The organism is Catenulispora sp. GAS73 (assembly GCF_041262085.1).
In the GTDB taxonomy this organism is placed as follows: domain Bacteria; phylum Actinomycetota; class Actinomycetes; order Streptomycetales; family Catenulisporaceae; genus Catenulispora.
This window is the reverse complement of sequence record NZ_JBGCCM010000026.1, coordinates 1-57,671: the sequence shown is the minus strand read 5'-3', so window position 1 is coordinate 57,671 and position 57,671 is coordinate 1. Positions and strand designations below refer to the sequence as shown.

Annotated in this window: 48 protein-coding genes and 2 pseudogenes (1 of these 50 running past the window's edge); 30 read left to right on the top strand and 20 right to left on the bottom strand. The window is 68.7% G+C overall.

Features of this window, described 5'->3' with window-relative positions; all coding sequences use genetic code 11:
* Positions 1-180, bottom strand: partial view of a hypothetical protein gene (locus tag ABH935_RS33475; RefSeq protein ID WP_370381953.1) — the 5' portion only. It extends 69 nt beyond the left edge of the window; 180 of the gene's 249 nt are visible here — the first part of the coding sequence; the start codon lies at positions 178-180; its stop codon lies beyond the left edge, outside the window.
* A 31-nt stretch (positions 181-211) separates the two neighbouring features.
* Entirely contained in the window at positions 212-2,917 is a 2,706-nt protein-coding gene (locus ABH935_RS33470) for an ATP-binding protein (protein ID WP_370381952.1), read from the bottom strand.
* A gap of 42 nt (positions 2,918-2,959) precedes the next feature.
* Between ABH935_RS33470 and ABH935_RS33465 the strand changes: the two genes are divergently transcribed.
* On the top strand, positions 2,960-3,118 hold the full coding sequence (locus ABH935_RS33465; RefSeq protein ID WP_370381951.1) for a hypothetical protein: 159 nt from the start codon (positions 2,960-2,962) through the stop codon (positions 3,116-3,118).
* Positions 3,119-3,472: 354 nt separating this feature from the next.
* On the opposite strand, the gene ABH935_RS33460 is transcribed toward ABH935_RS33465, so the two are convergent.
* The 5 genes from ABH935_RS33460 to ABH935_RS33440 are packed head-to-tail and all read right to left on the bottom strand — an operon-like array spanning position 3,473 to position 7,850.
* Positions 3,473-4,156: a hypothetical protein gene (locus ABH935_RS33460; RefSeq protein ID WP_370381950.1), complete on the bottom strand. Its 684-nt coding sequence runs from the start codon at positions 4,154-4,156 to the stop codon at positions 3,473-3,475.
* A 19-nt stretch (positions 4,157-4,175) separates the two neighbouring features.
* Positions 4,176-5,345, bottom strand: a complete 1,170-nt coding sequence (locus ABH935_RS33455; RefSeq protein ID WP_370381949.1) for a hypothetical protein — start codon at positions 5,343-5,345, stop codon at positions 4,176-4,178.
* Positions 5,342-6,649: a protein phosphatase 2C domain-containing protein gene (locus tag ABH935_RS33450; RefSeq protein WP_370381948.1), complete on the bottom strand. Its 1,308-nt coding sequence runs from the start codon at positions 6,647-6,649 to the stop codon at positions 5,342-5,344. The genes ABH935_RS33455 and ABH935_RS33450 overlap by 4 nt, the downstream gene beginning before the upstream one ends.
* Positions 6,646-7,107 (bottom strand): hypothetical protein, encoded by a 462-nt coding sequence (locus tag ABH935_RS33445; RefSeq protein ID WP_370381947.1) that lies wholly within the window; start codon positions 7,105-7,107, stop codon positions 6,646-6,648. The genes ABH935_RS33450 and ABH935_RS33445 overlap by 4 nt, the downstream gene beginning before the upstream one ends.
* Positions 7,107-7,850, bottom strand: coding sequence for a hypothetical protein (locus ABH935_RS33440; RefSeq protein ID WP_370381946.1), 744 nt, complete (start codon positions 7,848-7,850; stop codon positions 7,107-7,109). Before ABH935_RS33440 ends, ABH935_RS33445 begins: the two co-directional genes overlap by 1 nt.
* A 123-nt stretch (positions 7,851-7,973) precedes the next feature.
* Here ABH935_RS33440 and ABH935_RS33435 point away from each other — a divergent pair, with 123 nt between their 5' ends.
* From ABH935_RS33435 to ABH935_RS33405, 7 genes and pseudogenes are all read left to right on the top strand, one after another.
* Complete coding sequence (locus ABH935_RS33435; protein ID WP_370381945.1) at positions 7,974-8,669, top strand: Crp/Fnr family transcriptional regulator; 696 nt, start codon at positions 7,974-7,976, stop codon at positions 8,667-8,669.
* Positions 8,670-9,154: 485 nt separating this feature from the next.
* Positions 9,155-9,343 (top strand): annotated as a pseudogene (locus tag ABH935_RS33430) (helix-turn-helix transcriptional regulator); the annotation flags it as partial.
* A gap of 186 nt (positions 9,344-9,529) precedes the next feature.
* Positions 9,530-11,680: an NACHT domain-containing protein gene (locus tag ABH935_RS33425; protein WP_370382040.1), complete on the top strand. Its 2,151-nt coding sequence runs from the start codon at positions 9,530-9,532 to the stop codon at positions 11,678-11,680.
* Between the two features lie 156 nt (positions 11,681-11,836).
* Entirely contained in the window at positions 11,837-12,397 is a 561-nt protein-coding gene (locus ABH935_RS33420; RefSeq protein WP_370381944.1) for a TetR/AcrR family transcriptional regulator, read from the top strand.
* 116 nt (positions 12,398-12,513) lie between these two features.
* On the top strand, positions 12,514-14,127 hold the full coding sequence (locus ABH935_RS33415) for a cellulase family glycosylhydrolase (RefSeq protein WP_370381943.1): 1,614 nt from the start codon (positions 12,514-12,516) through the stop codon (positions 14,125-14,127).
* 110 nt (positions 14,128-14,237) lie between these two features.
* A complete protein-coding gene (locus ABH935_RS33410) occupies positions 14,238-15,020 on the top strand; it encodes a hypothetical protein (protein ID WP_370381942.1) in 783 nt (260 codons plus the stop codon).
* A 264-nt stretch (positions 15,021-15,284) separates the two neighbouring features.
* Positions 15,285-16,118: a nuclease-related domain-containing protein gene (locus tag ABH935_RS33405; RefSeq protein ID WP_370381941.1), complete on the top strand. Its 834-nt coding sequence runs from the start codon at positions 15,285-15,287 to the stop codon at positions 16,116-16,118.
* Between the two features lie 88 nt (positions 16,119-16,206).
* On the opposite strand, the gene ABH935_RS33400 is transcribed toward ABH935_RS33405, so the two are convergent.
* Both ABH935_RS33400 and ABH935_RS33395 read right to left on the bottom strand, forming a co-directional pair.
* A complete protein-coding gene (locus ABH935_RS33400; protein ID WP_370381940.1) occupies positions 16,207-16,404 on the bottom strand; it encodes a hypothetical protein in 198 nt (65 codons plus the stop codon).
* An 833-nt stretch (positions 16,405-17,237) separates the two neighbouring features.
* The gene (locus tag ABH935_RS33395) at positions 17,238-19,091 is read right to left on the bottom strand and encodes a hypothetical protein (protein WP_370381939.1); all 1,854 of its coding nucleotides are present in this window, start codon (positions 19,089-19,091) and stop codon (positions 17,238-17,240) included.
* On the opposite strand from ABH935_RS33395, the gene ABH935_RS33390 reads away from it, so the two are divergent.
* The 5 genes from ABH935_RS33390 to ABH935_RS33370 all read left to right on the top strand — a co-directional run bounded on the left by ABH935_RS33390 (position 19,090) and on the right by ABH935_RS33370 (position 27,685).
* The gene (locus ABH935_RS33390) at positions 19,090-20,793 is read left to right on the top strand and encodes a hypothetical protein (RefSeq protein ID WP_370381938.1); all 1,704 of its coding nucleotides are present in this window, start codon (positions 19,090-19,092) and stop codon (positions 20,791-20,793) included. The two genes, ABH935_RS33395 and ABH935_RS33390, sit on opposite strands and share 2 nt — an antisense overlap.
* 517 nt (positions 20,794-21,310) lie before the next feature.
* Positions 21,311-21,682: a CU044_2847 family protein gene (locus ABH935_RS33385; RefSeq protein WP_370381937.1), complete on the top strand. Its 372-nt coding sequence runs from the start codon at positions 21,311-21,313 to the stop codon at positions 21,680-21,682.
* On the top strand, positions 21,679-23,733 hold the full coding sequence (locus ABH935_RS33380; RefSeq protein ID WP_370381936.1) for a trypsin-like peptidase domain-containing protein: 2,055 nt from the start codon (positions 21,679-21,681) through the stop codon (positions 23,731-23,733). Before ABH935_RS33385 ends, ABH935_RS33380 begins: the two co-directional genes overlap by 4 nt.
* Positions 23,730-24,719 carry an AAA family ATPase gene (locus tag ABH935_RS33375; protein WP_370382039.1) on the top strand — a complete coding sequence of 330 codons (990 nt, stop codon included), beginning with the start codon at positions 23,730-23,732 and terminating at the stop codon, positions 24,717-24,719. Before ABH935_RS33380 ends, ABH935_RS33375 begins: the two co-directional genes overlap by 4 nt.
* On the top strand, positions 24,716-27,685 hold the full coding sequence (locus tag ABH935_RS33370; RefSeq protein ID WP_370381935.1) for an SAV_2336 N-terminal domain-related protein: 2,970 nt from the start codon (positions 24,716-24,718) through the stop codon (positions 27,683-27,685). The genes ABH935_RS33375 and ABH935_RS33370 overlap by 4 nt, the downstream gene beginning before the upstream one ends.
* Here ABH935_RS33370 and ABH935_RS33365 read toward each other — a convergent pair.
* Positions 27,663-30,341, bottom strand: a complete 2,679-nt coding sequence (locus ABH935_RS33365) for a tetratricopeptide repeat protein (protein WP_370381934.1) — start codon at positions 30,339-30,341, stop codon at positions 27,663-27,665. The genes ABH935_RS33370 and ABH935_RS33365 overlap by 23 nt on opposite strands.
* Positions 30,342-30,544: 203 nt before the next feature.
* Between ABH935_RS33365 and ABH935_RS33360 the strand changes: the two genes are divergently transcribed.
* On the top strand, positions 30,545-32,227 hold the full coding sequence (locus tag ABH935_RS33360) for a carboxylesterase/lipase family protein (protein WP_370381933.1): 1,683 nt from the start codon (positions 30,545-30,547) through the stop codon (positions 32,225-32,227).
* 160 nt (positions 32,228-32,387) lie between these two features.
* Here the strand turns inward: ABH935_RS33360 and ABH935_RS33355 are convergent, their stop codons facing one another.
* Positions 32,388-33,071, bottom strand: a complete 684-nt coding sequence (locus ABH935_RS33355; protein ID WP_370381932.1) for a response regulator — start codon at positions 33,069-33,071, stop codon at positions 32,388-32,390.
* Entirely contained in the window at positions 33,068-34,267 is a 1,200-nt protein-coding gene (locus tag ABH935_RS33350) for a sensor histidine kinase (protein WP_370381931.1), read from the bottom strand. The genes ABH935_RS33355 and ABH935_RS33350 overlap by 4 nt, the downstream gene beginning before the upstream one ends.
* A 146-nt stretch (positions 34,268-34,413) precedes the next feature.
* Between ABH935_RS33350 and ABH935_RS33345 the strand changes: the two genes are divergently transcribed.
* The 9 genes from ABH935_RS33345 to ABH935_RS33305 all read left to right on the top strand — a co-directional run bounded on the left by ABH935_RS33345 (position 34,414) and on the right by ABH935_RS33305 (position 43,633).
* Positions 34,414-35,160, top strand: coding sequence for an ABC transporter ATP-binding protein (locus ABH935_RS33345; RefSeq protein WP_370381930.1), 747 nt, complete (start codon positions 34,414-34,416; stop codon positions 35,158-35,160).
* Between the two features lie 82 nt (positions 35,161-35,242).
* Positions 35,243-37,660: an ABC transporter permease gene (locus tag ABH935_RS33340; protein ID WP_370381929.1), complete on the top strand. Its 2,418-nt coding sequence runs from the start codon at positions 35,243-35,245 to the stop codon at positions 37,658-37,660.
* A gap of 218 nt (positions 37,661-37,878) precedes the next feature.
* Positions 37,879-38,580, top strand: a complete 702-nt coding sequence (locus tag ABH935_RS33335) for a helix-turn-helix transcriptional regulator (RefSeq protein ID WP_370381928.1) — start codon at positions 37,879-37,881, stop codon at positions 38,578-38,580.
* A 96-nt stretch (positions 38,581-38,676) separates the two neighbouring features.
* Positions 38,677-39,054, top strand: a complete 378-nt coding sequence (locus ABH935_RS33330) for a VOC family protein (protein WP_370381927.1) — start codon at positions 38,677-38,679, stop codon at positions 39,052-39,054.
* Between the two features lie 934 nt (positions 39,055-39,988).
* On the top strand, positions 39,989-40,474 hold the full coding sequence (locus tag ABH935_RS33325) for a YfbM family protein (protein WP_370381926.1): 486 nt from the start codon (positions 39,989-39,991) through the stop codon (positions 40,472-40,474).
* 429 nt (positions 40,475-40,903) lie between these two features.
* Complete coding sequence (locus ABH935_RS33320; protein ID WP_370381925.1) at positions 40,904-41,539, top strand: hypothetical protein; 636 nt, start codon at positions 40,904-40,906, stop codon at positions 41,537-41,539.
* A gap of 50 nt (positions 41,540-41,589) precedes the next feature.
* Positions 41,590-41,922 (top strand): hypothetical protein, encoded by a 333-nt coding sequence (locus tag ABH935_RS33315; protein WP_370381924.1) that lies wholly within the window; start codon positions 41,590-41,592, stop codon positions 41,920-41,922.
* Positions 41,923-42,675 carry a hypothetical protein gene (locus ABH935_RS33310; RefSeq protein WP_370381923.1) on the top strand — a complete coding sequence of 251 codons (753 nt, stop codon included), beginning with the start codon at positions 41,923-41,925 and terminating at the stop codon, positions 42,673-42,675.
* A gap of 241 nt (positions 42,676-42,916) precedes the next feature.
* Complete coding sequence (locus ABH935_RS33305; protein WP_370381922.1) at positions 42,917-43,633, top strand: HAD family hydrolase; 717 nt, start codon at positions 42,917-42,919, stop codon at positions 43,631-43,633.
* A 158-nt stretch (positions 43,634-43,791) separates the two neighbouring features.
* Here the strand turns inward: ABH935_RS33305 and ABH935_RS33300 are convergent, their stop codons facing one another.
* A complete protein-coding gene (locus ABH935_RS33300; RefSeq protein WP_370381921.1) occupies positions 43,792-44,808 on the bottom strand; it encodes a GlxA family transcriptional regulator in 1,017 nt (338 codons plus the stop codon).
* Positions 44,809-44,892: 84 nt separating this feature from the next.
* Here ABH935_RS33300 and ABH935_RS33295 point away from each other — a divergent pair, with 84 nt between their 5' ends.
* On the top strand, positions 44,893-45,828 hold the full coding sequence (locus ABH935_RS33295; protein ID WP_370381920.1) for an NADP-dependent oxidoreductase: 936 nt from the start codon (positions 44,893-44,895) through the stop codon (positions 45,826-45,828).
* Positions 45,829-45,997: 169 nt separating this feature from the next.
* Here the strand turns inward: ABH935_RS33295 and ABH935_RS33290 are convergent, their stop codons facing one another.
* Both ABH935_RS33290 and ABH935_RS33285 read right to left on the bottom strand, forming a co-directional pair.
* The gene (locus ABH935_RS33290) at positions 45,998-46,717 is read right to left on the bottom strand and encodes a GDSL-type esterase/lipase family protein (protein ID WP_370381919.1); all 720 of its coding nucleotides are present in this window, start codon (positions 46,715-46,717) and stop codon (positions 45,998-46,000) included.
* Positions 46,718-46,923: 206 nt separating this feature from the next.
* Positions 46,924-47,181, bottom strand: a complete 258-nt coding sequence (locus tag ABH935_RS33285; RefSeq protein WP_370381918.1) for a hypothetical protein — start codon at positions 47,179-47,181, stop codon at positions 46,924-46,926.
* Positions 47,182-47,486: 305 nt separating this feature from the next.
* On the opposite strand from ABH935_RS33285, the gene ABH935_RS33280 reads away from it, so the two are divergent.
* Positions 47,487-47,990 carry a SigE family RNA polymerase sigma factor gene (locus ABH935_RS33280; protein ID WP_370381917.1) on the top strand — a complete coding sequence of 168 codons (504 nt, stop codon included), beginning with the start codon at positions 47,487-47,489 and terminating at the stop codon, positions 47,988-47,990.
* 44 nt (positions 47,991-48,034) lie between these two features.
* The gene (locus tag ABH935_RS33275) at positions 48,035-49,087 is read left to right on the top strand and encodes a hypothetical protein (protein ID WP_370381916.1); all 1,053 of its coding nucleotides are present in this window, start codon (positions 48,035-48,037) and stop codon (positions 49,085-49,087) included.
* 12 nt (positions 49,088-49,099) lie between these two features.
* On the opposite strand, the gene ABH935_RS33270 is transcribed toward ABH935_RS33275, so the two are convergent.
* A complete protein-coding gene (locus ABH935_RS33270; protein WP_370381915.1) occupies positions 49,100-49,999 on the bottom strand; it encodes a helix-turn-helix domain-containing protein in 900 nt (299 codons plus the stop codon).
* Positions 50,000-50,111: 112 nt separating this feature from the next.
* Here ABH935_RS33270 and ABH935_RS33265 point away from each other — a divergent pair, with 112 nt between their 5' ends.
* Both ABH935_RS33265 and ABH935_RS33260 read left to right on the top strand, forming a co-directional pair.
* On the top strand, positions 50,112-50,492 hold the full coding sequence (locus ABH935_RS33265) for a nuclear transport factor 2 family protein (protein WP_370381914.1): 381 nt from the start codon (positions 50,112-50,114) through the stop codon (positions 50,490-50,492).
* A gap of 170 nt (positions 50,493-50,662) precedes the next feature.
* Positions 50,663-50,896 carry a hypothetical protein gene (locus ABH935_RS33260; RefSeq protein WP_370381913.1) on the top strand — a complete coding sequence of 78 codons (234 nt, stop codon included), beginning with the start codon at positions 50,663-50,665 and terminating at the stop codon, positions 50,894-50,896.
* 608 nt (positions 50,897-51,504) lie between these two features.
* Here the strand turns inward: ABH935_RS33260 and ABH935_RS33255 are convergent.
* From ABH935_RS33255 to ABH935_RS33245, 3 genes are all read right to left on the bottom strand, one after another.
* A complete protein-coding gene (locus tag ABH935_RS33255) occupies positions 51,505-52,443 on the bottom strand; it encodes a hypothetical protein (protein WP_370381912.1) in 939 nt (312 codons plus the stop codon).
* Positions 52,440-52,790 carry a PadR family transcriptional regulator gene (locus ABH935_RS33250; protein ID WP_370381911.1) on the bottom strand — a complete coding sequence of 117 codons (351 nt, stop codon included), beginning with the start codon at positions 52,788-52,790 and terminating at the stop codon, positions 52,440-52,442. The genes ABH935_RS33255 and ABH935_RS33250 overlap by 4 nt, the downstream gene beginning before the upstream one ends.
* A gap of 203 nt (positions 52,791-52,993) precedes the next feature.
* Positions 52,994-54,217: a mannosyltransferase family protein gene (locus tag ABH935_RS33245; RefSeq protein WP_370381910.1), complete on the bottom strand. Its 1,224-nt coding sequence runs from the start codon at positions 54,215-54,217 to the stop codon at positions 52,994-52,996.
* A 124-nt stretch (positions 54,218-54,341) separates the two neighbouring features.
* Here ABH935_RS33245 and ABH935_RS33240 point away from each other — a divergent pair, with 124 nt between their 5' ends.
* A complete protein-coding gene (locus ABH935_RS33240; RefSeq protein ID WP_370381909.1) occupies positions 54,342-55,022 on the top strand; it encodes a response regulator transcription factor in 681 nt (226 codons plus the stop codon).
* Positions 55,015-56,457 carry a sensor histidine kinase gene (locus ABH935_RS33235; RefSeq protein ID WP_370381908.1) on the top strand — a complete coding sequence of 481 codons (1,443 nt, stop codon included), beginning with the start codon at positions 55,015-55,017 and terminating at the stop codon, positions 56,455-56,457. Before ABH935_RS33240 ends, ABH935_RS33235 begins: the two co-directional genes overlap by 8 nt.
* 368 nt (positions 56,458-56,825) lie before the next feature.
* Here the strand turns inward: ABH935_RS33235 and ABH935_RS33230 are convergent.
* Positions 56,826-57,671: pseudogene (locus ABH935_RS33230) on the bottom strand (hypothetical protein); the annotation flags it as partial.

The window sequence follows — 57,671 nt, the reverse complement described above, 5'->3', positions numbered from 1 at the left end:
TCCCTGGGCGGCCGAGTACGCCGTGCCGTGGTCCTTGGCAGTGTTCTGTTGATGCAGCGTCGGTGACGGGCCGGTTTTCCCGGGACTGGTGTGGATCAGGTTTCCGTCGCCGATCACGACCTGGCCGTTGACGTCTCGTCCGACGCTGATCTTCGCCGCCGCTGTGTTCTCCGTCGCCATGTGACTCCTTTCGGGATGGTTGGCACGACTGTCAGTGGCAGACCTGGTTGATCCGGCTGACCGCGTCGTTGAAAGACGATGGTGAGTTGTCGTAAGAATTAGCGGACTGATTCACGAAGGCTTGGATGTTCTGACGCCAGGTCCTGATGGCGGCGCTCGCATCACCGAGTGCTGAGACCAGCGTCGGATCAGCTGCTTGAGATCGGGTGCTGTCCACCGTCTGTCCCATGCCACTCAGCTGGTCCATCAAAGCGTCGCCCGAGCTTGTCACCGGTCCCCAGTCACCCTGTCCACCACTGTTGACGGACGAGTTGTACGTGGAAGTGGCTGATTCGAGATCGTCGTAGGCGGTGTTGACACTGGCCTCATCGGCGTTGATCGACGAGATGGCGCCGGCGCAGACCGGGTCGACCGACGACGTCGAGGCAGAGATCGGAGCAGGGACCGGCGGAGACTGATTCGCGCGCACCACCGCCACCCCGCCCGCGACTGCCGCGCACAAAGTGAGACCCACCGCTGCGGCCTTCACGGCCCCGAACCCCGCGGTGGCGGCACCGGTCGTGGCGGTGCCGCTCGTTCCCGCAGCGGCTGTCGTGGTGGTCATCGCACCTGAGGCCGCACCTGACGCCGCACCTGATGCCGCACCGTGGGAGGCCACCGCGGTAGCTCCATGAACGCCGGAGGCTGCCCCGGGATGGAAGACGGCCTTCGTCATGTGATGGGCGACGTTTGTTCCATGCGCGCCGAGCGGCGAACCGTGCACGGCGCCGGTGTGGCTCGCCGCCGTGCCGTGGCTGCTGACGGCGGCATGCCCGTGCGCCGCTGAGCCGTGCGCGGTGCCGCCGGCGGAACCGTGGCCCCCAGACGTCGCAGGTGTCTGAGCCCCCGGCATGTGCCAGACCGGCTTCGCGATCGGGGAGCTGTGCACCGGCGTCGCTGCGAGCGGTGCGTGGGACGTCGGCACCGCGGGAGCAGAGTTTCCGGTCGCGATCGCCAGATGCCCCGGGGGAGTGAACACCGAGGGTGCGTGGGTGAGCCCCGCAGCCCCACCGTGTCCGACAGCAGCCGCCCCGTGCACGGCTGCTGTCGGCATGGTGGATCCCAAAGGCGCGGCGCTCGATGTCAGCGCCGCACCGCCGGCATGTGCGGCTTGGACGGCGACGCCCGCTATGTGGGCATGGACCTGTCCTGCCGCGCTCGCCATGTGCGCCTGCGCCGATCCACTGAGCGCAGCGTGCCCGCTGACATGCGCGCCTCCCGCACCGATCCCTGTATGCGCTCCGCTGCTGGTGATCGACTGTGAAGACGCCAACCGTGCGGACTCCCGCGCTATTCGCATCTGTCCGAGGACGCCCAACTCCTGCCACAACACCACCGCTTCGGTCAGGAGCAGCGCTGCCGGCACCAGCTTGTGCGTCAGCAGGCAGCGGATACCCTCCTCGTGCATGAAGTAGGCCTTGGCCTCCTTGTCACCGGCCTTCTCTGCCGCGGCCCAGCCGGCGCCGAGCAGGGCGCCCCAGGCGGTGAAGCGGAGCGAGGCCTGGAGTTTGGGGGCGGCCGCGCGGGCCAGCCTGACGCCGAGGTCCGAATGACCTTCCTGCTCGGCCCTGACGACGACGGTGTCGAGCGCTCGGTGGTGGTTCGCCACCGCGTCGGGATCGGTGGCCGGATCGTCGGCCCATGCGGTGAAGTGGCGGCAGAGCACGTCTGCGGGGTAGGCGGTTGGACGCGTCCGGTGCACTTCCGCCTTCACGTCCTCGGGGACCCGGTAGCCGGCCTCGGACTCGGTGAGCAGGCCGGCGCGCGCCAGTGCGCGACAGACCGCGTCGGAGTCGTGGCGGCGCAGCAACCCGTCGAGATGGAGGGGGCTGATATCGCCGCCGCCGATCGACACGATCAAGTGCAGGACGTCGCGGGCCTCGGGCGGCTGCTGCCTGAGCAAGGTCGGTAGCAGCCTGGGAAGCTGCTTCTGTTCCGGCAGCGTGCGCTGCCCGGCGGCCGCGATCCGCTGCAGGTGCCGAGGGCTGCTGTCGAGCGCGGCTAGCAGTGTCAGGGCGACGGAGCGCTCGTCGGCGGTCAGCGATCTCGGCAGGTGCCGGGCCAGGAGGTTGACCGCTGCCGATTCGTCGAGGCCGCCGATCGGGATCGCACGCACGGCTGCCGTCGCCGGGACCCGCTGCCGCGCCGCGAACACCAGCGCGGAACTCTGCAGGACGTCCATCAGTTGTTTGAGATCGGATGCCGAGCAGACCAGGTCGTCGAGGTAGACCCGCAGCTGGAGGTGTTGCAGATGCTGCTGCAGTTCCACCGCCGACGGCACATAGCCAGACGTTTCGTAGCAGGCTCGGAAGATCTCCTGCGCGATCTCGGAGACGTCCCGGTCGCGGGCGCTGAGGAACACCACCCCGTCCGGACCCGATCCGAGGTGGCGGGCCGCGTGCCTCAGCAACGCACTCTTGCCGATCCCCGCCGATCCGAATAACTGGACCGTCCCACCGGCGCCGACCGCCGCGTCGAGCTCGGCCAGCTCTCGGTCGCGCCCGATCACCTGACCGGTGCTGCGCGGCAGCAGGCTGATCGTGCCGCGGCGTACCGGGATGGGCCGCGGACCGGGATAGTCCGACACCCGCGAGCCGGTGTCACCGTTGAAGGTGATCTGCAGCAGGACGTTGTTGTCGCCGTTGAACAGGACGCCGTTGAGGTCCCGGCCCACGGTGAGCGCGGAGCCGCCGGTCACGGCACACCTCCGGAAAGGGATCCGACGTCGGAGTCGGTCGATGTGGTGGCCGTGGTCTCGCTCCAGGACCCGGTCCGGCAGAGCCGGCGCTCCGGCGAACTCGTGGGCGAGCATCCCGGCGTGGGCTGGTCCGACTCGCACAGGCCGTCCGCCGGCACAGGAGCCGTCGAACTCGTCGGGGGATCCGTGGTCGCCCCCTGATCCTGCCCCGACCAGTCCGTGCTGGACGGTATCGAGGTCGGCGTTGAGAGACGCCGCTGCCGGGGACACCGCGGCGAGGTTGTCGGCGAAGTTGTCGGCGAAGTCGGCACCGGCGCCGGCACCGTGGCCGTCGGTTCTGTCGGCTGCGTCGTCGGGTGTCCCGTCGTCGCGACGGGACCTGTGGGGATCACTCGTGTCGACGGGGGCGGCGTCGGGGTCTGCGACGCCGATGGCTCCCCGATCGTCAAGGCGGCGGCCTCGCCGGCTCCGACCAGCGCGACGGCGACCACGAGGAGCGCGGCCGAGGCGCCGGCCCGGGTCCGGCCGCGCTGGGATTCACTCCGGCCGGCCATGTCAGTCCACGAATTCCTGGTCGACGGCGATGGTTTTGAACCCCCGAGCCTGCGCGGGCAGCGTCAGCTGGCCGCGCTCCGAGGAGCTGATCAGGGTATTGAGCAGGCTGGTGAGCGCCTCGCTCAAGGCGGCTTCGGAGTCTGAGCCGTCGGCCAGGAACGCCAGTTTGGTATGGACCTGCCGCAGCACGTCGGGATTGGCGCCGCCGAAACCGTAGGAGACGACGTGCGGTCGCCGGGACCAGCTCGGGTCGACCATCGCGTCGAACGCCGCCTTCCAGTGCCGGTCGGTGGGTGCGCCGTCGGTCAGGAAGAACACCGCGGGCCGCAGCACCTGCCAGCCGCCCGCGCGCAGGGTCGTCACATCGTTCTCGATGCACCGGCGCACCAGATCGAACGCCTTGCCGTATTCGGTGCTGCCGGCGCAGATCACCTCCGGCATCACCGGCACCTGGCCCATCTCGGACATCGGGATGACCAGATGCGCCTCGGTGGAGAAGGCGATCAGGCAGACGTGGGCGAACTCCTCGACCCGCGGGTTCATCGCCAGGGCCTGGTGCAGGCGATCCAGCGTCGCGTTCAGGACCGACTGGTGCGGGATCATCGACGATGAGGCGTCGATCACCAGGTACGTCGGCAGACACGTCAGGCCCTGACTCAGCGCCAGCTCAGTGGGAACGGACATGGGGTTCTCTCTTTCGATCTCAGTGACGGACGATGTGAAGAATCAGGAGCATGACGATCGCGGTGATGAGGACCGCCGCGGCCACCGTGCCCACCACGGCACGTCTCCGGTTCGGGCCTTGCGGCTTGACGGAGGTCGGCCGTACCGGGAACGGGACGAACTCCGACGGCTGCGGGCCCGGCGACGCGGGCGTCAGCTGCGGCGTCACTTCGCTCCGGGTCCCGGGTCCCGGCACGCCGGGCTTCGCGCCCGGCAGCCCGGGCGTCCCCGGCACCCCCGGCATCGCCAGCCACGCCGGCTGGGGTTGAGGCCGGATGTAGGGACCGCCGCTCAGGGCCAGCCGAAGCTGCCCGATCGAGGGACGCCGCTCGCGGTCCGACGCCAGCAACATGTCGAGCAACACGTTGCGTACCGCCGGATGGTCCGGCAGGGACTGGCCCGCGACGGCTGCGATCGCGTCGTCGGTTCGGCGCTTCGCGGTGAGGCAGCGTGCGACCAGCAGAGCGACGCGGAACCGGTCGGTGTAGACGTCGGCGTCTCCGCCGGACGGGGTCAACGGATCCGTCCAACTCGGCTGTTGGAAGTTCGGCATCTTGCCGGTCTGGCAGCCGTCGATGTCGATGACGAACACCGACCGGTCGGCGGGCGACCAGAACGCGTTCGAGTACGACCAGTCCGAGTACACCAGCCCGAGCTTCTCCAGCATCTCCGCCAACGCCGCGAGGTTCCGGCAGGCGGTGATCCGGCCGCTGTCCCCGGGCGCCCGGAGGCCCACCCCGCGCAGGGCCTCGTCGGTCTTGGCGAGCCAGTCCACCTCCACATGGCGGGACACCGTCGTGCGCCCGACCGTCAGGTCGGCCTTGAACCGCTCGGGTGCGGCCGGTATCACGCAGCCGACCACGGGGTTCCCCGCCTCGGTGATTCTGGCGGCCGGCCAGGACGAGGACGACAGCAGGGTTCTGCGATCTGATTCGTCGAGCGTCGCAGGGGCTGTGATCAGCGCGTCGAGCCGCTGCGAGTCCTGCCGCGGCCGGGGCTGCCGGTAAAGCTTCGCCAGCCAGCCGGGGTGGTCGATCAGCGGGTGGATCGCGATGCTCTGGCCGGTGTGCTCGCTGATCGCCCGATCGAACGCGCCCAGCTCGGCCCGGCTGACCACGTCGTTCAGCGCCCAGGTCGCGAGGCCGGTCATGACCCGGCTCCGTTCCAGACGACGACCGCGGTCCGGTCGTCCATCCGTTGCGGGGCGTCGAAGTCCACGTCGTTCAGGAACTCGGCGGCCGGCAGCGGCGCGCGCCAACGCTGGGCGAAATAGCGGTTGATCGCCTCGTTGCCCCAGGCGTCGGCGATGCCGTCGGTGGTCAGGGCGAAAGCTGCCCCGGGGCGCAGATCGAACTCCATGGCCCGGACGGCCTCCGGAGAGTCCGGCAGCGCGCTGCTCACACCGTTCGACGCGTATTCGCCCTGGTTCTTGGTGTCGCCGAACCTTTGCTCCCACCGCGTTCCGGCGGCGTTGAGGATCCAGCCCGAGCTGTCGCCGACCCACGCCGCCCAGCCTCGGGCCGAGGCACCGGGGCGGTCCGGTACCTGGAGGACCGCGGCGATCAGGACCGTCGCGACGTCCCGGCTGGCCGCTTGCCGATCGGCGGCGGCGTTCGCGACGTGCTCCGCGGTCTGCTTGAAGACCGCGAGGGCGTCCAGCTCGGCCGGGTCGGAATGGACGTCGAGCATCCCCCTGAGGATCTGTACGGCCCGACTCGCCGCGACGGTGGCGCCCGTGTCGGACCGCTGGGCGTTCGAAATCCCGTCCGCGACGGCGAGGACGACGAAGCGGTCATCGAGGGTGCGGCCGATGCGGTAGGCGTCCTGCCGCGGCTCCCCGGATCCGGACCCGCCGCGTCCGCCGCAACGGTGTCCCGGCCCGACCACCGAGGCGCCGCGAACGGCGAACGGGCCGACCTGGGCCTGGTCCGCGGCGATGCCGTTGGGGAACGGCCGGGCCGGGATACGCCAGGGCTTGCTGTGGGCCGAGCTGCCGCGGCCGAACTTGGGTGCCTTGCTCAGTTCGTCTTGGGCGGACAAGGCGGTGACGGCCCGGGGTGACGGGACCTGTGCCGCTGGTGGCGGGAGCGTCGATCGCTGCGGGTAGGGCCAGGTCAGGGTCGGCTGCCTCGAATCGGACCGCGGGTCGATCGGCCGTTCGTGCGCGGTGCCGGTGCCGGTGCCGGCCTCGGGCTGGTACGCGGGTCCCGGGCGGCGGAGTCTGTCCGCGGATCCGGCCGTGTCGTCCCTGACCGGTGCCGCCGCCGTCCCCACCACGACGGCAGCACCGGTCACCGCTACCGCGGCCAGTGCGCACAGATACGTCACCCATGCGAAGGCTCGCGGGGGCTTGGACACTTCAATGAACGCCGCGACAGTGATCGTGCCGACAACGAAGGCGTAGACGAGTCCGCTCGGTCGACCAGACTCAGAGGTTTGATGGTCGAAGCTCATTTCAGGTCCTGAGGCTCGCGCACGTGGATGTGCTGGGATCCGCACTGGTTCGCGTAGAGGCGGCCGGAGCCGCGCGCCGTGTTCTGCTGGTGGACCACGGCGGTGCCGCCGGGCGCCGGGCGTGGCAGTGTGAGGCCGGCCAGCGCTGCCAGTGCCGGTCGCAGAGCGGGGTCCTGGCTTGCGATCTCCCTTAGCGCCTCGGCCCAGAAACGCACCAGTTCGGAGTGCGCAGCTTTGCCGGCGGAGTCCTGGGTGTCGGTGGACTCCTGGCCCGCTGCGGCGACAGCGGCCATGTGGTCGAGGGCCTGTGCCAACTCCACGCGGCGCCGGGTGCGCCGGATCAGCACCTTGCGGACCAGATCGCGGACCATCGGCCACAAGTCCGTTCCGATCGCGGCGACCAGCGATTTCGCTCCCGAGGCCGCCAGCTCGGTGAGATCCTCCCGCACCGCGGGCATCACACGGTCCCTTCGCGGCTGTCGACCTGCATAGTCCCGCTCTGAACCGCGAAGACCCTGCCGTGGCCGCTGGCTGTGTTCTTCTGGACGGCGACCTCGGCTGTCCGCCGCGCCTCCGTGTGCTCCGCCAGGCACGCGGCCGCGCTCTGCGGGCCTATCGGGCTTCCGGGGCAGTGGATCCAAGCCCGGCCGACGTACGCCTTCTCCCGCACCTCTACGGGAACGAAGGCGTCAGCGTCGGGGCCCGCGTCGTAGCCGCTTCCGATGGTCTCCTCGCCGTAGTGCTGCGACAGGATGGCCGCGACGGGAACGCCCTCCGGAGCGCCGGACAAGGCGGCCCGCACCGGAGCCGCGTTCAGCAACCGGGCCAGGATCTCGAAGGGCGCACCCGAGAACCCGCCGTCGGGATCCAGCTTGATCTCGCCGGCGTGCAGCGCGACGCGCAGTCGGATCTGGACTTTGGCCGGGGCCCGGCGGTTGTGGGCCCGCACGCGCGTCGCCAGATCGGGCAGCACGGGGTGCAGCAGCGTCTGCTTGCGGATCCCCGAGGGCGCGACGAGCTGGAATCCATCCCCGGTGTCCTGACGCCGGCAACCGGCCCAGTCCAGCCCCGCCGTCCGGAAGGCGGCACTGCAGGCTGCCTCAAGCACCCCACGGATTTCCTGCAGGTTGTTCTCGCCGCGGCCCGCTGAGGAGGCGATGTCGCAGGCCAGCAGCGCGCGGTATTCGTATACGGATTCCATGGTCCCTCCTTGGGCGTATGTCCAGCTCATGGTTGCTCGGTGCCTCGCAGGGGATTCGGTAGAAGTACGGGGTCTGTCACATCCGCGCTAATTCGGGCGCGGACGCTTCGGGAGGAGACCGGCATGGACGGCTCTCACGATCCGCAATGGCCTGAGACCAGCCTGGTCGGCCGTCTGAATCCGGCAGATCGGGCCACGGTGTTGGCGCTCGGTCGGCAGGTCCGGTACCGGGGCGGCGAGATCCTGGTCCACGAGGGCGAGGCGTCCGACGCCGTCATGGTGCTGCTCGGCGGCATGGTCAAGGTCACGGCACACGCCCAGGACGGCAGGGAGGCGTTGCTCGCCGTCCGGATGGCCGGGGACCTGGTCGGCGAGTTCGCCGGAATCGACGGCAAGCCGCGGGTCGCCACGATCACCGCTTGCGGGCCGCTGCTGGCCCGGCGCGTCGGGCGCGCTGTCTTCCTGGCCTGCATGCAGGCCGATCCCAGCCTGGCGATGGCCGTCAACGAGGTCGTCGTCGCGAAGATGCGCACCGCGACCGGTCGCATCGTGGACTTCGCGGGATGCGACGTCACGACCCGGCTGGCTCGGATGCTGCGCTATCTGGCCGTCACCTATCCCAAGCCCGGTGCTCCGTCCGGCGTCATCAGCGCGCCGTTGTCCCAGGCTGAGCTCGCCACTCTGGTCGGCGCTTCCGACAGCGCCGTCATCAAGGCTCTGCGAACGCTGCGCGTCCGGGAGGCCATCAGCACCACGTATCGCACGATCCGCGTCCGCGATCTGGACCTGCTCTCCGAGATTGCTCTCGGCAGTTCCTGAAGCGGGGTGGGAGCGCGGTACACCGGGCCGCGGTGTGTTTCTTCCATGAGCCAGGAATGAGGCGGCCAGCAGGAGGAAGAGCAGCAGGCCGAGCGCCGCGAGCACACAGCTCCGGAGTACGCGCAAGTCAGTCGTGACGAGTTCGGCCCGTCCGGCGGGACGAATGCCGGGGTGCTTTTCGCGGTAATGGTCGGTGAGGAGGTCTGAGACCTGATTCATGGGCCGGCGAGGAGTCCGATACCCGCAGTCCGCGCACCAGTACCGGTATGCGGCACCCATCGCGGTTCTCCGTCCTGTTCGTGGGCCTGGACCCAGACCTCGGCGACGCGGGCCGTTCGGCCCCGCTGACCCAGACTGTGTCCGCCCTGCTCAAGGACAAAGGCCACGAGCAGGACAGCGAAAGGACATCCGTGTCCGGTTGCGCTCCATTACCGTGTATTGACACGCAGTGAGGCCCTGGGCCGAGCGAGGGGGATCGGATCAAGGTGGGTGACGAACTCGGCGGCGCTCTGCGGGCGCTGCGGAATCAGGCTGGGCTGACCCAGGACGAACTGGCCGAAGTGGCCGGCGTGGCGGATCGCACTGTGCGGCGGTTGGAGGCGGGACGGACTCCGGATACCCGGATGGGGACGGTTCGGCTGATCGCCAACGCGTTGGCCGATGCATTGGGCCGGGATAGGACAGAGCTCTGGCGCGAGCTGGCTGCCTTGCGTGCCGGAGTGGGAGAGGCGGCGAGTCCGACCTCTCAGCAGTCTGATACGGATTCCGTCCGCGTATCTGAGCCCATCGATACCGAAAGCCCAGATCTGCCTGCGACCCGCTACCTGGGTCTCCCGCGCCCCAAAGCGGATCAAGGTGGATTGCGTGCAGCTGCCGACATCCTGGCGCACAACGTCCGAGACCGCTGGATCCGCGAAGAGGAGCATCGGCGCGTCCACGATCCGCGGCCGCTGCCGGTGCGGTGGCACGCTGTGCGGCGAGGGCTCGTCGATGACGGGGCCGAGACGCACGCCGGCCACCAGAGGGCTGACAGGCCGATCACGCCTCCGCCTTCGGGCACTTTGACGGACATCGCGCAGACCTACCGGTCGGTCGCTACCGGCAGGCTGGTGGTGCTGGGCCGCGCTGGTTCGGGCAAGACCGTGCTGGCCCTCCGCTTCGTCGTGGACTACCTGGACACCCGGGAAGCCGACGAGGCGGTCCCCGTGATCTTCAGCCTCGGTGCCTGGAACCCGGCCACGGTCACGCTCCGCGACTGGCTGGCCCACCGCCTCCTGCGCGATCACCCCGAACTCGGAGCGGCGGCCCCGGCCCCCAGCACCTCGACGCTGGCCGCCACGCTCCTGGCCGCGGGCTGGATTCTGCCGGTCCTCGACGGCTTCGACGAGATCGACGAAAGCCTCCAAGGCCTGGCACTGAACCAGTTCAACGCCACGACGCTGCCGTTTCTGTTGACCAGCCGCTCCACGCAGTTCGAGGAAGCCGTCGCGGCGACTCGTGCGCTCAACCGGGCGGCGGGCATCGAACTCGACGATCTGACCGTGGCCGACCTGGCCGACTACCTGCCGGGCACCGCGCCGCTCGGAGAGGAGAGTGCTGAGCGAGGTGCGGCCTGGACCGTGTGGCAGCCGGTGCTGACCGCGATCGACGAGCAGCCTGAGAAGAGGGAATGCGCCCGGCTGGTCGAGGTCCTGCGCACGCCGCTGATGGTGCTGTTGGCGCGCACGATCTACAGCGACGTCCCGGGTCGGGATCCCGCAGACCTGTTGGAGGAAGGGCGCTTCCGCAACGTCGAAGGGCTCGAAAGACACCTGCTGGCCGGCTTTGTGCCGGCGCTGTACCAAGACTCGCGCAAGCCCTTGGCCGCAGCCGGCAGCGTCCGGGCCGACGGCCGCCCCCGCCGTCCCGGCCGCTCATGGAGCGCCGACGAGGCCGGTCGTTACGCCGGCCACATCGCAGCCCACCTGGGCCGTTCACAGAATCGGGCCGGTCAGGACCTGGCGTGGTGGCGGCTGGGCGATTCGGTACGCCCGATGTGGCGAGTCCTCGCGGTGACGCTGGCCGGCATGGTGCTGACCTCCGTCGCGCACCTGCTTCTGGTGATACCTGTCGACCTTCTGAGCACCCGGCCGTATTCGATGGAGCCGGCCGCCTTCCTTGACGACACCTTCCTCATCGGCCCCGTGGTGGGCTTGTCCTTCGGACTCGTCTACGCGCTCTTGGTGCTGTCCGGACGGTTCACGATCGAGCCCTCTCGCGTACAGGTGCGCCTGTCCTGGCGTCGGCGCCGCGCCGCCAGTCCCAGCGGCCGCATCCAGTTCGTGACCTGGGCTGCCTTCGGTTTCCTCGGCGGCACCGCACTCGGCTGCGGCTACGGTGCCGCGCAGACGTTCGCCATATTGCTGCTGGGCCTTGAAGGCAATTCCACCGCCGGCGACATCATCTCGATCACGCTCACCAACATGGCTGTCTACAGCCTCATCTTCGGACTCGCCGCCAGCCTGTCCTTCGGTCTGATGGCAACGCTCACCGTCCCCGACGACGTCAGCGCCGCGCCCACACCGCTGAGCCTGCTGGCCGCCAACCGCGCCGCGACTCTGCGGCAACTTCTCGTCCTCATCCCCTTGCTGGCACTGGCCATCGGCCTCGGCGGTACCGCTGTGACAGCCGTGCTGCAAGGCCCACTCGGGCCACTCAACTGGCCATCCCAAGTCGCGTTCGTCATAGGCACTTCCGGCGGCTTCATCGGCGTCGGGATGTACACCCTCACTTTTACCGCGTGGGGCCAATGGCTTCTCCTGGCCCGCTTCTGGCTCCCACTGACCGGCCGCCTGCCCTGGGCGACAGCCGAGTTCCTCGAAGACGCCTACAGCCGAGGCCTGCTACGCCAATCCGGCGCGGTGTACCAATTTCGGCACGCTCGGCTGCAGGCACAACTCGAAGCCGCGCCGAATGACGCTGAAGACCCACGAAGCCTCGCTTCGCAGCCTGTGCGGGAGACCGCTGTCTGATCCCGACTGTCCGCACCGCGAGCGGCAGCTCCGCCGGTAATGTGAGAGGTGATCGGGGCGGGTACCGAAGGGGGCGTGTTGAGCGTGGCTGAGGCGGCGGCGAGGCCCCGGCGGACCCGGTCTCGGCTTCCGGCGGCCCAGCGTCGGCAGCAGATCATGGAGGCGACCTGCGAGCTGATCGCCGACTGCGGTTTCTGGGGCCTGTCCATGCAGGACGTCGCTGACCGGTGCGGGCTGACCGTCCCGGGCCTCCTGCACTACGTGGGCTCCAAGGTCGGGCTGCTCGTCGCGGTGCTGGAACACCGCGACCGCGAGGACGCCAGGTCGCTGCGCGGGCAACTCGGCGTCGACGAGGAGCACGTGCCCGACGAGTGGTCCGATGGCGGCCCCGAAGGCGTCGATCTGCGCCGGCTGTGCGCCGCGACGATGCGCAGGAACGCCGGGCAGCCCGAGATCGTGCGGCTGTTCGCGGTGCTGGCGGTCGAGTCGCTGAATCCGGGCCATCCGGCCCACGACTACTTCGCCGCGCGTCAGGCGCGGGTGGTCTCCTCGTTCGCCGCGCTCGCCAAGGGGCTGACGGACCGCCCGGAACTGCTCGCGCGCCAGATCGTGTCCATGATGGACGGCGTGCAACTGCAATGGCTCCGCGACCCCGGGACCATCGATCTGGTCGAGGAATGGGAAGCCGCCGCCGAGGCGCTCTTCGGTCGGCTCTGATCAGCCCCCTTACACCTCTTGCCGCAGCGTCAGCTCTCGACTACCGTTCCACACCAATCACTACCTAGTACCTGATAGGTAGTAGGTAGACGGCAGTCGGCCTCAGGAGACGAGCAATGATGCGATCCTCCGCCCTGTATCTCAGTCCTCGTCGGCGACACCGGTGGCGTACGGTGCTCGCCGCGGTCGCGGTCGCAACCGTGAGCTTGACGACGGCGTCGTGGAACACCGCCTCGGCCTCGACGGCGACGCGGGCGTCGGCCTCGGCCGCGACAGCAGCGCCGGCAGCGGCGGCGGCAGCGGCCCCGGCAGCAGCGGCGTCCGGCACGATCGTCGGCCGGCAGAGCGGTCGGTGCGTCGACGCGCAAGGCGCCGGCACCGCGAACGGCACCGTGGTCCAGCTCTACGACTGCAACGGCACCGTCGCGCAGCAGTGGCAGGCGCGGTCGGACGGGTCGATCCTGAACCCGAACTCCAGCCGCTGCCTCGACGTGACCGGCGCGGGCACCGCGAACGGCACCCGCGTGCAGCTCTACGACTGCAACGGCACCGGCGCACAGCGGTGGACCGTCAATTCCAACGGCACCGTCACGAATCCCAACTCCGGCCGCTGTCTCGACGCGAACGGCAGCGCGAACGGCGCCTACCTCCAGATCTGGGACTGCACCGGCGGGCCGAACCAGCAGTGGACGGTGAACGGCACCGGCGGTGGCGGTGGCGGCACGGGCTTCTGGTCGCAGATCCACGCCGGCTGGAACCTGGGCAACTCCTTCGACACCAGCTGCGACGAGACCTGCTGGGGTAACCCGGCGACGACCAAGCCGATGATCGACCTGATCTCGACCAAGTTCAACTACCTGCGCCTCCCCGTGACCTGGTACCCGCACCTGATCAGCGGGGCTCCGAACTACACCGTCGACCCGAACTTCCTGGCCCGCCTCAAGCAGGTCGTGGACTGGGCGATCAGCGACAACATGTTCGTCGACGTCAACATCCACCACGACGGCGGCGGCGGGAACTGGCTCCTCCCGAGCACCGCGGGCATGGCCACCACCGAACCGGAGTTCATCGCGCTGTGGAGCCAGATCGCGGGCTACTTCAACGGCGAGGGCGACCACCTGCTGTTCGAGGCGATGAACGAGCCCCAGGACGCCAACGGCGGCAACCGCTACGGCGGCGGCACGTCGGACAACTGGGGGCCGATCAACACCCTGAACCAGGACTTCGTCAACACGGTCCGCGCGGCCGGCGGCAACGACGCCACCCGCTGGCTGATCGTGGTGCCCTACGGCGCCAACGCCCAGACCGGCGCCGACAACCTCGCGGTACCCGCCGGCGCGAACATCGCGGTATCGCTGCACACGTACAACCCCTGGTCCTTCTGCTCCACCACCGCCCCGAACTACCTGACCTGGGACGGTTCGATGAACTACCTGCCCAACGGCGACGTGGACAACGGGTACAACCTGTTCACCAGCAAGGGCATCCCGGTGATCTGGACAGAGTTCGGCGCCACCGTGAAGCCCTACAACGGCGCCGACAACTCCGACCAGGTCGCCGCCTACGAGTCGCACATCGCCTCCTACGCCGCCCAGCACGACCAGAAGGTCGTGGTGTGGGACAACGGCTACACCGGCATCGGTGACGACCAGTTCGGGCTGATGAACCGCAACACGGCGCAGTGGCAACGCGCGAACATCGTCAACGCGATCCAGGCCGCCGCCGGCTGAGCGGGTATCGACCCGTGGCCATTCTCATGTGATTCACACGGAAATCTGATCAAAGCCGGAGTAATCGGTGGCAGCGTCTATACAAAAGACGCACATGGGGAGCGTGACTCATGAGAACCGATTTCAACTCCAGCCGCGACCAGGACCAAGAGGGAAAGCGCACTTTCGCAACCCGCAAACGCAAAGTCGCCGTCATCGCCGGGCTCGCCGTATTGGCGGTGACCGGGATCGGCGTGGGCCTGGTCGCCGCCTCCGGCTCGACAAGCGGAACGTCCGCCACCGCGTCCGGCTCCACCGGCTCGCCCACCTCACCAGTGGGCGCCGGTGGCGCCCGGCAGGGGTCCAACGCGCGCAGCACCAACGAGCCCGGCGGCACCTCGGGCACGATCAGCAGCGTGACCGGCACCGGCTTCTCGGTGAAGACGACCGTAGGCGAGTCGATCACCATCGATGAGAACTCATCCACCACCTACGAAAACGCCGCCGGCGCAACACCGACCGCGACGACATCCAGCGCGCTCACACCAGGCCAGGCGGTCCTCGTCCTGGGCACCGTGAACAGCACCACCATCACCGCCAGCCAAGTCACGATAGAGCCCGCGAACAGCCCCTACACAACGGCATCGACCGACGTCACCGCCGTGCACCAGGGCCAACAGAACGCCTCGCAGTCGTACGGCACGATCCCGACCGACTACACCGAAGGCCAGGGCACGATCGTCGGCGCCGGCACGGCGAACCAGGCCGTCCAAACCGCGCTGCAGAAATACCCCGGCGGCATCGTCGACCGCGTCGTCCAACTGCCCGACGGGGACTACGAGGTCCACGACATCGGCACCAACATCCACCACATCTTCGAGAATTCGAGCTTCCAGGTGATCGGGGCCAACTGACGCCAGGCATCCGGTGGCACCTGATGAGGCCGGTCGTGCTCTATGTGTGGGTACGAAGCCGTGATCGGAACACCCCGGCTGACAGCCCTCGCGTTCTCAAGCAGCACTCTCGTCGCCATGGCCGGAGTCGCGATAGGTTCGCAGAGTTCTGACAAGCCTGCGGCTCGGGCCGCGTGCGCCATCAGCTTGGCGCGTGAGCTCGGCCGTCGGGCCATCTGAGCCTCGGCACCTGTCGGTTGCCGGGCTGACTCAGTAGGGGGAGACGTGGGGGACCTGACGGTCAAAGCGTGGAAGCGGTACGGCAAGGATCGCTTGTACATCACCTACACCGCGACCGGCGAGAACATCGGCTACTACGACCGGGAAACCGGCAAGCTGCACGTCGAAGATCCGACCATGCAGTACCGGGCCCTGGAAGCGCTGGCGCCGTTTCTCAGCGGTGATATCAGTGCGGTGGCTCACGTTGTCGAGTCGGTTCCGCCTCCACTCGGCCAGGATCTGACAAACAACACCGCCGGGGAAGCCGTTCGCAGGCGAGCGGCTGAGCTGTCGCCGGGGCGCTTTCAGCGCTTCGCGGCGAAGCTCCTGGGCATACCGACCGAAGCGACGTCGTGGGAGGTCGGCGCGACCGGCGAACGACGGGTCGGTGCTCGGCTCGACCGGCTCAAGACTCACGGTTGGAACGTGCTCCATTCCATTCCGCTCAAGAGCGGCGCAGACATAGATCACGTGGTCATCGGCCCCGGCGGGGTATTCACGGTCAACACGAAGCACCACCCCGGCGCGCGCGTCACCACCTCTGGCGACTACGTCCGCGTCAACGGCCAGCTCAACCACTACGTTCGAAACAGCCGACATGAAGCCTCAGCGGCGGCCAAACGGCTGAGCTCCGCATGTCGCTCGCCGGTGTCGGTCAGCGGCGTTCTCGCCTTCGTCGGTGTCCAGTCCCTCAGCGTGAAGGAACCACCCGCGGACGTGGCCATCGTGCCGGGAGAGCGGCTGGACCACCTGTTCCTCGCCGCGCCGCCGACTCTGAGCCCGGACGTGCAACAGCGGATCTATGCTGTGGCGCGGCGTAGTGATATCTGGCTTGCCTAGTGACCCGATAGGTCGCGCGCACCGTGTGGCCCTCCGACATCGGCTGGTGCGGTACCTGTGCCCGGCGCCGTCCAGCGACCTCCGCGGTCTACTTCGCGCGAAAGCGAGCGATCAGCGACTGCGTCTCGGAAGCCACCCGTCCGGCCGTCGCCTGCTCGGGCTGCAGGTCGACCACCGACGCTGCCCGAACCGGTGCGCGGCTCACATACAGGTACGTCGAGGCGCCGGCCGCCGTCAGCCCTGCCTGTACCGAGTCGTGCAGGAAGTCCCCGACCGCCACGGTCACGGCGCAATGTTCCTGGCGAACGCCGGAGGCCTTCGCGTCCTACGACGAAACACGCTGGCACGAATTTGCCGCCCCGTTCGAACAATTCATCCTCGATCTGGTCAGCGGTGCCGCTCCCCCCGAGATTACGGGCGAAGACGAAGGCGTTCGCTACGATGAGTATGTTCCCTACGGCGTTCTGCGCCCTGCGGACCAAGCTTGAGGCTTGGCGCGGGCGCAGGGGTGGGACAACATGCTGCTTACCGACACTGCGTCGCGACGGGGCGGTCCCGCCCGGCCGGTGATGTTGAACGTCGCGGTGGCCGGACGCCGTTCAGGTCGCGGAACGTGACCAACGGTGGGCGAACCTCGACCAGGTCGCGTTGAACGAGGTCGCCGTCCGCCATCGGTCGACGCAGACCTACCCGGGCCGGTTCGCTGAGCGTGCCGCAACCATCACGGGCTCTTATACGAACGGATGGACGGCCTGGCTAGGACTGGCCTACGTGCGGTACCTCGCAGCGAGCATGCGAAGTAAACCGGGTGAAGTTCTGGTGGTTCTGACCATCTGGCGTATGACACTGGACCCGACCTGCGGTTTCGCAGATCGGGGCACTATGTGTGGAGACGCTGACCTCTCCGACTCTCATCGGAGTCACGGGCGCCAGACACTCTCTCGACTATGAGTCCGCGTAGCTCTGAGGTGACCGACCCTGACGACAAAGAGTGTTCGGGTGTTCGTGCAGGTGACATGGATCGACAGGCGTGCCGCTCGCGGGCCGGAAGAGGATCCCCCTCCCGGCCCGCGCCGCACCGACCGTCCCGTTCCGCGGCTCGATCGGGCCCGGCCCGCCTCAGCCGATGGTGTAGGCGTTGGCGACGGTCTGGCTGATCGAGCCGCCGATCGCGTCGGTGGCGGTCACCTTCAGCCACGGCGTGCTGCCCTTCGGCGCGTTGTTGAGCCAGGCCGCGAGGTAGTGGCCGTTGCCGGTCGGGACTGCGGCGGCCGGGACCCAGGTCTTCCCCGCGTCGTAGGACACGGAGACGGTGGCGCCGGTGATCGCCGCGTGCGAGCCCTGGCCCTGGTAGGACTGGTGGCCGACGCTGAGGTCGAGAAGTTGGACCGGCAGGCGGCTGGTATTGGAGCCGTCGGTCGCGAGCTGGTAGTCCAGGGACAGCGCCGGCAGGATCTCGCACCCCGTGGGGCCGAAGTTCGCCGCGTAGCAGAAGTCGTCGGCCGGGAGGGCGGGCTGCTGGGCCGAGCCCGGCGTGTATCGGAAGGTGATGTCGGTGTGGGTCTTCGTGGACTGCGACATCGGCAGGCCGCTGCCGGTGGTGTCGGCGTCGTAGACCATGCGGTAGGTGCCGGGCTGGGCGGTGGTGCCGGGGAGCTCGGTGTGGGGCCAGCCGGACTGGGAGGCGACCTGGATGCCGTCGCGATAGACGCTGAACGTCGCGGTGTAGCCGGGGCCGAGGTCGTGGGCCGCGCTGTTCGGGTCGCTGTCGGTGAACTCGGTGACGCCGAAGTCCATCACGCCGGTGTCGGGGTCCGCGCAGGCGTTGCAGGCCATGCCGTTCGTGTACTGCCCGACCTGCGGCGTCAGGGGACCGTGGCCCCAGGTGCGCCAGGTCTCGCCCGGGCCCCGGTAGACGCCGAGGTCCTCGAATTCGAGCTCTGAGTTCTGGTTCGGGGCATTCTCCACCGGCATGTATTCGGCGAACCAGAAGACGTCGTCAGTCGACACGCCGATGTAGTCGGTCAACCGTCCCGGAACGGGGACGATGCGCTGCGTTCCGGAGCCGCCGTACGGGCCGGTGACCCCGAGGTCCCAGCCGGCCTGGTGCGCGGGGTTGGCCGCGTCGGTGTCGAAGACGTAGTGGGAGGTCTGGATCCGGGACAGGTCCGGCCGGTAGGTCTGGTTCGCGTCGATGTGGTCGGACGGAGGGAAGCTGACGTCGTAGCGGTACGGATCGGGGCCGGCCGGCCCTGCCGTGCTGAGGTCCAAGACCCGGAAGGCCAGGCCGCCTATCCGCGCGGCGGGTTGCGGCGTCATCCAGGTGGCGCCCGTGCTGCCGGTCAAGACCTCGCTCGTGGCGCCGGCGGCGTCGGTCCGGTCGATGGCCTCCACATCGCCGTCGGCGGTGGACGGCCTGGGCGTGACGGCGCCGACCCGCGCGGTCGCGGTGCGCTCGTCGGCGGTCAGGGTCGTGGTGCCCGAGCCGGTCACCGCCAGATCGGTCCGGGTCACGACATGCTCGGTCGCGGCGCGCGTCTTGGGGTCGAAGGTGGCGAAGACCGTGATCGCCCAGTAGTTCCCACTGGGGACCGCGACCCGCGCGACGCCGTTGCGCAGCGGGATCGGAGCCGCGAACCGCTTCATGTCGTCGGTGTTGAGCAGGAAGGTTGTCGCCTGGGCCACCGCGCCACCGTCGAGGCCGATGCCATCGACCTCCACGATGCTCAGCGGGTAATGCGGCGTGACAGCCGCAGGCCGGGCGGCAGCCGGCGCCGCGGTGTCGTACGCGGCCGGATCATAGGCCTGACCCGAAGCGATGACCGACACCGGAATCACGTACGCATGCCCGCCCACGGTCATCTGCACCGCAGGCGCCGAACGCCCGTCCGGCGTGGTCACCGTCGTCGACGTATGCGCTCCGGAACCGCGCGCGGTCACCCGATCCCCGTTCGGCAGGGTGCTGACGTGCATGGCAGAGCGGCCCGACACTGCTGAAGAAGCCGTCGTACTGACCGCTGCGGAGGCGGTTACCGTGGCCGCAGAGGCGGTTGTGGCCACCACCAAGCCGAGAGCGGCGGCACTCCGACGGGCCGAGCGGCGGGTGATGCTGTTCTTTGACACAGGTGTCTCCCGTTCGTGGACAGTCGTCTGCTTAGACGGAGCCGGACCCGCGTCGGGTTGTCAGACCCCTGGTTTGACTGTCTGCGTCACTGCGTCACTGCGGCATCAGGGAGCGCGTGACCCCGCCGGAAACAGGTCGAACGTCGAACATGCCCCAATTGGTCCTGCATCGCAGCCCCAGGACCGTAGGCTCGTGGGTATGGCGGCGTCGAAGAATCGTGGCAAGAGTTCCCGCTCGTCCAAGCCGGGAGGCAGGCACCTCAGCGGAAACCCCGCGACACGTGCCGCGGACGAACGGCAACGCCGGATGACGGCCCTGTTGGGGACCGTTGCCCCCGATGCCAGGAGCTGGTGGGGTTCCTCGGCCGCGGATGTCGTCACCCGCGCGCATGTCCTCACGACCGCCGACGGCGTTCTGGCACTGGAAGGCGCGGTGAGCCGCCTCCTCGGCGAGGAACTGGTGCTGCGTACTGAACACGAACAGCGTGGTTTCGACCTGCCCGAGTGGCTCAAGACCGTCGCCGACCATGCGGCTGAGCGCCTCAGTGATGCCGGTGATGCCGGTGACGCCGGTGACGCCGGCGACCCGGCGAGCTGGCTGCTGCTGAACGCCTTGACCGCCATCGGCACCGACCGCGCCGCCAAGACGGCGAAGGCGGACCTGGCGAAGCTGAAGCGGTCCGCGTTCGCCGCCGAGTTCGCGGCCCGGTACCCCTGGGCGGTCCCGGCATCGCCCGCACGCCCGACCGGCAAAGCGTTGTACGCCGTCGACGGCTACGGCAGCCGCTATCTGCTCGTTGCCCCGTTCCAGACGCCCGGCGACGACACCACCGCGCACTGGTACGCCTGGGACGTCGATCTATGTGACACGCAGCGCACCGTCGCGGCCGCAGTGTTCAGCGATCCGGACGACGCCCTCGCCGACTGGAGAGCCGCAGTCGGCGCTGATATCACCGCGAACAGCCTGCTTGCCCCCGCCGCAGAACCTGCGACGATCAGGGCACTTCTCAACGACTGCCTGCTGCCCGGGGTTCTCGGCGGGTCCCTCATGGGAGACGAGACAGTCGACCTGTTCAGCGAGTACTTTCGTATGCGTAGCCGGGCATACCAGCTCTCGCGCTCCCTTCCCCGACACCAATCCGACCCGCACGCTGAGGCAGCCTGGAAAGCGAACGCGCGCGCCAACGCCGACCGCATCCTCGACGAGTTCGGAGAGTGGTTCCGTGACCGCCACTCCACCGACCAGTTCGACGAGGCCGCCGCCGCCACGCTCATCATCCAGTGGCTCGGTACCGGACCCGCCTTCGCGCATCTCAGCTGCTCGCCCCACCGTGTCCGAGCGATGACCTCGCTCATCTGGGACTCCTACCATGACGACGTCGCGTCAAGTGTCTGCACCCTGCTCCCCGACTGGGTCACCTGGTGCGCAGGCGAGACCGGGCTCACCCCCGCCCTCGCAAACCGCTCGCTCGCCGAAGCCCACCGATCGACCACGGTTTCGCGCTCCACACTGGACGTCGATCAAATGACTCCCCCACGCATCGCCGAGTAGGGCAGCGTAATGCCCCTGGCCGGTCGTGCTGCCAGGGGCATTACTCGGACGTGCTGCAGTGCTCACGCCCCGGTCCTGAGCGGTAACGAGGTCCAGGCTCCGTTGACTGGCGCTGGATCGGGGTTGCGGGGCGCGAGGCGGTCACTTCTTGGTGGTCTTGGCGAGCTGGGTCTTGCGCTCGGCCTCGGCCTTCTGCCGGGCGGCGGCGATCTGCAGTCGGGCGGTGACGACTTCGCTGTTCACTGTGTGACTCCTCAGGATCGTGCTATGGATTCCGCTTCGCTTACGCCTACGATTCTAAGGCATGATGCGGTTGAGTCCTGGCTAATTAAAGGTGAATACTGCCTCTGGGGGCTGATTCTGGAGGTGATCCCTGTCACCGTCCTGTCGGTGGAGCCGTAGGTCCAAACTTCGCGCCCCCGCCGCCTGGTTCGCCGTAAGTGCGCTGTTGGCGACCGTCCCTGGCGTATATCAGAGTACGTAGCCAGATCATGAGTGCCGATGGCACCATGAGTCCATGGGGAACTACGTCACGTTCGACTTCGACGACGGAACATCAGTCCTCGTCGAAGTCGTGCCAGCACCGGAGCCGGACGGTCGTGGGGCGGCCCGCGGTGATCTCCCCGAGGGCACGAAGGCACCGGTGCCCATCACCCGCGCCGGGGATGTCGCGGAGAAGGCAGAGAAAACCCTTACCGAGGTCCTCAAGCCCCTCGTCCCGTTGCTCGGATCGGTGCACCAAGTCGTCTCGGACGCCGTCGAGGCGCCGGACGAGGTGACGGTCCAACTCGCGCTGAAACTCTCCAGCGAGTTGAAGCTCGTCGTCGTCAATTCCAATGGAGAGGCGAGCCTTACCGTCACCGCGAAATGGGCTCTCAAGAAGTCATGACGTGGCGGGATGACGACGAGAACTGCAAAGCGGCGTTCGTATCCATCTACGGACCCGAGCCGGGGGGAAGGGCTTTCGGCGGCGGTGTGCTGATCTGGGACGGACTGATCATCACGGCCGCTCATGTCATCAACGAAGTGCTCGGGCGTCCGGCGGACGCGCCGAACACCTTCACGAGGCAGGAGCCCGCGGTCGTCCGGGTGGGTTTTCCCGGCACGCCCGGCGATCCGCTGCGCGCCACCGTGGTCGGCTGGGTACCCCGGAAGCCGGTCAAGAACCTCAGCCCCATGCGGGAAGGGGTGCAAACCTGGGCCGGTGACCTGGCGTTGCTCAGCATCGAGGACGCGCCGCCTCCGGGGGCGCGGCCGGTCCGGTTGGCCCACCACCGCCTCGACTCGACAGTCCTGGCCTGGTACGGCAGCGGTGAGTCCACCACGCCGGTCGCGGCGCGGGTCGTCGCGGAGGCGGGGCCGTGGATCGTCCTCGACACCACCGGCAGCGGGCGCAAGCTCGTCCCCGGATACAGCGGCGGCCCGCTGTGGGACCGCAGGCGGGGCTCGGTCGTGGGGCTGGTGATCGGCGTCGACGGCGACCGCGGCTACGCGATGCCGTTCCGCGAGATCATGAAGCATCTGGCGGGCCGGCAGCAGCTGCTGGGCGAGGTCGACACCAACCTGGCGAGCTCGCCCGCGGTCGAGGTGTTGCGCAGCCTGCTGATCAAGGTCCTCGGCCAGCTGGACCCGGCCCGCCGGGAGGACGCCGAGCGGACCGCACGGCGGCTGGGCTGCCATCAGAGCCTGGCCGGGCCGGACGCCGACGCCGTCGAGGCCCTGGTGCTCGCCGCGCTCGGGGTACAGCGCGGAATCGCCACCCTGGTCGCGACCATGTGCGGGTTGGTGGACGATTCCGCTTTGCGGCAACGGCTGACCGCCGCGGCGACGAGAATCAGAGCCGGGGAGCTGCTCAGCGCCGACGAGTACGGGCAACTGTCTCGAATCCTCGCCCGGCTCGGCGAGGGCGTGTTCCACCGTGCGGTGCGGCGTGCGCTGCCCGACAACCACCAGCTTCCCGAATCCCGCGATCCGCTGGTCCTCCTGGAGTTCCTCGAACGACGGCTGTGGACCCTGGGCAGTGTCCCGAGCCTGGTGCAGGCTGTGGAGTTCGTGGCCTCCGGAGCCTCGGAAGCGGAACGCGAGGCGCTGCAGATGTGGGCCGAACAGGTCACCGACCGGGTGGGGACCGCCCACGGCAAGCTCATCGAACGCCGGGGTGACGCCGAGCAGTGGGAAGCGGATCGCGAACGCAGTGTTCGGATACAGGTGCGTCTGGAACGGGTGGACGAGCGTACTTTCCGGCACCGGATCTGGTCGCAGCTGGGGTCGGACTACTACAACGTCTGCACCGACGACGCCCCCAAGACCAGGGCCGGAATCCTCGCCTGCCTGGAAGGCGTGATGAGCCGGGAGATTCCCGCCGACGCCGAGTCCGTGCTGCTGGAGTTCCTCGTGGACGAAGACGACCTGGACCTCGATGTGGACCGATGGTCGATCCCGGGCGCGGTGGAACGGATGCTCGGTGTCGAATACGAGGTAGTCCTGCGTTGCATCAAACCCCGGCTTCCGTTCAAGAAGCAGTGGGGCCAGAGTTGGCAACGCCTCGGCCGGGACGACCCGTTCGTGATCGGCGCGAACCTGACGTCCCGGTCCGCGGTGTACGCGGCTTTGAAGAGTGCTGACACGGGCTGCGTCCTGGTGCTCCCGGAAGGCGGGAACCGCAAGGACCTGGTCATCAGCTGCGTCTACGCCGGCATCCCCGTGGTGCTGTGGCCGCGCTACGCCATGTCGAACGAGTCACGCGAACGACTGATCGGGATCTGCGGTCGGGACGAACAGCCGGTGCTGCCCGCGCATGTGCACCGGCTCCGTGTCCGCGCCGTGGTGGAGGCGGAGGCGGCCGACATCGGCGGGCATCTCGTTCTGGTGTGGGACGACCCCACTACGCGCTATCCACCGGTGCGAGACATGTACCCACCTCAAGAAGTCGAGGTATAGCAGTGCCTGACGACATACCCTGGCGGATTTTCCACGGTACGGGAACGCCGCACACGACACCGCTGCCGGCGCCACCACCCTGGCGGAGCATTTCTCGCAGTCGACGGGAGAACGGCGCTGTGGATCCCGCCGCAGCCGCGGCTTTGCGACCCTACGTGATCGGTCCCTCCGAGGTCGACGTGGTCAACGCCGCGCTGCATCTGCGGCGGCCGTTGCTCGTCACCGGCCGCCCCGGCACCGGGAAGTCGACGCTCGCGGAGGCCATCGCCGCCGAACTCAGCCTCGGCAGTGTTCTGCGGTGGCCCGTGAACAGCCGGTCCCTGCTGACCGAAGCGCTCTATCGGTATGACGCCGTGGGCCGACTCCGGGAATCCGCGATGAACGCGGGAGACGAAGGATCAGAGCCGGATATCGGAACGTTCATCCGGCTCGGTCCTGTCGGTACGGCTCTGGTCGCGCAGGAACAGCCGCGCGTGCTGCTCATCGACGAACTGGACAAGAGCGACCTCGACCTGCCGAACGACCTGCTGTCAGTGTTCGAGGACGGCGAGTTCGACATCCCGGAACTCGCACGGCTTCCCGACGAGCAGTCCGAGGTGCAGGTCATGGTGACCGGCTCGCGGGACCGGGTCGCGGTGCGGGGCGGCGTCGTGCGGTGCACCGAGTTCCCGATCGTGGTGATCACGAGCAACGGGGAACGGGACTTCCCCGCGGCCTTCCTACGGCGCTGTGTCCGTCTGGACCTGCCCGACCTGGACGAGACCCGCCTGCGCGACATCGTCCGTGCGCACCTCGGGGACGACAGTCTGCGTGTGGCGGAGACGGAAGCGCTGATCCAGACGTTCCTGGAGCGGCGTACGGTCGGCGAGCTGGCCACCGACCAGTTGCTGAACGCGATTCACCTGCGGCTGACCGGCGTGCGGCTCGGCCACGACGAGCTGATGCGCGCGGTGCTGCACCGGCTGGACGACATGGGCCAAGGATGATCGAGAAGCTGCGGGACGTCCTGGAGGACTTGGGAGTCGATGCCTCTCCCGAGGAGATCGCGGACGTCCTGTGGCTGGCCGCACGAATATCGGTGGGCCCTCAGGCGGCGTCCCCGGCGCCGGCCGAGCCGGAGGTCGAGGCGATCGCCGACCCCGAGCCGGACTCGTTCTTCCCGCAGCCCCAGGTGCCGTCCAGCACCGCGACCAGGAAGCCGTCCTCCTATTTCGGTGCGGTGCCCGGACAGGTACCGACCCGGAGGAAGTCGCGTCCGGTACGGGTGCCCACGGTGCGTGCGATCCCTGAGACCCTGGCGATCGGCCGCGCGCTGCGGCCGCTGAAGCGGCGGGTGTCCTCGGCGCTGCGTGAGGACGTCGACATCGACGTCACGGTCGCCACGATCGCGGACACCGGGATCGTGGACGTCGTGCTCCGGCCGGCCGCCGAACGCTGGCTCGACCTGATACTGCTGGTCGACGACAGCGTGTCGATGCAACTGTGGCGGCAGACCGCCGATGAGCTGCGGATGCTCCTGACGCGCCTCGGGACCTTCCGCACCATCACCACGCTGGGGCTGGAGACTGAGGACCCGGACAGAGTGTGGCTGCGGACTCGGCCGTTCTGGGCCAAGAGCGAACGACGACCGCCGAGCGCGCTGATCAACACGACCGGACGTACGGTGGTGCTCGTGCTGACCGATGCGGTCGGCGCGGCTTGGCGCAGTGGAAAAGGCCAGGAACAGGTGGCCGCCTGGGCCAGGCGAGGACCGGTCGCGATGGTGCAACCGCTGCCGCCGCGGCTGTGGGACGGCACCGCCGCGAGCCCGCTGCGCATGGACGTTCGCAGTCCCGCAGCGGCCAGTCGAAACGATCGATGGACCGTGCGGCACCCGTATCTGCCGCAGGAGATCGCCCCCAGGCTCGCTGTTCCGATTCCGGTGTTGGAGATCTCTGCGACGTCCCTCAACCGCTGGGCGCGCGTGGTGACGGGAACGGACGCCGTGGCGGGCGTTCCGCTTCTGGACGCGGAGGCGGACGCGAGCGGCGAGCGGCCGCCGATGTCCGGAGAGGGAGCAGTCGGACAGGTCGCAGCGGAGCCGTATGGCTCGGACGTCCTGCGAGCCTTCCGGGCCGAGGCTTCGCCGGAGGCGTACCGCCTGGCCGGCTTCCTGGCCGCCATCTCGCCGTTGACGCTGCCGGTCATGCGGACGGTTCAGGACACGCTGCCGGGCGCCACCCGGACGCATCTGGCTGAGGTGTTCCTCGGTGGGCTGCTGCGGCGAGACGGCGACAGCGGCGCGTTCTTCTTCCGCGACGACGTGCGATCCCTGTTCCTGGACACACTCGATCCGGAGGAGACACTCGCGCTCGTCGAATCCGTCGGCCGACGCATCGAGGCGTGGTGGGGACGTGGCCCCGAAGCCTCGGCGCTGCTCGGTGCCGCCGACGGCGCGGTATCGCTGCCCCCGGGGGCGCGGCCGTACGCCGTGACGGCGGCGCCGTTGCTGGAGCGGATCGCCGCGGACGCGATGGTCGAGGGATTCGACGCGCAGACCGAGGCCGAGAGCCAGATGTTCAATGTCTCCAGCGAAGCCGCAGCCCCGTTCGACTGGTCGCTGCCGGAATATGTCGTCGACGCTCTGGCGGTGCAGGCCAGAAGGAGCTACCGGACCGATCTTCCGAGCGGAAGATTCGCTCTGCGCGCCGCCGACTTGTTCGCCAAAGCCGACGAATACCTGCTGCGAAACGCCTACGATGACGCCGCGAACCTGTTCGGAGCCCTTCTCCAGGGCGAAGCGGTCGACCAGCAGACTCAGGTCATCGGGTACTGGGGCCTCGGCCAGGTCGCCAAAGCGCGCGGAAACCTCCCCGCGGCACTCGACGCCTTCCGGACCGCTTCGTCCATCCAGTCGGAGTCGGCGGAGGCGTATCACGGCGAGAGCCGGGCGATCCAGGCGGAGATCCTCGTCGCGGTCGCACATTGTCTGCTCGACCTCGGCCAGGACGCTCAGGCGATCATCTACGCGCGCGAAGCGGTGGGATACTTCGCCGAACTGGTGCGAGAACCGTTGCGGTACAACGCCGACCTGATGCCCCGCGAACCATTGCGGTATCGCTCCGAGCTGGTGCGGGCGCTGACGGCGCTCGGCGACTGCCAGCTTCCCCACCGCCGCGACGCGGCCGGCGACACCTATCGCCAGGCACTCGGCATGGCCCCGACCCGCGCAGAGCGCTACACCCTGGCGAAGAAGCTGGCAGAACTCGGCTATGACCACGCTGCGACGTCCTTGCCCGAGGGCGCCAGGCCTATCGCACGCGGCCTCGTTCGTGTCGAGGAGGAAGAGCCCGTTGTTCCCCTGGAACAGGGCGACACGTGGCAGCTGTCGCGAACGCAGCTGACCGGAACTTTCCGTGTCAGCCTCGACAGGTCCGACGCGGCGCTCCTCCGTCCCCGATCCAGGCGCTTCCGGGTGTTCCCCGACTCCGCGGACATCATTCCCGGCGACCCCTCGCACGTCGCCCTCGGCTGCCTCTACTTGTTGGCGGACGGCACCCGCGGCGCGGTCCAGGACCTGGCCGGCCGCGATGGCGACTACGGTAGGCAGCCGCATATCTGGATCGACAGCTTCTCCCAGCTCGGCGACAGGGAGCTCTATATCGACCTCAGCAATAGACAGTTCCGCGCGATTCTCGTCTACGCGGTCGCCAGATTCGGGGAGTTCGACCGAGTCCGCGCGAACGTGACGTTCGTGGCCAACGATGGGATCGCACGAGGGCTCCGGTTGGAACGACACGGCCTCGGCTTGGACATCTGCGCCGTCGCGATGCTGTCGTGGACCGGCGATCAGTGCACACTCCGTGCGGACGCCAGGTTCGTGGGTGGAGGCGAGCACGGTTTGGATGAGGCGTACCGCTGGGGCCTGAGATGGCCCGAGGGCGTCGCCGTCAAACTCTCCGAGGGCTCGTGACTGCGTTCCCCTCGGCCTCGGGGACGCCGATCCGTCGGTAGGTACGCAGTGCGCGCGCCTGGGTCTCGGCTGCTAGATCAGGCTCCTTATTGAGGTAGTGGACTTCCGCGAGCCCCTCCAGTGCCTTCGCGCGCTGATACACGTCCCCGCCGGCGCGGGCGAGGTCGAAAGCGACGCGGTGGTGCTCTGCGGCGGCGGTGAGGTCGCCGAGGGCGGCGTCGGCTCGGCCGAGGTGGTTGTGCGCGTGAGTCTTGATGGCGTGTTCGCCGATGGTCTCTGCCAGGGTGAGGGCGTCGCGAGCGAGGCCGCGTGCCTCGGGGTGGTTCCGGGCGGTGTGGTGGAGTTCGCTGAGCCCGATCAGGGCCCAGCCCTCGGCGGCCTGGTGCCCGTGGTCGCGGCTGCTCGTGAGCGATTGTCTGAGGTTGGCAAGGGCCTGTTCGGGCTGGTCCAGTCGTAGGTGGAGGATCCCGAGGTCGGTCAGGACCTCGTCGGCGTCGGCCTGGTCGCCGCCTTCGTTCAAGACGGCCCGGGCTTCGAGCAGATCCTTTCGCGCGCCGTCGTAGTCGCCCTGGCGCATGCGGGTGATGCCTCGGTTGCACAGGGCGGAGCCGACGGCGTCGGAGTGGGCGGCGGTCTGGCGGGCGAGTTCGACCGCCCGGTCGTTCCAGGCGATGGACTCCGCATAGCGGCCCCTGCGCCGGTGCACGTTGGCGATGCAGTAGCTGGCGCGAGCCTCGCCCACTTGGTCGCCGGCTTGCGCGAACAGCGTTTGGGAGCGGCGGAAGAGTCCCAAAGCGCGCAGTGTGGAGCCCTGGTGCAAGGCGATCAAACCCAGGTTTCCCGAAGTCACTCCCAGGCCGACCAGATTCCCGCTGGCCTCGTAGTGGATCAGGGCACGTTCGCTGTGCTTGATCGCCTCCTGGAACTGGCCCAGACGCCAGTAGGTCCCGGCCAGATGCCGGATGGCGTCGGCCTGCCGCTCCGACGCGGGCAGGCCGCGCATGGCCTCTGCCGCGCGGCTGTGGAGAACGAGCGCGGCGCGCTGCATTCCCCGCACCTCCAGAAAGCGGCCCAGAATGGCTGACAGGTCGCCGACATGACCGCCGAACGAGTCGGCGGTGGCGTCCGCGGCCTGCACGACGTTCGGCAGTTCCGCCTCGACCCACGCCTCGGCACCGGCGGCGTCGTGGAACGTCATCGGTTCCAGGGCTGAGGCCATGGGGACCTCGGGTCGGCGGGCCCGCTCATAGGGGATCAGTACGTCCATCGCCGCTGATGCCGCCTGGCGATAGTGGTCCATCAAACGCAACAAGGCGGCGGACCGGACGGTCTCCGGGTCCTCGGAGGCCAGCTGCCGTGCGTGCAGCCGCACCAGGTCGTGGAACCGGTAGCGGCCGATGACGGGTTGCTGAAGCAGGTGCTCGTCCAGCAGCAGTTCCAGGACCTCGTACGCTTCGTGCGTGCTGAGTCCGCTCAAGGCCGCCGCGGAGGCGGAGGAAAACTCATCGCCGGGATGCAGGCTCATCAACCGGAACGCGCACTGCACCGGCTGGGTCAGGCCGGCGTAGGACAGGTCGAGGATCGCGGACACATCCCGGCCGCCGATTCTCAGCCCTCGAAGACCCGCCCGGTGCAGCTCTCCGACGAGGTCGGACAACCGCCAGGCCGGGCGGGACCTGAGCCGGGCCGCCACCAGAGCCACCGCCAACGGCAGGTGGCCGCACAGCTCGCCGATCCGGGTCGCCGCCGCCGGCTCGGCCGCGACCCGTTCCGCCCCGGCGATCCGGGTCAGCAGGGCCAGGGTCTCGGACGGGCTGAACAGGCCCAGGCGGTGCGGTTCGACACCGTCCAAACCGGCCAGGCTGCGCCGACTGGTAACGATCACCAGGCTGTTCGGCCCGCCCGGGATCAGGCTTCGTACTTGCTGCTCGCTGGCGGCGTTGTCCAGCACGATCAGCGCCTGGCGGTCGTGGATCTGGTCCCGGAACATGGCGGCCCGCTCGTCCAGCCCCGCCGGGATGCGGCGGGCAGGGACTCCCAGGGCCAGCAGGAAGGCACTCAGGATCTCGCAGGGATCGGCAGGCTCCTGTTCGGCGTCGAAACCCCTCAGGTTCACGAACAACTGCACGTCCTTGTAGCGGCCGGTCTCGACCAGCCGATGCGCGACGCGAATGGCCAGCTGCGTCTTGCCGATCCCGCCCATGCCCTCGATCGCCGAGATCAGGACGGTCCGCGCGCCACCGCCCTCGCCGTGCGCCGCCACGGTCCGCTCCAAGCCGGCCAGGTCCGCCTCACGACCGGTGAACGTGGCCAGGTCCGCAGGAAGCTGGCGCAGCACTCCGGTGGGACCGCCGTTCTTGGCCTCGGCATGAACCCGGATGCAGGCCGCACGCCATCGTGCGACACCGGCGGCGTCCAGCCCCAGCGCGCGCGTGGTCTCGCCGACGAGTTCCAGGTTCAACCGCCGCCGCCGCGCTTGGAACAGGTCGCCGACCGTGGACTGCGAAAGGGCCTGGGGCGGCCTCAGACGAGGCCCGACCGTCCTGGCCAGGGCCCGATACGACGGGCTCCCGGCCCAGACCCGCAGCTCGTTCAGCAGCTCGATGAATTCGGCGACGTCGGCGGCACGGGCCGGGTCGGGAGCTGGGACCGCCACTTGTTCTTCCCCCTGGCGTCAGCTGGATGTATGGGTGCTGATTCTACTGAGCGGCGTTGATTGGCGGCTGACGCAAGTTCACGAGTACGGAGCCCGGCGCGCGCGCCCCCATGGCGACCCTTTAGCAGGCATCGACCATGACACACTGTCAACAGCCACTGTATCGTCAGTGACGATCAAGCCGACGTCCTGAGGAGCACATCGTGCAAGCTTGGACTCTTTGGCGTCGACGGTACGTCGCCGGCGTCGCCACCGCCGTCGCGATGGCAGTCGTGGCCGTAGTACCCAGCCTCGGCTATTCGGCCGCACGTCAGGCCCAGCCGTCGGCCGCGCCACCGGCCTGTTCCGCAGGCACCCTCGTGTCGACCGGCAGTGGTCCGGTGTGCGGCATCACCGCCAATCGGCAGACGTCGTACCTTGATATCCCGTTTGCGGCCCCGCCGCTGGGGAAGCTGCGCTGGACCCCGCCGCAGCCGGTGCAGCCGTGGACGGCGACCTACCAGGCCACCCAGCGCGGGCCCGGATGCCTCGCGCCGAGCTACCCGCCGGGCCAGGTGCAGCCCGGCACCAGTGAGAACTGTCTGTTCCTCGAAGTCCAGGAGCCGGCGGGCACGCGGCCGGGGCAGCGGCTGCCGGTGATGTTCGAGATCCACGGCGGCGGGTTCCTCGGTGAAGCCCGCGATGACGACGGGACGAACTTCGTCGGTGCCGGGCCGGTCATCTACGTGTATGCGGCGTATCGGCTGGGGGTCATGGGATTCCTGGCCGACCAGGCGCTGGGCCCGCACAGCGGCGACTTCGGGCTGCAGGACCAGCAGGCGGCGCTGCGCTGGGTCAAGGACAACATCGCGGGGTTCGGCGGAGACCCGGGCGATGTGACGATCTTCGGCGAGTCCGCGGGCGGGGCCAGCGTCTGCGACCAGATCGCCTCGCCGACCGCGAACGGTCTGTTCCAACGGGGCATCAGCATCAGCGGGTACTACAACTTCGACGTCAACACCATCTGGTGGCCCGCGGACTGCAAGTCGGCGCTGCCGGACGAGGCCCAGGGGCAGCGCCTCGGCGCGCAGTTCGCGGCCAAGGTCGGCTGCGCGAACGCCCCCGACGTCGCCGCGTGCCTGCGGGCGTTGCCGGCCGACACGCTGGTCGTCAACGGCGGTCAGGGCCTCGATCCGACCGGCGGTGGGGCGATCGGTCCGATCGTCAACGGCACGACCCTGCCCATGTCGGCGAGCCAGGCGTTCGCCCTCGGCCGCGTCAACCGGGTCAAGGCGATCATCGGGGTCGGCCGCGACGAGTTCAACGGCGGCGTCTACTTGAACACCCCAGGCCACCCGGTCGTCGCCGACACCACCGCGGAGTACGAGCAACTGGTGCGGCAGCAGTTCGGCCCGTTGGCATCCACCGTCCTGCGGCTCTATCCGGTGCAGCACTACCCGTCCCCATCTCCGTTCATCGCCTACCGAACAGTGATGGCCGACGCCTTCAGCGTGTGCCCCTCCCTGGAAAGCTATGCGAAGTTGTCCAGAGCCATCCCGGTCTACGCCTACGAGGACGACGACGCGGACTCGCCAGGACAGAAGGTGCCGCTCGGCGCCAACCACAGCGCCATCAACCGGCTGGCCCACGACGTGCCCGGAACCCTGGACCCGAACCAACTCGCGCTCCAGCAACAGGTGCTGTCCGAATGGACCGGGTTCGCACACACAGGCATGCCGACCGCGCCCGGCACGCCGCCCTGGGCGCCGTTCGCGGCACCCGGCAACCCGGTCATGTCGCTGCAAGCGGCCGGGGACAGCACGCTCGTCCCGGCCAGCTCGATCGCGACGCAGCACAACTGCCAGTTCTGGGACTCGGTCAACCGGACTGCGCCGTGGGCGTCCTGACGTCCTGTAGCCCACGATCTTCAGGGCAGGCCTTGTGCAAGCTGGCCCGGAGCACTGGCTGACCAGCTCGGGCCGAATCCCGCCGCGGCCAGGTAGGTGAGCTCGCGCATCTGGCGAACGCGGCGAATTCGTGGTCGGCGATCGTTCTTCTCGCGCTGCCCTACCGTCTACCCGGCGTGAGTCCGTTCTCGTAGGCGATGATCGCCAGGTGGACGCGGTCCCGGGCCTCTAGCTTGGCGAACAGGCGCGCGACATGGGTCTTCGCCGTCGCCGCGCTGATCACCAGCCGCTCGGCGATCTCAGGGTTCGACAGTCCCTGTCCGACCAGTGCCAGCACCTCGCGCTCCCGGTCGGTGATCCCCGCGATGAGACTCGCGTCTGCGGCGGGCTCGGCGTCCGGTGCGGGGGCCGCGGGGCCGGATGTCCCGGCGAAGTCCGCGATCAGCCGTCGGGTGACGCTCGGTGCGATCAACGCGTCGCCGGCCGCCACCACGCGGATCGCGTCCAGGATCGCGTCCAGGGCCATGCTCTTGAGCAGGAATCCGCTGGCCCCGGCGCGCAGTGCGCCGTAGACGTACTCGTCGTCGTCGAAGGTCGTCAGTACCAGCACCTTGGGCGGGTCCGGCTCGGCGGTCGCCTGCCGGGTCGCCTCGATCCCGTCCATGCCCGGCATCCGGATGTCCATCACCACGACGTCCGGCCGCAGCTCGCGCACCAGGCGCACGGCCTCGCGGCCGTCGCCGGCCTGGCCGACCACCTCCAGGTCGTCGGTGTCGCCGATCAGGATCGCGAGCCCGACCAGCATCAGGGGCTGGTCGTCGGCCAGCAGCACTCGCACGCTCATGCCGGGAGCTTCGCCGTCACCCGGAATCCGCCCTCCGGACGCCGGCCGGCGCTGAACTGGCCGGACAACAACGTCACCCGCTCGCGCATGCCGAGCAGGCCGAAGCCGCTCCCGCCGGGCACCGTCGCGTGCCTGGGACGGCCCGGCCTGCCCAGGCCGTCGTCCCCGTCGTCCACCACCTCGATCCGCACTGCGTTCGGCTCGTAACCGACCGCGACCCGGCACGTCCGCGCCCCGGAATGCCGCACCACGTTCGTCAGTGACTCCTGGATGATCCGGAACGCCGACAGTTCGATCTCCGGCAGCAGCGGACGCTGCTCGCCCCGCCAGGTCACGTGGACCCGCACCCCGGCGCCGGCCGTGCGTTCGGCGAGCTGCGGGACGTCGGCCAGGCCGCCGGCCGGCGCCAGGGGAGCGGCCTGCGGCATGGCGTCGTCCGGCTCGGCGCGGCGTAGTGCCCCGAGCATGCGCTGCAGCTCCAGGAGCGTCTCCCGGCTGGTGGTCTCGATGCCGGTCAGCGCCTGCCGCGTCTGCTCGGGCTTGGTCTCCACGACCCGCGCCGCCGCTCCCGACAGCACGGTGATGATCCCGATGCTGTGCGCGACGCTGTCGTGCAGCTCGCGGGCGATCCGCAGCCGCTCGGCCATGACGACGCGGGCCCCAGTCTGCTCCTGCAGGGCTTCGAGGTATTCACGGCGTTTGCGATACACCCCGCCGAAGATCCACGCGACCGCGAACCACAACGCGAGCCACCCGGCCCACTGGGCCGCGCCGCCGACGGACTGCCCGTGGACGTGGATGTCGCTGACGAACGCGTCCGCGACGCCCGCGACGGAGCCGACGGCGGCAGCCTTCGGCCGCTCGACGGCGATGTACCCGCTCAAGGCGACGAGCAGGATGAGCACGATCAAGGGCCGCGCGCCGAAAAGGTCGCCGAGGACTGATTCACCCAGGACCGCCGCGAAGACGGCCGTCGGCAGACGGCGCACCAGCAGGACAGGAAGGGCGAGCGCGACGCACAGACCCATCGTCTGGAAGTGCCCGAGGGTGGGGAACCGGAACAGGGCTTCGTTGGGGCGCGGCGTCGTCAAGGTGAGCATCAGCGCGTAGAAGCAGGCGATGGCCAGCACTACGGCCTGTGACATCAGCCAGGTCACGCGCTTCGATGTCGAGAGACGCTGGAGAAGCTCTTCCATACGCCAGATCGTATTCAGTGGCGTCGGCTCTGCGCGTCGCCCCGGGGATGTACGCGCCGGTACACCCCCGGGCCGACGGCCTGGGGAGACGGTGACATCCGCCGGCCGACGCGACGGATCACGCTCTGTTCGTAGGTTTCGTGACCATGACGAACGCACCGATGATCGATCTTCGCGGCACGACGAAGAAATACGATGACGGCCCGCCCGCGCTGGCCGGTGTGACCTTGTCCGTGGCATCGGGTGAATGCGTGGCGATCCTCGGTCATTCCGGCAGCGGGAAGTCCACGCTGCTGAACCTGATCGCCGGTTTGGACAAGCCCTCCAGCGGCAGTGTCACCGTCGACGGCACCCGCGTCGACCAGCTCGGCGAGGCCGGTTCGGCGAAGTACCGCCGGGCCTCCGTCGGCATGATCTTCCAGTTCTTCAACCTGCTGGACGACCTGACCGTGTTGGACAACGCCATGGTTCCGGCGCAGCTGGCCGGGATGGGCAAGAGCGAAGCGAAACGGAGGGCCGTTGAGCTGCTCGACTCGCTGAACATCGCCCGGCACGCCAAGGCCTATCCGCAGCGGCTGTCCGGCGGGCAACGGCAGCGGGTGGCGGTGGCCAGGGCCCTGATGAACAAGCCGGCGCTGCTGCTGGCCGACGAGCCCACCGGCGCTCTGGACTCCAGCTCGGCCGAGGACGTGCGCCAGCTGCTGCTGGACCTGAACAGCGAGGGCCAGACCATCCTGCTGGTCACCCACGACGTGCAGCTGGCCGCGAGTACCGCGCGCCGCACGATCGAGTTGGTGGACGGCGCGGTCGAGCGGGACGTCGTCAACAACGGCAGCGGTGCCGGCCTGGCCGCCCGCACGCTGCTGCCCCGTCCGGCGGGAGAGGTCCGATGACACTGCGCAAGCCGCCGACGCCCCGGCGCGTCTTCGAGGTTGGTTTCCGGGCCATGACCCGCCTGCTGCCGGCGGTGAGCCGGTGAGCGCCCTGGGCAAGGTCGTACGTTCCGGCGTGGGCCGGCGTCGGGTCCAGTCCCTCGTCATGGCCCTGACGACGTTCGCCGCGGTGACATCCTCAGTACTCTCCCTCGGTCTGCTGACCGCCGTGCAGGCCCCGTTCGAGCACGCTTTCAATGCTCGGAACGGGGCGCACCTGGCGGTCCAGTTCGATGGTTCGAAGGTCACGGCCGAGCAGGCCGCCGCCACCGCTCACGCCGCCGGCGTCACCGAGGCGGCCGGGCCGTACCCGGTCGCCTCCGCCCTGGACACGACGATCGGCATGGACTGCTCCAAGAAGGATTGGGTCGGTTACGGCAACGCTCCGATCACCGTCACCACCCGGCCCGACCTGGGCAGCACCTCCGGGATGGACCAGCTGGCGCTGACCCGGGGGCGCTGGCCGACCGGCCCGGGCGAGATCGCCCTGCCGGCGAATAACTATGCCGCCGACTGCGTCGGCGATTCGGTGGTGTTCTCCTCCCTGCCGGGCAAGCCGTCGTTCAAGGTCGTCGGCTTCGCCGACTCGGTGACCAGCAGCGCGACCGGCTTCGTCACCGCCGACGGTTTCGCGCGGCTCACCGCTGCCGGTGCCAAGTCCGACGAGCAGATGCTCTACCGGTTCGCCAAAGCCGGGACCGCCGCCGACATCGCCACCGACAAGCAGGCGGTGGCCGCCGCCGCGCCGGCCGGCGCGGTCGAGGGCGGACAGTCGTACCTGACCTCGGAGCAGCAGGCGACCGGCAACGCCAAGGCCTACGTGCCGTTCCTGATCGGCTTCGGGATCCTCGGGCTGTTCATGTCGGTGCTGATCATCTCGATCGTGGTCAGCGGGGCTGTGGCCTCGGGAATCCGGCGCATCGGGATTCTGAAGTCGTTGGGCTTCACCCCTTCGCAGGTGGCCCGTGCCTACACCGCGCAGGCCATGATCCCGGCGACACTCGGCCTGGTGCTCGGCACGGCTTTCGGCAACCTCCTGGCCGTGCCGATCCTGGGCGGCGCCACCCAGCAGCTCGGCGCGGCCAGTGCGGCCAGTGCCACGATCCCGTTGTGGGTCAGCGCCGTGGTGCCGCTGGGCGCCCTGCTGATCGTCGGCGTCACGGCTTTGATCCCGGCCCTGCGGGCCGGCCGGATGCCGACGGTGCGGGCCCTGGTGGTCGGCCGCGCTCCGAAGGCCGGGCGTGGTCAGACTGCGCAGCGTGTGGCCTCGCGGCTGCCGCTGCCCCGGGCCGTGTCGTTGGGGCTGGCCCAGCCGTTCGCCCGGCCGGCCCGGGCCGTACTGGTCGGTGCCGCGGTGCTGTTCGGCGTGGTGAGTGCCACGTTCGCGGTGGGGCTGGAGACCGGGTTCAACAAGTACCTGGACGCCACCACCTCAGGCTTCAGCGTCGCGTCGGAGTTCGTGGAACCCACAGCCGACGTGGGCGTGCCCTGGGGCCTCTACGGCGCCAACGACCCGCGCAGGCCGCACCTGGACGCCGCCAAGGTGGTCGCCGCGCTCGCCGAGACCCCGGGCACGAAGGCCGCGTTCGGCTGGGGCGAGAGCGGCGCGACCATCGTCGGCGCCCCGCCCGGCGGCGAACCGCCGAAGGTGTTCACGCTCACCGGCGACTTCTCCTGGACGCACCTGGAGCTGGTGTCCGGCCGCTGGTTCTCGGCGCCCGGCGAGGCCGTGGTCGGCGACAAGCTGGCCACGACGGTCGGGATCCACGTCGGTGACGAAGTCACCGTGGTGCAGCAGAACAAGCAACTGCCGCTGAAGGTCGTCGGCATCAACTTCGACACCAACGTGGGCGACTACACGGTCATGACGGATGCGGCCACCTTCACCGCCGCCGGCCTGCCCCCGCACATCGAGCAGTTCAACGTCGAGCTGGCCCCGAACGTCAGCGCACCGGACTGGTCCACCTCAGCCGCCGCCGCACTGACCCCGCTGAACGCCTCGGCCCGGCCGCACTCGGACGGGGGCAAGAACATCGTGATGCTCATCATGGGCACCCTGGTGGCCACACTCACGCTGTTGATGGTGGCGGTCGCGGCCCTCGGCGTGCTGAGCATGGTGGTGCAGGACACCCGGGAGCGTGCCCACGACATGGGGATCCTCAAGGCCCTCGGGATGACACCCAAACAAACCATCGCGATGGTCCTGACCTCGGTAACCCTCACCGGCCTGATCGCCGGCCTGATCGGGGTCCCACTCGGGGTCGCGGTGGAGAAGGCGACACTGACCCCGATGGGGAACGCGATCGGCCGCCACCTGCCACCGAGCGTGAGCCACACCTATACCGCCGGACTGCTCATCCCCCTGCTGGCCGGCGGGATCGTGATCGCCCTGCTCGGGGCACTGCTGCCGGCCAGCTGGGCGGCACGGACGCGGACCGCTACCGCGCTGCGGACCGAGTAGGGCCTAGTAGGACCGAGCAGAGCCGCTGGTCGCCGTAGCAAAAGCAGTGTTGGGCACTGCACGGCGCGGCAAGAACGCCAATGCCGACCTCCCCCCGTTGATACCACTGGGAGGTCGGCATTCCGGCGTTTTTCCCTCAGCGCACCGCCCTTGAATCGGCGATGGCGATCGAGATCGCTGTAGCCTACGAGAGAGGCCGGGACTGACGAGGGGACGTCGTGAACCGAACGGATCGGCTCTACGCGCTGGTCGAGGATTTGCGGGCGGTCGCGCCGGGCCGGCGCACAGCGCGGGAAATGGCCGAGCGATACGAAGTCAGCCTACGTACCATCGAACGCGACATCTCGGCGCTACAGCAGTCGGGAGTGCCGATATACGCGGACGTAGGCCGATCCGGCGGGTACACGATCGACAAGCGGATGTCGTTGCCGCCGTTGAACTTCTCGCCGACGGAGGCGGTCGCTGTGGCGGTCGCGCTGGGCCGGATGCACGGCACCCCGTTCGCGGCAGCGGGGTCCACGGCTCTGGGCAAGATCCTGGCCGCGATGTCGGACGATTCAGCGGGTGCGGCGCGGGCATTCGGCGAAAAAGTGCGCCTGCTGGAGGCGGAGGAGCAGCCGGAACCGCCGCCCTTCGCGGAACTCGTCCGGACCGCGATCATGCAACAGCGCGTCCTCGCGATCTCGTATACCGACCACTCCGGCACCCTGACGAACAGAGCCGTCGAACCCATGAAGCTCCTGTGGGCGGACGAAGGCTGGTACCTCGTGGGCTGGTGCCGTCTCCGGCAAGAAGCCAGGACCTTTCGGCTGGACCGCATCAAGGCCGCGGAGCTTACCGACTTCGACATTCCGCCCCGCCCGCCAAAGCTGGCCAACGATCTGCCGCCGGGCATCGTCGCGCGTACCCTCGCGCTCTGAACGAGCTCGGAAACACCGACATAGGGTTGTCGGCCAGACCTCCGAAGCTGAAGAAGCGCAGGCACACCACCCGCGCCCAGCCAAGGAGATGCTTCGATGACAAATCCCCCTTTCGACACCGTCGCCTGGTTCCAGATCGGCAGCACCGATCCCGGAAGCGCCCAGCGCTTCTACGGCGGACTGTTCGGCTGGAACTTCACGACGAACCCGGCGATCGGCGACGCCTATCGCTTCGTCACCTACCCAACCACCCAGGCGCCCAGCGGCGGCATCCTCACCGTCGACGACGCCAAAGCCCAGCACGGCACGTTCGCGGTGATGGTCCGCGACGTCGAGGCGACCTGCGCCCGAGCGGACGAACTGGGCGGCAAGGTACTCTCTCCGCCTGTCACGTGGCCCAACGGCCTGGTGTTCGCCGACCTCCTCGACGCCGACGGCAACCGGTTCATGGTCTTCAGCCCACAGACAAGCTGACGGTGACAATGCGACAGGCCCTTCCGGGAGATGCCGGAAGGGCCTGCTTTGTCGATAGTTGTGCTTACTTTACGGGTGAGTCCGCGATCGTTGGTGTCAGCCGCTGGTGTAAGGGGTACGCCGGTCTGCTCAGCTTCGCCTGTTTCGTCCTTGGCTCTTACGAATGGAACTCCAGGCCACTGTTGTGCCCTCTACCAACACGGTGGCGCTAAATGCAACGCAAATTGCGATTAGTATGTCAATTCCCAACTCGCGCACTGCCCAGCGGTTCGCATCCTTGCGAAAAAGCACGAGGACCACAAGTGTTGGGATCAAATATTGGATGAAGCCATGCATCCAACGTCTAGCCATACGTCCACCATCCGTCCAATGGTGCCCCGGGACTCCAGGGTACTGAGAACAGGCCGCTGGTCTAGCCCTCGGCAAGGTCATCAACCGCTGATGCTCGCTTCCACGCAGCGACCCACGCCACCCACCTAACCGCGGCTCCCGCGCCCACTCTCCGGGGGAGGGCCTGCCGGAGGCGAATGCTTTTCACCACGCTGCGGTCGTGCGCGGCCTGCCGGAGCCGGACCGCGAGCGGGGCGGAGACAGGAGCGGCGGGCGGGAGAGGCGCGCCGCGCGGCACGCCGCAAGGCGTGCCCTTGAATCAGTAGGGAAACTCTTGGCAGCCCTTGCTCCCGCTGCATTGCTCCCGCTCTACGTACCGGGCGCCTCGGCAGCGTCCTGCCCCTTGCGGGGCCGGAGCCTTGGGTTTGGCCGGTGTTGGCCACCTTGTCAGGTGGCCAACAAGAGGCCATGGGTTCCAAATTGCGAACCATGGTGGGCCGTTTGTGAGTCGGTTTGAGCAGGAGTGATGAGGTGTTCCCGAAGATCGCCCCCCGTTCTGGGCTAGATCTTTTCCCTCATAATCGCCTGATGTACAGTGCGCCGCATGAGCCTAGGAGTTCATTTCGCGATCGATGAGCTGACGGCCGCACGTCTGCTCGCAGCCGCCGATGACGACGAAGTGGCAGCGCTCGTCGAGGAGATCGAGATGGAGATGGTCGGTGTGGACTATTGCGACTCCGACAAGGCCTGGGACGCGATCCACCGCTGCCTGACCGACGGTTCCCTCGGATACGGCAATGGCGACTATCCACTCAACGCGATGATCTTCGGCGGGAGGCAGCTGTACGAGAGCGACGACCACGTCGTCAGCCTCCTCGGCCCGCAGCAGGTCCGCGACGTCGCCGACGCCGCGGCGAGGGTCGATCGCGACAAGCTGGCCGCCGGCTACGGCCGTATCGACGTCAAGGATTACGTGCAGTACGGAGATGAGGACTTCGCCTACACGTGGTCCAACTTCGTCGAGCTCGTGGCGTTCTTTCAGCGGTCGGCGGCGGCCGGGATGCACGTCATCTTCACGGTCGGCCAGTAGCTTCGCCGACCTGCGACTCGCTGGTCCTGGGTGTGTGCCGCTGCGTTGGAGAACGGCCAGGGTGAAGGCCGCGGCTCTAGGCAACTAGGGCCTGCCCGGTCAATCAACGGTGCGGTCAGGCTGCGTTGCAGGCTGGAGGGAGGGGTTCGTGACGCGGGATGAGGCTGTCGCGTTGGTACAGCGGATCATGAACGCGGATTACGCCGATGATGGCGAGATGCATGGCTGGCTGGACTCCCTGGACGGGGCATTCGGGTGCCCCTCCAGCTGTGTGAGTGAGCGGACCCGGATCTCAGCGGGAAGAGCTGCCGCGTCATGAGCCGAGGGGGGACCGGCCTTGCCGTGCTCGCCCGCACATCGGCTGCTGATACAGAGTCCTCTGGCGCGGATCGATCGTGAAGGGATGGGAGTGCGGTGAGCGTAACGGGCGTGTGGGCCATCGCCGCCATCGACGATGCCGAAGTGCCAGTGTTGAAGGCTGGCCTGGAGGCAGCGATGGCCGAGTATTTTGGCACGGAGGCGTTCGCGCGCTACGTCGAGCTCATGGCGTGGTGGGGAGGTGGCGGGGACTCCGAAGAGTTCTTCTTTGAGCCGGTTCCAGGCTGGCCATGGCTTCAGCCGACGGCGGCCGCCGAGCGTTTCGCCAGCTTGGTTGACCTTGCGAACCCGAATTCTGATGCCTACGACGATCTGGCGTGCCGCTGCATGAGGCTGATGCCCGACGGGGGCGAGGGCGCGTTCGCTGCGACAGCGCGGAAGGCGAGCCCGGCAGCCGCTTTGCACTACGGACTCGGTGCCGCCGGTTCGGCACTCCTGCCTGGGCGGTTCGGTGAGTTCCTGCTCTCACACGCGGAGGTGCTCAGCGTCGTCGCGGGCTTCGAGCAGGCGCTGGCCTTGACGGGGCAGCATCGCAGCCGGGTGATTGAGCGCGCTCGGCGGTGGCTCGCGGAGTTCGGAGACGTGCCCGATGCCGATGTCGATGAGCTTCTGGACGGCCCGCTGCGGGTGGTGAGGCTGGCGGCGAAATCGGGGCAAGGCGTCGTTGGGGTCGTGGCGTGGTACTGACAGGAGGGCCGAGCATGGTGAGGCCTGGCGTCTGCGGTTGACCACGTTACGTGGCCGCACGTGCACCATGTGCTCAGATCGTCATCGATTACTGCGAGAGCGACACGGACGATGACCGCGATCCCGAGGAGGCACCCGACGGTGGCGGTCCGCCGGACGCGCAGGAAGCCGCCGCCGAAGGTCCGCCGTGGGGCCGGCGGCCGGACCGCAACGGGGCTGGCCTGACCCGGGCCGAACTGGCTCGGCAGATGCTGGATCAGGGCTTGCCGTTGGCCCCGCGGGTGATAGCCGAGACATTCCACGGCACGGACCAGATCAGCCGAGGTCAGATTGAGAGCGTCCGCCGCACGTTGCGCAAACTGGCTGCTGCCGGCCTCGCCTAGGTGCTGCCCGGCGGTGCCTACTCCGCCGCCGTCGGCATCGCCGATCAGGCGCCGATAGAGCCATCGGCGGCTACTACTGAAGATCAGCGTCGGGACGAGTGCTCGAACCATCAGGGACCGGAGGCGGCGGTCGCCGCGCCCGCGCCCCGGGCGCCCGCTCGTGTCGGGACCTGGACCCCTCGGGTGATCACCGGCCTGGTCGCCGAGCCAGTCGACGCCGACCGTCCGGCTGCCGTCGATGACGGGGGACCCCGGTTCGCGGCCGGCATGAATGTACTGCTGCAGCTGCTGACCACCGCTGGACGGCCGATGCGGGCTCGGGAACTGGCTCAGGCCCTGGGCCGTGAACCGACCACGTCGCAGCTGGAGTCGATCCGCCAGTCCCTGCGCGGCTGCGTCGAGCGGGGTCAGGCACTCCTGGTCGAGCCCGGCATGTGGGCGATCGCCGCACCGCTGCTGGCCGGAGGGAGGGTCGGCGGAGATCTGCGGCGCCTGCGGAGCCAGGCCGATGGTGATCCTGCCCGGATCCGGGAACTCCTTCAGGAGTTCCCGCACATCGGTCCCGTCGGCGCGGACATCTTCTGCCGCGAAGTGCAGGGAATCTGGCCCGAGGTACGGCCGGCCTTCGACCGGCGCGCCCTCAAGGGAGCGGAGATGAACCGGCTGCCGAAGGAGGTGACGCGGCTCGAAGCGCTGGTGGCGCCCAAGGACTTGCCCCGGTTGGCGGCGGCGCTGGTGCGCAGCACAGTGTGAGCCACAGCCGGCAGCACCGAAATCAGGCGGAATGCCGGGTGATGCGGCGTTACTGAGCGCCAAGGGGCGATGTTGCTGTGTTCAGCGCATGTGATCGAAGGTCCCTTTGGCCGCGGTGTCAGGGCTCCTGCGAACCCCGCCACACCAGAACCCTGACAAGCCACTTCGAGATGATGGATCTTCAATCACCAGACCGTTGAGAGGACAGCGATGGCCGCCCGCCGCTGGTTAGGCTTGGAGCGTGCACACACCGATCCGTGCGGTCCTCTTCGATCTCGACCGCACCCTGGTGGACCTTGAAGGTGCCACACGGCATGGGATCCTGGCCCATCTCGACGCGCTCGGCCTTCCCGCGGGCGACGACGAATACCTGCGTTGGAAGGAATACGAGGACGTCTACATCGGCCGCTACATGGCGGCCGAGCTCGGATTCCAGGAGCAGCGCCGCTGCCGGGCCCGCGCGATGAGCCGCATGGCAGACCTTTCCGACGCCGATGCGGACATCTGGTTCAACGGGTTCTACTCCCGCATGACCGCTGCCCTGAAGGCCTTCGCCGACGTCGAACCGACCCTCGACGCGCTTGCCGAGGTGGGGGTCACGCTGGGCATCGTCACCAACATGATCTCCGCGTACCAACTGGAGAAGCTCCATCAGTGCCACATCGACCCGGGCCGCTTCGCGTGCTTCCTGGGCCTGGAGGAGCTTCCGGCCGCGAAACCGCACCCCGACGCGTTCCTCACCGCGTGCTCGACGATAGGCGTCGAGCCCCATGAGGCGCTCTATGTCGGCGACGAGCCGATCACCGACGCGGCTGCGGCTCGTGAAGCCGGCCTGCGATCAATATGGCTGGACCGCACCGAAAGGCTCGCCACCCTCCCGGAGGACGTCCACGTTCGCCTTGACGGAGTCGAGATTTGCTCGGACCTCATGTCCATCCCCGCACGCCTTTCCGCCTAGCGCTTCCACGACGCTCCTAGGCCAACGCCTACACGAGCTCGGCGACGTCTATCCGGCGGGCGATATTTGGGGCACCAACGGAGTTGTTCTGACCGGGGGCGGCGCCATGGTGCGATGCCGCGCATCGGAGCTCGTCGTGATCGTTTCCCGACGGTCCGTCAGTGCTTTGGCGTCTGGTCGACAGCCTCGGTCGCGCGGAACGTCCGCCGGTAGGCGAGGGGTGAAATGCCGATCGCGGCGTGCAGGTGTCGGCGGAGCGAGGCCGAGGTGCCCAAACCGGTGCGGCGGGCGATCTGGTCTATGGGCAGGTCGCTGGTCTCCAGCAAGTGCCGGGCGAGTTCCACCCGCTGGTGGATCAGCCAGTCGCCGGGGGTCATCCCGACTTCCTGCCGGAAGCGGCGGCTGAGGGTCCGCACGCTCATCCGGGCGTGCCGGGCGAGCTCGGCCAGCGGCAGCGGACGGTCGAGTCGCTGGAGTGCCCAGGCCTGCGTGGCCGCGGTCGCGGCCGTCGACGGACTCGGCACCGGACGTTCGATGTACTGCGCCTGCCCGCCGTCGCGCCAGGGCGGCACGACGCAGTGGCGGGCCGCGCGGTTCGCGGCGGCGCTGCCATGGTCGCGACGGACGATGTGCAGGCACAGGTCGATGCCGGCGGCCACGCCGGCCGAGGTGAGCACATCGCCGTCGTCCACGAACAGCACATCCGCGTCCCAATCCACGCGGGGGAACAGCCGTTGGCAGTGCTCGGCCTCCTCCCAATGCGTGGTCGCGGACCGACCGTCGAGGAGGCCGGCGGCGGCGAGTAGGACGGCTGCGGTGCAGATCGACACGACGCGCGTGCCCGGCCGTAGCGTGGCGAACACGTCGGCGGGGAGGTCAGCGGGGAGGCCGATCGCGTTCTTCTCCACGGGTTCCCACGCGAACGGCAGGACGACCAGGGTGTCGGCGGTTTCGAGCGCCTCGATGCCGTGTTCCACCACGACGGCGAAATCGGCGGAGGTGGTGACCGGGCCGCCGTCGAGCGAACACGTGACCACCTCGTAGAGCTGCTCGCCCGCGGGGCCTCGGGCCGCGCCGAAGACCCGCGCGGGGATCCCGAGTTCGAAGGGATAGACGTTCTCCAGAGCGAGCACGACGACGCGGTGCATGGCCAGATCTTTGCACATGATGTCCATCAGGACACTTTCCGTCGTCCACCGGTACGAGCAGGCTGGTCGCAGTCGTACGCGCAGGGCGTGCCGTGAGGGAGGAAGCCGTTGATGCGCGCGATCAGCCAAGAGGTCCTGGGCGGTCCGGGGGTCCTTACCGTCGTCGAGCTCGACCGGCCGGCACTCGGGCCGACGGACGTCCTGGTCCGGGTGCACGCCGCCGGCGTCAACCCGACCGACTGGCTGCACCGCAAGACCGGCCTCTACTTGGGCGCGCCGCCCTTCGTCGTGGGCTGGGACGTGTCCGGCGTCGTCGAGGCCGTTGGAGAAGGCGTGACGCGCCACAAGACGGGCGATGAGGTCTTCGGCATGCTCGACTACCCGCGGGGCGCCGGCGCCTACGCCGAGTACGTGGCCGCCCCATCCCGGAACTTCGCCCGTAAGCCGGTGGGAATCGACCACGTGCAGGCGGCGGCGCTGCCGGTGGCCGCGCTCACCGCTTGGCAGGCGCTGGTGGACACGGCCGACGTCCAGCCCGGCCAGCGGGTGCTCGTCCACGCCGCGGCCGGCGGGGTGGGCCACCTCGCCGTGCAGATCGCCAAGGCGCGCGGCGCGCACGTGATCGGTACCGCCAGCGCGCCCAAACACGATTTCGTCCGCGGCCTGGGCGCCGACGAAGTGGTCGACTACACCCACACCGATTTCGCCGAGACGGTCCGGGACGTCGACGTCGTGCTCGACGCCGTCGGCGGCGACTACGGTCCACGGTCGCTGCGAACCCTGCGCCCTGGCGGCATCCTCGTCGCCATCGTCTTCTCACAGGTCGAACACATGAAGTCCGCGGCCAAAGAGCATGGCGTCCGACTGGAATACCTGACCGTCGAAGCCGACCACGCCGGCATGACGGCGATCGCGGAGCTGGTCGACAAGGGCCTCCTGCGCGCCGAGATCGACGGCGTGCTGCCGCTGGAGCAGGCCGCCGAGGCACACCGGCGCGGCGAGACCCGTCGCACGGCCGGCAAACTCGTTCTCGTCGTGACCGAATGATCAACCTGCCCCCGACCAGGGTAGTAACGCTACGGCTGCGCCGCCAGAGACTTGAACCCCGAATCCGCGGATTGAGAGAGGCTTGAACCTGCGCCCTGCTCATCATGGGCCACGGACGTGGCTGCAAGGTTGAGCAGGGGGAGGTCGTGCATGATCTGTTGTGCCGGGGTCAGATGTTCTTCGTCACGTCCGTCACTTCGGGGAGCGGCCGGGGGTAGGGCGATCCCAGGCCGAATTTGTGGGCCAGGGCGTCGGCGAAGGCGGCGGCGATGCGTATCTCGCCGTGGCTGTTGGGGTGGGTGCCGTCCCAGGTGTGGAGTTCGGGGTCGAAGCCGTCGTCGTCCTGGGCGACCACGACCGGGGAGAACGGCAGGCTCAGTTCCTCGGCGAGGGCTTCCAGCCGGGTGTTGAAGTCGTTGACGCGGGTCGCGAACTCCGCGTCCTGGGCGCCGCGCTGGGTGGGGAGGACCCGGCCGAAGACGAAGCCCAGGTTGGCCTTCTTGCGTCGGGCTTCGGCGATGTAGATCCGGACGTCCTGTTCGACCTGGAAGGCTGTTTCGCCGTACCAGGCGAAGTCGTTGATTCCCAGCAGGGTGACCACGACGTCTGGGTCGCAGTCGCTGACGTAGTTGCCGATGCCTTCCATGACGGCGGTGAAGGGTTGTCCCCACAGGGCCAGGTGGTGGGTGTCGAAGTCGGGGTCGGCGTACTGTGCGCTGTCCTCGTTCGCCTGGGCCTGGGTGAGGTCGTCGAGCCCTTGGCGCGGTCCGACGAAGTGTGGCTCGGAGACTTCGTTGGCCTTCAGGTGCTTCCACAGGCGGTAGCGCCAGGTGTAGTCACCTGTGCTGCCCTCGGTGATGGAGTCCCCGACGATCATGAATTTGGGCATGGTCCCTCCCGCGCTGCTGGTTCTCGGCGTGTGGGCTCCGCTGCTGCGTGCCCACCCATATCGGTTCTTTCTTGCCGATATGGGTCTAATGCTGCCTAGGCGCCATGATCGCCGGAAGGAGTGGACGGGCCGATCGTGTGGCTGGAACTTTCGCGAAGGACCGCGCTGGCCGGGTGAAGAATCCGGCCGGCGCGGGGGCGTCCAGACTAGGAGGCCTTCTCCAGGGTCTTGACCAGGTTCGTCACGTTTCCGTTGGAACAGTTGTTGACGTGGTCGCTGATGTAGTCACCGAGGACGGGGACCACGGCCACCTCTTGGAGGCAGACGGCGGCGGCGGTGAAGTTCCAGTTGTTCGCGGCGTTCACGCCTCCGCCGAAGTTGCTGTCGTTGTCCGCCTGCGCGGGGGAGGCGGCCGCGAGTCCGGCGAGCGTCGACAGGACCCCGAGCGTCAAGATCGTTCTCATGTCCCGGTCAACGATTCCCCGGTGCGAGGGTCACGAAGGGTCCTGCGATGGACTCACTCGGTTGGGCGAACCTGCCCGACTCCGCAAAAGCGCCGCCGCTGGGCCCCAGCCTCGCCCGTCACAGGGCGAAGTCGCCTTCTTCGGAACGGGTCGCCATCATCAGGCTGGGGGCGATGCCGGCGGGTGGGAAGGTGACGTCAACCAGCCGGCGCGAAATCCGCTCCGCGTCTCATGCAACCAATCCCGGCCGGATCTTGTCAGTAGCGGCGTGACTTTCACCGCTGCGTTCGCAAGACGGGATCCCCATGGCTGAACACCAACCCGACCGGGACTTCGTCGAGTTCGTCTCCGGGCGCGTCCTGTGGCTCCGCCGGATCGCGTTCCTGCTGTGCCAGGACTGGCACCACGCAGACGATCTGGCGCAGACCGCGCTGACGAAGCTGTACGCGGTCTGGCCCAAGGCCCGTTCCGCGGACAACCTCGACGCCTACCTGCGCACAATCCTCGTCAACACGTACATCAACGAGACCCGGCGTCCCTTCTGGAGGCGGCTTGTCACTGCCGACACCGGGATCTTGCACGACCTGCCCGATCGCGTGCACGACAGCGATACGGAGCTGGACCTGCGCGCGGCCCTCGCCGAGCTGCCGGCCCGGCAGCGCGCGGCGGTCGTCCTGCGGTACTACTGCGACCTGTCGGTCGAGCAGACCGCCGTCGAGCTGAACTGCTCCCCGGGCACGGTGAAGAGCCAGACGGCACGCGGTCTGGCCACGCTGCGTCGCATCCTTCAGGCTCAGCCATCCCTGTGACCTGCACAAGACTCAGAGAAGACACGGAATCCACCATGACAGGCATGCCCGAAGATCCCGGCTCCCGGCTGGCGGCCCTGACCGAATCGCCGGCCCCGGACACCACCATCGACCTGTACAAGGCCTGCAACGACGGCTACCGCCTGCGGCTGCGCAAGCGCCGCACCAACAGGGTCCTGACCGGCACCGCCGCGGTAGGGGTGCTCGGCGTCGCAGCCACCGTGCTGACGATCACCCACTCCAGCGCCGGGCACGCCGCCGGGCAACAGACCGCGCCTGGCGCACAGACGGCTCCCGCAGCCACGACCAGTGCACCGCACAGCCCGTCGACCGGCTCCTCTACCCCGAGCCCCGGTCTGGCGCGAACCGGGGTGCGCGTGCCAGCTCGCTTCGGCTGGCTTCCTCAGGGAATGGCGTACATCAGCGAAGGCCCGTCCGCCGGTACCTCCGCGTACTCGGCCGCCGCCGGCACATCCACCGGCAAGGCGGCGGGACAACCCAGGGTGTTCCTCACCGTCGGCGATGCTGCACCACCGGACACGTCTTCCAAGATCCCCGTGCAGGGAATCGGCACGACCGCCTGCTGGACGACGACCGATGGCCAGACCCCCGTTCCCGGTAAGGCAGATCTGGTGTGGCAGGACCCCTCGGGTAAGTGGCTCACCCTGAGCGGCGACTACCTGGACGCCGCCACCGCAGCCGCAACACTGGAGCACGTCGCCCGCACGGTCACGGTAGGCCAGGTACCCCTGCCGCTGCCGATCCAGATCAAGGGTCTGACATCCGCTGCGCTCAACCTCAACCAAGCCGTGTTCAACCATCCGGCTGCTGGCCGCACCGGTACATCGGACCTGAACATCGGCCTGAACACTGCGACCAACGGCCCGAACGTCTTCGTCAAGCCAGCCGGAACGGTCCAAGGCCCCTGGACCTGGGGCGCGTCGGTGTGCAAGGACTCCAACGGCTGGAACATCTGCGTCGTGGCCGAGGCCCGGGCCGCCGCCGAACTGCCCGGCGGTATCAGTGGCCTGCTCGCCCACATCCAAGGGCTCGGCACCGATCCCGCCGGCTGGAGCGCCGATCTGTTCGCGAACTGAGCGATCAGCTGGTCACCGCTGCGCATGCCGGAAGTCTCCCGGGGCGAGGCCGGTCTGTCGGGCGAAGAACTTGCCGAAATTGGTGGCCTCGGTGAAGCCGAGGGCGTGAGCGATCGCGGATACCGGTTGATCGGTGTGAGCGAGAAGTCGTTGGGCTTCAAGGCTTACGCGCGCGTCGATGAGTTGTTTGGCGGTACGGCCGGTGGCGGCTTGGCAGGCGCGTGTCAGGGTTCGTGGTGCGTAACCCAGGCGTACGGCGTAGGTCTCGACGGATCGCGTGGTGGCGAAAGAGCGTTCAAGTTCGCGACGAAAGGCGAGGTACACGTCGGCGGTGGTCGCGTGCACGTCGTGGTCCCCGTCCGGATCCGACAAAGCCGCCATGCGTAGCAGGAGTGCGCCGAGGAGTTGGCGGAGCAGCGCGCCGGTGAGGTCGAGGCCGGGGCCGGGGCCGGCCACGCGCGCGGCCGGAGTGCCGTGCCAACTCCGGTACACCGCGACAAGCTCCTGCACAGCACGATCGAACGCACCGAAGGTGTCCGGCGGCAGCGACCACGCGACCGGGCCGAACCCGTCGAGCACCGGGCCCGCCGCCGGCAGTGGTGGCGGGAAGCCGGGGGTGAACAGCAGCAAGACCGCGTCGAGGTCCGCCGGTTGGCCGGCCGCGCCGTAGGGCAACCTCTGGACCTGGCCGGGCCGCAGATGCAGCAGGGTGCCTCGCGTGCACTCGTAGTCGACGAAATCGACCATCGCGGTGCCCTCGCCGCCGCGCACCAGGATGATCTGGTGGAAGTCCAGACGGCTCGGGCGACGCGCGACTTCGCTCTTCAACCGGGTCCTCAGCTCGTCGAACGTCAGGACCTCGACGCCGGCGTGCGGGCTGTCCGGGTTGTCGAAGGCGATGTCGATGATCACGTTGTCCATTTTCGACCATCGCGGGACCGAACTCCACCTCGTCTCCCATGCAGGGTCGAGGGCATCGTGGAGTCAGCACCAGAACCGCTCCGAAAGTAAGGATTCTTACACTATGTTCACTTCCGTCACCGACCCTGCCAAGCTCCCGATCCTGTTCCAGGACGCTCTGAACGCCGGCGCCGTCGAGGACGTCCTGGCACTGTTCGCGCCCGGGGCGGGCATGCGCACCGTGGCTGGCGAGTTCATCTCCGGCGACGACGCGTTGCGCGCAGAGATCAGCGGGACTGTCGCCGCCGGCGGCAAACTGACCAACGTCCAACGTCACACGCTGCTCGGCGCGGACACCGCCCTCCTGGTCACCGATTGGACCATGGAAATCGACGGCCCCGAAGGCGAGCGGATCACCGCCACCGGCACCACCGCCAATATCGCCCGGCAGGACGCCGGCGGCGATTGGCGGTTCACCATGCTCAACCCGCTCGGCACCGCCTGAGGTGAGTCAGGGCCTCGCACATAGCCACCACCGCCCGGGACGTCCTGCTCCGGCAAGGCGTCCCGGCCCGCAACCGCATCGGCGGGGTCCCTGCTGCACCAGCGGGATGACAGAGCTCGTACCGTGTTGGACCGGCCGCCGGGTAGGCGTCAGAAGGACTGGGGCTGCCGGTGGCCGTCGGTCACGGCAGCCTGCAGGACAGCAGCGGCGGAACGTGGAGCACCGATGTCGTGGCGGCGCTGCGGCCAGCGACGAAGCTGTCCATGGCAGTGGCCGACACAACCCAGCTGCCGGTACTGCTCGACCACGCCATCGCCGCCGCCACTATCGAGTTTGAACTTCCCCACGCGGCAACCCTTTTCTATAGTCCATCCGTGCGGATTCTTGGTTCAATCCGGCTGTAGGACTCATCTCACAGTCGACAGGACAGGGATTCAAGCAGCCACGCCGCAAACAAGTGGTTTACACACCGGTTAGCCATACGGCGCTCGGCGGCCGTCCGACATAGACCACGACGCCGATGTTCGATTCCCTCCGTCCGGGTGGTAACGGCGTCGCGGCGGTCTCCGCGAGGAAGTAAGGCCTGAGGGAATGGAAGGCCAGCGGGTCGGCGCTCGCCGTGCCCGGTCCGCGATTTCGAAACCACGTCCGAGCGCTCCGAGTCCAAGGTTTGATTGGTGACGATCGACAGCCACGCCCGGCCCGGCAGCACAGGTCTGCCCGGCCGGGCGTGGGCTGCGCTCGTGGACAGGACCGCTCGGATGAGGGATTGTGTCTGTGCGCCTGCCCGGGGCCACCGGACAACCAGGTCGCATGCTCGACGCAGCCGGGCCCAGCATGCTGGGGTCGGTCTCAGGAGACGGTCCAACAGGAGGACATCAGCAGCAGCCGGCGCTGGCCGTCCTCGAACCGGGCGTGTGTCGCGCTGCTGGACCGAGCTGGCGGCTCCGGCTGGTCGAGATGAACCTCCGGTCGGCATCTAACACAGCTTCCGGCCGGAGGCGGCGGCCGGTCAGCGCTCCGGTGCGGCGACCAGCTGCTTCCGGTCGGCGCGGCTCAGAATCACGCCGATCAGCGTCATCGCAGCGAAGGCGAGTGCCTCGCCGGCCAAGACCGGGATGACGACGGTGTGGCAGAACCACGGGAGCACCGCCACGACCGCTCCGGCGAACACCGCCGGCTGCTCGCGAACTCGAATAAGGGCGATGAGACTCACGACGGCCATGACAACGACGGGCCACGGCCCGTAGTCGCTGGGACCGTAACCGGGAAGGCTGACATCCATGTTCAGCCTCCAGGCCCCGAGCGGCAGCGCCATCGCGACCGCAGTCGCCAGCATCGTGCCTCTGGCGCCGGCGCTGTTCGGCCGCAGGTCTGGAGGCGCGCAAAGCAGCAACACCGCAGTCACGGCGAGGAAGTCGGCGCGTGGATTGAACCAGTGCGGCGATGGGCCGGTGAACTCTAAGGTGACGGCGAGCACCGTGCCGGCCAGGACCGTCAGGGGCGTCGCCCACCTCCACAAACCCGCCGCGGCGAGACCCAAGCCGAGCAGAAGCAACAGGTTGAGCGCCATGGCGACAGGTGGAATGGACAGGCGGGTGCTGCCGTAGACCTTTGGTTCCAGCAGTGCGTACGCAGCCGAAGCCCCGGCGCCTGCCACCAGCCAGGCTGCGGCAGACCCCAGCGCCCGGCCGGGGCTGTAGGCAGAGGTGATCCTCAGCCGGGTCCGGACTGCGTGCGCTGCGAGGTCGAGGTCCTCGCGGAGGCGGGCCAGGCGCCCGTCGGCTGCCAGGCGCGCATCACAGTGCAAGGACATGATCTCCTCGCCATGGAGGTCCCGATACCCGGCCGGATACAGCCGCAACAGGTGATGCGTGGCTCGCCGTGAAGTCCTTACGCGGTGGCGTTCGGTGTCGGGCGACCGTTTCGGCAGCGAGTCCTGCGGGCTCACGCGGTCACTTCCTTCCAGCGAGGAGCGGCGGTGATGTGCAGACGGCGTTCGGCTTCCGCGGCGGCGGCGCGCAGCCGCTGGGCCTCCGCGGTCAGCACTGTCCGGCCCTGATGCGTGAGACGGTATGTCCGACGCTGGCGACCAGCCACGACCTGTTCGCTGTCAACCTCGATGAGGCCCTCCTGAACCAGGCGTTCCAATGCGGTGTAGAGGGTTCCGGTGCGCAGCCGGACCCGGCCTTCGGAAATCGCCAGGACTTCCTGCACGATCGCGTAGCCGTGCCGGGGCTGGTCGGCGAGCGCTGTCAGCAACAGCAGGGTCGGTTCCTGCAATGCGCGCTGTGTCATGGCGGAACCATAGGTAGACCATCGACCTATGCGCAAGCCCTTCACCGGCTCCGGTTCCGGCAGGCGGCGATTGTGAGACGGCGTAAGAAGTGCTCGATCGCCGGTCCTGTGGATCGCTGCGGTCGGGTTTCTAGGCATTGGACCTGCGGCGCCAACCCTCATTTGAGGGCTCTGCGATGGCCGATGTCAGAGCATTGATCTTCTCAGATCCCGTAGTGCCAGGTGGTGAGCATGAACGCGCCGAACCAGCAGCCGAACAACGTGGCGGGGATCAGTGTCATCGCAACGGTGCGGTTGTCGGCCCGGGCCAGGCTGCGTGCGGGCGGCAGCAGGAAGATCAGGGCCAGGATGAGCAGGCGCAGTTTGCACTGGAAGTAGTTGGACTGCCCGAGGGTCAGAATCAGGATGCCGGTGCCGTAGGCCAGCAGTGGCGGCCAGGTCTGCCGGCCGAAAGCCGCGATGGCGATGACGATCAGTACGACGGTCACGACGGCGGTGCAGACCGCCATGAACTCGTTGCTGAGGGCCAGGGTGTCGTACAGGTCGGTCAGGAACTGCCGGCCGTAGTCCCATTTGGTGCCCCAGCCCGCGTTCTGGATGGTGAACCAGCCGTTGAGGTGTCCGGAGCGCAGCCCGACCCAGCCGATGAACAGCGGCACCCCGGTACAGCCCAAGGCGAGGCCCACAACGGCGCGTCCGGGCAGGTGGCGGTGCCGGCGGGCATGGAGCACAACGGCGACGGCCATCGCCAGGACCACCGCGGTGCCGGCCGGGCGCGTCAGTCCGGCCAGCGCGGTCAGCGCGCCGGCGCTCAGCCAGGCCTGTTTGTGTAGGGCCAGCAGTGCCCCAGCTGTCAAGGCCAGGAACAGCGACTCGCTGTAGGCCATGGAGAAGACCAGCGACATCGGCTGGGCGCCGGCCAGCAGCACGATGGCGATGGTGGCGGTGCGCCGGTCGTACAGCCGGCTCAGCAACACATGCATCACGACAAGCGCGGCGAACAGCGATAGTTGGGCGGCCAGGATGCCGCTGACCGCCCAGCTGAGTCCGGATGCCGCGTGGACGATCCGGATCAGTTCCGGGAACAGTGGGAAGAACGCCAGGTTGCTGCCGTCGGCCAGGCCGTCCATGCCGTGGGGGTAGCCGTGCTCGGCGATCTGGACGAAGCGCCGGCCGTCCCAGGCGGTGAGCCGGTCGGTCAGGCTCGGCCCGCCGGGACGGATCATCGCCGACAGGATCAGCAGGTGCAGCGTGGTCGTCGCGGCGTAGACGGCGGCCGCCGGTCCGGCGCCGGCGCGGGCGCGGGCGCGCACGGCCTGGGCGCGGATGCCGGTGGGAGCGCCAGCCGGTATTCGGGACCGGGGTTCGGCCCTGGCCGGTGCCGGTGCGTCCTGCGTGATATCGGTCACCATCTGCGTCGGCAGCATGATCACTCCTTCTGCTCCGGTGGTGGGACACGGAGCAGAATCGGCGAAGTGCGCTGAACAGACCCTGAAGTTCCTGAAGATCGTTTCAGAATGGATCGCCGGGAATCCGTGCGATCCTTGATCGATGGATGTGCTGGTGGTCGAGGACGACCCGGACGTGGCCACGGCCGTGCGCCGGGGCCTGGAGTCGGAGGGCTGGACAGTCGACGTGGCCGGCGACGGCGCCACCGGCCTGCGGCTGGCCCGCCGCCACGACTACCAGGCGATCATCTTGGACATCATGCTCCCGGCCCTGAACGGCTACCGGGTCTGCGCCGAGCTGCGTCAGGCGGGCGTGCGGACGCCGATCCTGATGCTGACCGCCAAGGACGGGGAGTGGGACGAGGCCGAGGCGCTGGACACCGGCGCCGATGACTACCTGCGCAAGCCCTTCGCCTACGTGGTGCTGCTGGCCCGGCTGCGCGCGCTGATCCGCCGCGGCGGCGGGGCCGAGGGCGGGCTGTTGCGTGTCGGGGACCTGTGGATCGACCCGGCCGCCCGGCGGGCCGGCCGCGGCGAGCAGCCGGTGGAGCTCACCGCCCGCGAATTCGACGTCCTGCTGTGCCTGGCCCGCTACGCCGGCCAGGCCCTGACCCGCCGAGCCGTCGTGGAGGAGGTCTGGGACCTGGCCTACACCGGCGAGCCGACCATCGTCGAGGTCTACATCAGTGCACTGCGTCGCAAGATCGACGCCCCGTTCGGGCGGCACAGCCTGCAAACCGTGCGCGGCATCGGATACCGGCTGACCGACGACGCCGATGCGTAGGCCGGCGACCCGGGCCCGCACCGCACTCGCCGCCGGGATCGCGGCCTTGGTGCTACTCGGCATCGGCGCACTGTTTCTGCGCCAGCACGTCTACGACTCCCGCCTGGCCGCCGGGCGCACCACCGCGCAGTTCCAGGCCCGCACCATCGCCAGCCGGCTCACCGCGCCGCACGGCCTGGACAAGATCCACGACGACACCGCCGGCCTGCCGTCGGTGGTGCTGAACCCCTCAGGCGGCGTCGTGCGCCTCGGTGACCCGCTTGCGGACCAGCGGCCCGCTGTGGTGGGCCTTCCCTGGCCCGATCACGTCGACTGGGTGGACTGGAGCGGGTCCGGGACGGTCCACGTGACCCCCGCCGCCAAAGACCCGGCCTATGCCGGGCGGAGCTTCGCCGCCGTCGGCGCCGCCGCCTACGTGACCGGATCTCAAGGCCCGGGTGAACCGGAGGGCGTCTACACCGTCTATGTCCTGGTCACCCCGTTCGATGCACAGGCCGCCCGCGCCGCAGTCGACCCGGCACTGTGGTTCGGCGTTCCCACCGCCGCACTGCTGGTCGGCGCCATCGCCTGGGCCGCCACCAGCCGCGCGCTGCGCCCGGTGGAGGCGATCCGAGCCCAGATGGCCGAGATCAGCGAACACCACCTGGACCGCCGCGTCCCGGTCCCACCCGCCCGGGACGAGATATCCCGCATGGCCCTCACCACCAACGCCACCCTGGACCGGCTCCAGCACTCCGCCGAACAACAGCGCCGCTTCGTCGCCGACGCCGCCCACGAACTGCGCAGCCCGATCGCCGCGCTGCGCACCAACCTCGAAGTCTCGCTGGCCCACCCCGAACACACCGACTGGCCGGCCACGACCGACCAGGCCCTGACCGCCGTCCGCCGCCTGCAAACCCTCGCCGAGGATCTGCTCTACCTGGCCCGCCCCGGCGACCAGCCCCGCCGCACTGAACTGGTCGACCCCGCCGAGCTGGCCCACGACCTGCTCACCGAATACCGCCACACCCACACCAGCGGCCCGCACTACACACTCGACATCCACTCGACCGGCCAGGTACGCGGCAACCGCAGTGAACTGAACCGCTTGCTGCGCAACCTGCTCGACAACGCCACCCGTCATGCGGCCGGCCGCGTCGACGTCACCATCGCCGCAGACAACGGCCAAGTCCTGATCACCATCGACAACGACGGCTCCGACATCCCCACCGCCGACCGCGAGCGAATCTTCGAACGCTTCACCCGGCTCGACGAATCCCGCAGCCGCGACGCCGGCGGCACCGGCCTGGGCCTATCACTCGCCCGCGCGATCGCCGAACACCACGGCGGCACCCTGACCCTCGCACCCACAGGACCGACCTTCATCATCCGGCTCCCGGCCTCGCCAGCCACCCATTTCAGGAACAGGGCGGACACCCACTCGCCAAAACGCTGAGCAGCGTCAACAGCGGCCACGGCAGCCTGCGCTGCGACAGGCCGTTGGCCGACAGGACTGAATCGCACTGGCTTCCATCCACGCCTATCCGTGTGTCGGCCGCGGCCGACGGCGGCTCGGGTTCCGCGAACCCGATGGTGTCCACGGGCTCTGTTATCAGGCCCGTCATCGGTGCCACTTTCGAGATCAAGTTACGCCGTTCAATACAGTCCCCGGCGATACCGAGACCGCGCTCCAGCCCTTCGTCCGAGGCACCACCGGCTTGTGCGCTCGATTGGGCGGGCAAGCCGGTGGTGGAGCGTTGCGCGTTGCCGGGGTAGGCGATGCAACCTGCGCAGTTGGCCGACTTCAGCGCTGGGCGGATCGGCTCAGTTGTAGGTGACCACGTTGCTGGGCCCGGGTGCGGTTGAGCTGACGGCTGCGCCGGTTCCGTTGATCACTGATTGGATGCCTCCGTAGTTGTTGAGCCATACGGTCAGGAGGTCGTGGAATGCGACGCCGGAGGTGGTCGGGGCTTGGATGGCCATCGCGCTCTGGATTGGCGGTCCTGCGGTGAAGTTGGAGTAGATGCCCATGCCGTAGCCCTGGAACGTGGTGACGCTGTTGGGGATGTAGAACGCGGGGTAGCCGTTCTGGCTGGGGGTGGCCATCCAGGCCGGCTGGCTCGGCACGTCGTAGGGGTTTTCGTTCTGGAAGAAGATGACGGTGCCGCCTTGGCCGTTCCAGACGGTCTCGTATTGCTGGTAGTGCTCGACGGCCAGGCCGTAGGCGGTGACGTTGTTGCCGTTGACGGTCAGGCCGGTGGCGGCGGTGTCGGTGGTCCAGGAGCCGCTGCCGGCGCCGTGGTCGGCGCGCCAGGACCAGATGTTGTCCAGGATCGAGTTGTTGCTGTTGTCGATGAAGGCGTCGGTGACCGATCCGGCGGTGGCGCCGCCGATGCGGAAGAAGACGTCGTCGATGGTGACCGGGTCGCTGGCGTGGCTGGTGGTGGAGCCTTGGGTGCCGATGGTCAGCAGGGTCGGGGAGGTGGCGGGTCCGGCGTCGAAGATCAGCCCGGAGACGTTGACGCCGTTGACGTCGGCGACGTTCATCGTGGTCTGGCCGGCGGCGGGGACCAGCGTCGCGAACCCGAGACCGACGATCTTGGTGTCGGCCCTGGTGACGTTGATGGTTTGGTTGTAGCTGTAGACGCCGGGGGTGAACAGCAGGTTGTC

Excerpts from the sequence above, each read along its gene's own strand:
- ABH935_RS33325 (WP_370381926.1), top strand. The coding sequence starts at position 39,989 with ATGAGCCTAGGAGTTCATTTCGCGATCGATGAGCTGACGGCCGCACGT.
- ABH935_RS33370 (WP_370381935.1), top strand. The coding sequence starts at position 24,716 with ATGATCGAGAAGCTGCGGGACGTCCTGGAGGACTTGGGAGTCGATGCC.
- ABH935_RS33395 (WP_370381939.1), bottom strand. The coding sequence starts at position 19,091 with ATGCACGTCAGCACCCTGCCGAACGGGGATCGGGTGACCGCGCGCGGT.
- ABH935_RS33380 (WP_370381936.1), top strand. The coding sequence starts at position 21,679 with ATGACGTGGCGGGATGACGACGAGAACTGCAAAGCGGCGTTCGTATCC.
- ABH935_RS33355 (WP_370381932.1), bottom strand. The coding sequence starts at position 33,071 with ATGAGCGTGCGAGTGCTGCTGGCCGACGACCAGCCCCTGATGCTGGTC.
- ABH935_RS33450 (WP_370381948.1), bottom strand. The coding sequence starts at position 6,649 with ATGAGCTTCGACCATCAAACCTCTGAGTCTGGTCGACCGAGCGGACTC.
- ABH935_RS33445 (WP_370381947.1), bottom strand. The coding sequence starts at position 7,107 with ATGCCCGCGGTGCGGGAGGATCTCACCGAGCTGGCGGCCTCGGGAGCG.
- ABH935_RS33415 (WP_370381943.1), top strand. The coding sequence starts at position 12,514 with ATGATGCGATCCTCCGCCCTGTATCTCAGTCCTCGTCGGCGACACCGG.
- ABH935_RS33280 (WP_370381917.1), top strand. The coding sequence starts at position 47,487 with ATGGCTGAACACCAACCCGACCGGGACTTCGTCGAGTTCGTCTCCGGG.
- ABH935_RS33295 (WP_370381920.1), top strand. The coding sequence starts at position 44,893 with ATGCGCGCGATCAGCCAAGAGGTCCTGGGCGGTCCGGGGGTCCTTACC.
- ABH935_RS33235 (WP_370381908.1), top strand. The coding sequence starts at position 55,015 with ATGCGTAGGCCGGCGACCCGGGCCCGCACCGCACTCGCCGCCGGGATC.
- ABH935_RS33350 (WP_370381931.1), bottom strand. The coding sequence starts at position 34,267 with ATGGAAGAGCTTCTCCAGCGTCTCTCGACATCGAAGCGCGTGACCTGG.
- ABH935_RS33460 (WP_370381950.1), bottom strand. The coding sequence starts at position 4,156 with ATGTCCGTTCCCACTGAGCTGGCGCTGAGTCAGGGCCTGACGTGTCTG.
- ABH935_RS33385 (WP_370381937.1), top strand. The coding sequence starts at position 21,311 with ATGGGGAACTACGTCACGTTCGACTTCGACGACGGAACATCAGTCCTC.
- ABH935_RS33420 (WP_370381944.1), top strand. The coding sequence starts at position 11,837 with ATGGAGGCGACCTGCGAGCTGATCGCCGACTGCGGTTTCTGGGGCCTG.
- ABH935_RS33410 (WP_370381942.1), top strand. The coding sequence starts at position 14,238 with ATGAGAACCGATTTCAACTCCAGCCGCGACCAGGACCAAGAGGGAAAG.
- ABH935_RS33265 (WP_370381914.1), top strand. The coding sequence starts at position 50,112 with ATGTTCACTTCCGTCACCGACCCTGCCAAGCTCCCGATCCTGTTCCAG.
- ABH935_RS33390 (WP_370381938.1), top strand. The coding sequence starts at position 19,090 with ATGGCAGAGCGGCCCGACACTGCTGAAGAAGCCGTCGTACTGACCGCT.
- ABH935_RS33345 (WP_370381930.1), top strand. The coding sequence starts at position 34,414 with ATGACGAACGCACCGATGATCGATCTTCGCGGCACGACGAAGAAATAC.
- ABH935_RS33245 (WP_370381910.1), bottom strand. The coding sequence starts at position 54,217 with ATGCTGCCGACGCAGATGGTGACCGATATCACGCAGGACGCACCGGCA.
- ABH935_RS33300 (WP_370381921.1), bottom strand. The coding sequence starts at position 44,808 with ATGGACATCATGTGCAAAGATCTGGCCATGCACCGCGTCGTCGTGCTC.
- ABH935_RS33290 (WP_370381919.1), bottom strand. The coding sequence starts at position 46,717 with ATGCCCAAATTCATGATCGTCGGGGACTCCATCACCGAGGGCAGCACA.
- ABH935_RS33275 (WP_370381916.1), top strand. The coding sequence starts at position 48,035 with ATGCCCGAAGATCCCGGCTCCCGGCTGGCGGCCCTGACCGAATCGCCG.
- ABH935_RS33435 (WP_370381945.1), top strand. The coding sequence starts at position 7,974 with ATGGACGGCTCTCACGATCCGCAATGGCCTGAGACCAGCCTGGTCGGC.
- ABH935_RS33455 (WP_370381949.1), bottom strand. The coding sequence starts at position 5,345 with ATGACCGGCCTCGCGACCTGGGCGCTGAACGACGTGGTCAGCCGGGCC.
- ABH935_RS33440 (WP_370381946.1), bottom strand. The coding sequence starts at position 7,850 with ATGGAATCCGTATACGAATACCGCGCGCTGCTGGCCTGCGACATCGCC.
- ABH935_RS33240 (WP_370381909.1), top strand. The coding sequence starts at position 54,342 with ATGGATGTGCTGGTGGTCGAGGACGACCCGGACGTGGCCACGGCCGTG.
- ABH935_RS33285 (WP_370381918.1), bottom strand. The coding sequence starts at position 47,181 with ATGAGAACGATCTTGACGCTCGGGGTCCTGTCGACGCTCGCCGGACTC.
- ABH935_RS33250 (WP_370381911.1), bottom strand. The coding sequence starts at position 52,790 with ATGACACAGCGCGCATTGCAGGAACCGACCCTGCTGTTGCTGACAGCG.
- ABH935_RS33330 (WP_370381927.1), top strand. The coding sequence starts at position 38,677 with ATGACAAATCCCCCTTTCGACACCGTCGCCTGGTTCCAGATCGGCAGC.